The sequence below is a fragment of the Streptomyces sp. V3I7 genome, from assembly GCF_030817495.1.
Classification (GTDB): domain Bacteria; phylum Actinomycetota; class Actinomycetes; order Streptomycetales; family Streptomycetaceae; genus Streptomyces.
Map to the genome: position 1 here is coordinate 786,882 of NZ_JAUSZK010000001.1, position 55,206 is coordinate 842,087.

The 55,206-nt window shown below is 72.1% G+C and carries 56 protein-coding genes, 1 pseudogene and 1 riboswitch (2 of these 58 running past the window's edge); of the genes and pseudogenes, 33 read left to right on the forward strand and 24 right to left on the reverse strand.

What is annotated here, in order from left to right; translation table 11 throughout:
- Both QFZ74_RS03775 and QFZ74_RS03780 read right to left on the reverse strand, forming a co-directional pair.
- A protein-coding gene (locus tag QFZ74_RS03775) for an acyl-CoA dehydrogenase family protein (RefSeq protein ID WP_307619344.1) crosses the window boundary here: on the reverse strand, positions 1-831 show its 5' portion. 354 nt of this gene lie to the left of the window's left edge; only the first 831 of its 1,185 coding nucleotides appear in the window; it begins with the start codon at positions 829-831; its stop codon lies off the left edge, out of view.
- Positions 828-1,814, reverse strand: coding sequence for an NADPH:quinone oxidoreductase family protein (locus tag QFZ74_RS03780; RefSeq protein ID WP_307619345.1), 987 nt, complete (start codon positions 1,812-1,814; stop codon positions 828-830). The genes QFZ74_RS03775 and QFZ74_RS03780 overlap by 4 nt, the downstream gene beginning before the upstream one ends.
- A 174-nt stretch (positions 1,815-1,988) precedes the next feature.
- Here QFZ74_RS03780 and QFZ74_RS03785 point away from each other — a divergent pair, with 174 nt between their 5' ends.
- The 7 genes from QFZ74_RS03785 to QFZ74_RS03815 all read left to right on the forward strand — a co-directional run bounded on the left by QFZ74_RS03785 (position 1,989) and on the right by QFZ74_RS03815 (position 8,755).
- On the forward strand, positions 1,989-3,530 hold the full coding sequence (locus tag QFZ74_RS03785) for an ATP-dependent DNA ligase (protein ID WP_307619346.1): 1,542 nt from the start codon (positions 1,989-1,991) through the stop codon (positions 3,528-3,530).
- Positions 3,527-3,991 carry an NUDIX domain-containing protein gene (locus QFZ74_RS03790; protein WP_307619347.1) on the forward strand — a complete coding sequence of 155 codons (465 nt, stop codon included), beginning with the start codon at positions 3,527-3,529 and terminating at the stop codon, positions 3,989-3,991. The genes QFZ74_RS03785 and QFZ74_RS03790 overlap by 4 nt, the downstream gene beginning before the upstream one ends.
- A 76-nt stretch (positions 3,992-4,067) precedes the next feature.
- Positions 4,068-5,453, forward strand: a complete 1,386-nt coding sequence (locus tag QFZ74_RS03795; protein WP_307619348.1) for an NADP-dependent succinic semialdehyde dehydrogenase — start codon at positions 4,068-4,070, stop codon at positions 5,451-5,453.
- 25 nt (positions 5,454-5,478) lie between these two features.
- The gene (locus QFZ74_RS03800) at positions 5,479-5,712 is read left to right on the forward strand and encodes a DUF6213 family protein (RefSeq protein ID WP_307619349.1); all 234 of its coding nucleotides are present in this window, start codon (positions 5,479-5,481) and stop codon (positions 5,710-5,712) included.
- Between the two features lie 199 nt (positions 5,713-5,911).
- Entirely contained in the window at positions 5,912-6,976 is a 1,065-nt protein-coding gene (locus tag QFZ74_RS03805) for a type III polyketide synthase (protein ID WP_307619350.1), read from the forward strand.
- Entirely contained in the window at positions 6,973-8,217 is a 1,245-nt protein-coding gene (locus tag QFZ74_RS03810) for a cytochrome P450 (protein WP_307619351.1), read from the forward strand. The genes QFZ74_RS03805 and QFZ74_RS03810 overlap by 4 nt, the downstream gene beginning before the upstream one ends.
- Positions 8,218-8,233: 16 nt before the next feature.
- Positions 8,234-8,755, forward strand: coding sequence for a cupin domain-containing protein (locus tag QFZ74_RS03815; RefSeq protein ID WP_307619352.1), 522 nt, complete (start codon positions 8,234-8,236; stop codon positions 8,753-8,755).
- 4 nt (positions 8,756-8,759) lie between these two features.
- Here QFZ74_RS03815 and QFZ74_RS03820 read toward each other — a convergent pair whose 3' ends face one another.
- Positions 8,760-9,989, reverse strand: coding sequence for an acyl-CoA dehydrogenase family protein (locus QFZ74_RS03820; protein WP_307619353.1), 1,230 nt, complete (start codon positions 9,987-9,989; stop codon positions 8,760-8,762).
- A gap of 168 nt (positions 9,990-10,157) precedes the next feature.
- On the opposite strand from QFZ74_RS03820, the gene QFZ74_RS03825 reads away from it, so the two are divergent.
- Positions 10,158-10,799, forward strand: a complete 642-nt coding sequence (locus QFZ74_RS03825) for a TetR family transcriptional regulator (protein WP_307619354.1) — start codon at positions 10,158-10,160, stop codon at positions 10,797-10,799.
- Positions 10,800-11,675: 876 nt separating this feature from the next.
- Here the strand turns inward: QFZ74_RS03825 and def are convergent.
- Entirely contained in the window at positions 11,676-12,215 is a 540-nt protein-coding gene (gene def, locus QFZ74_RS03830; protein ID WP_307619355.1) for a peptide deformylase, read from the reverse strand.
- Positions 12,216-12,385: 170 nt separating this feature from the next.
- Here def and QFZ74_RS03835 point away from each other — a divergent pair, with 170 nt between their 5' ends.
- From QFZ74_RS03835 to QFZ74_RS03855, 5 genes are all read left to right on the forward strand, one after another.
- Entirely contained in the window at positions 12,386-13,624 is a 1,239-nt protein-coding gene (locus QFZ74_RS03835) for a MurT ligase domain-containing protein (RefSeq protein WP_307619356.1), read from the forward strand.
- Between the two features lie 31 nt (positions 13,625-13,655).
- On the forward strand, positions 13,656-14,384 hold the full coding sequence (locus QFZ74_RS03840; RefSeq protein WP_307619357.1) for a type 1 glutamine amidotransferase: 729 nt from the start codon (positions 13,656-13,658) through the stop codon (positions 14,382-14,384).
- 180 nt (positions 14,385-14,564) lie between these two features.
- Positions 14,565-15,590: a 6-phosphofructokinase gene (locus tag QFZ74_RS03845; protein WP_307619358.1), complete on the forward strand. Its 1,026-nt coding sequence runs from the start codon at positions 14,565-14,567 to the stop codon at positions 15,588-15,590.
- Between the two features lie 132 nt (positions 15,591-15,722).
- Positions 15,723-16,673 carry a cytochrome c oxidase assembly protein gene (locus tag QFZ74_RS03850; RefSeq protein ID WP_307619359.1) on the forward strand — a complete coding sequence of 317 codons (951 nt, stop codon included), beginning with the start codon at positions 15,723-15,725 and terminating at the stop codon, positions 16,671-16,673.
- Between the two features lie 73 nt (positions 16,674-16,746).
- The gene (locus tag QFZ74_RS03855) at positions 16,747-16,929 is read left to right on the forward strand and encodes a hypothetical protein (RefSeq protein WP_307619360.1); all 183 of its coding nucleotides are present in this window, start codon (positions 16,747-16,749) and stop codon (positions 16,927-16,929) included.
- Positions 16,930-16,933: 4 nt separating this feature from the next.
- Here the strand turns inward: QFZ74_RS03855 and QFZ74_RS03860 are convergent, their stop codons facing one another.
- From QFZ74_RS03860 to QFZ74_RS03875, 4 genes are read right to left on the reverse strand one after another with little or no spacing between them, the layout of a single operon-like run.
- Complete coding sequence (locus QFZ74_RS03860) at positions 16,934-18,142, reverse strand: sensor histidine kinase (protein WP_307619361.1); 1,209 nt, start codon at positions 18,140-18,142, stop codon at positions 16,934-16,936.
- A complete protein-coding gene (locus QFZ74_RS03865) occupies positions 18,139-19,863 on the reverse strand; it encodes a cation acetate symporter (RefSeq protein WP_307619362.1) in 1,725 nt (574 codons plus the stop codon). Before QFZ74_RS03865 ends, QFZ74_RS03860 begins: the two co-directional genes overlap by 4 nt.
- Positions 19,860-20,213 carry a hypothetical protein gene (locus QFZ74_RS03870; protein ID WP_307619363.1) on the reverse strand — a complete coding sequence of 118 codons (354 nt, stop codon included), beginning with the start codon at positions 20,211-20,213 and terminating at the stop codon, positions 19,860-19,862. The genes QFZ74_RS03865 and QFZ74_RS03870 overlap by 4 nt, the downstream gene beginning before the upstream one ends.
- A 6-nt stretch (positions 20,214-20,219) precedes the next feature.
- Positions 20,220-20,981, reverse strand: a complete 762-nt coding sequence (locus QFZ74_RS03875; RefSeq protein WP_307619364.1) for a LytTR family DNA-binding domain-containing protein — start codon at positions 20,979-20,981, stop codon at positions 20,220-20,222.
- Positions 20,982-21,068: 87 nt separating this feature from the next.
- Here QFZ74_RS03875 and QFZ74_RS03880 point away from each other — a divergent pair, with 87 nt between their 5' ends.
- From QFZ74_RS03880 to QFZ74_RS03905, 6 genes are all read left to right on the forward strand, one after another.
- On the forward strand, positions 21,069-21,554 hold the full coding sequence (locus QFZ74_RS03880; protein ID WP_307619365.1) for an Lrp/AsnC family transcriptional regulator: 486 nt from the start codon (positions 21,069-21,071) through the stop codon (positions 21,552-21,554).
- Positions 21,555-21,708: 154 nt separating this feature from the next.
- Positions 21,709-22,536, forward strand: coding sequence for a dimethylargininase (ddaH, locus tag QFZ74_RS03885; RefSeq protein WP_307619366.1), 828 nt, complete (start codon positions 21,709-21,711; stop codon positions 22,534-22,536).
- Positions 22,533-23,759, forward strand: a complete 1,227-nt coding sequence (rocD, locus tag QFZ74_RS03890; RefSeq protein WP_307619367.1) for an ornithine--oxo-acid transaminase — start codon at positions 22,533-22,535, stop codon at positions 23,757-23,759. The genes ddaH and rocD overlap by 4 nt, the downstream gene beginning before the upstream one ends.
- A 130-nt stretch (positions 23,760-23,889) precedes the next feature.
- A complete protein-coding gene (locus tag QFZ74_RS03895) occupies positions 23,890-24,471 on the forward strand; it encodes a GNAT family N-acetyltransferase (protein ID WP_307619368.1) in 582 nt (193 codons plus the stop codon).
- A gap of 173 nt (positions 24,472-24,644) precedes the next feature.
- Entirely contained in the window at positions 24,645-25,370 is a 726-nt protein-coding gene (locus QFZ74_RS03900) for a 1-acyl-sn-glycerol-3-phosphate acyltransferase (RefSeq protein ID WP_307619369.1), read from the forward strand.
- Positions 25,371-25,439: 69 nt separating this feature from the next.
- The gene (locus QFZ74_RS03905) at positions 25,440-26,456 is read left to right on the forward strand and encodes an NAD(P)-dependent oxidoreductase (RefSeq protein WP_307624036.1); all 1,017 of its coding nucleotides are present in this window, start codon (positions 25,440-25,442) and stop codon (positions 26,454-26,456) included.
- 63 nt (positions 26,457-26,519) lie between these two features.
- Here QFZ74_RS03905 and QFZ74_RS03910 read toward each other — a convergent pair whose 3' ends face one another.
- The 8 genes from QFZ74_RS03910 to QFZ74_RS03945 form a co-directional block, all read right to left on the reverse strand.
- Positions 26,520-28,136 (reverse strand): alpha/beta hydrolase, encoded by a 1,617-nt coding sequence (locus tag QFZ74_RS03910; protein ID WP_307619370.1) that lies wholly within the window; start codon positions 28,134-28,136, stop codon positions 26,520-26,522.
- Positions 28,137-28,261: 125 nt separating this feature from the next.
- Positions 28,262-29,029, reverse strand: coding sequence for an urease accessory protein UreD (locus QFZ74_RS03915; protein ID WP_307619371.1), 768 nt, complete (start codon positions 29,027-29,029; stop codon positions 28,262-28,264).
- Positions 29,026-29,703, reverse strand: coding sequence for an urease accessory protein UreG (gene ureG / locus QFZ74_RS03920; protein ID WP_307619372.1), 678 nt, complete (start codon positions 29,701-29,703; stop codon positions 29,026-29,028). The genes QFZ74_RS03915 and ureG overlap by 4 nt, the downstream gene beginning before the upstream one ends.
- Before the next feature lie 62 nt (positions 29,704-29,765).
- Positions 29,766-30,440, reverse strand: coding sequence for an urease accessory protein UreF (locus QFZ74_RS03925; protein ID WP_307619373.1), 675 nt, complete (start codon positions 30,438-30,440; stop codon positions 29,766-29,768).
- A gap of 12 nt (positions 30,441-30,452) precedes the next feature.
- Positions 30,453-32,174: an urease subunit alpha gene (locus tag QFZ74_RS03930; protein ID WP_307619374.1), complete on the reverse strand. Its 1,722-nt coding sequence runs from the start codon at positions 32,172-32,174 to the stop codon at positions 30,453-30,455.
- Positions 32,167-32,478, reverse strand: a complete 312-nt coding sequence (locus QFZ74_RS03935; RefSeq protein ID WP_307619375.1) for an urease subunit beta — start codon at positions 32,476-32,478, stop codon at positions 32,167-32,169. The genes QFZ74_RS03930 and QFZ74_RS03935 overlap by 8 nt, the downstream gene beginning before the upstream one ends.
- Before the next feature lie 10 nt (positions 32,479-32,488).
- Entirely contained in the window at positions 32,489-32,791 is a 303-nt protein-coding gene (locus tag QFZ74_RS03940; protein ID WP_307619376.1) for an urease subunit gamma, read from the reverse strand.
- Positions 32,792-32,936: 145 nt separating this feature from the next.
- The gene (locus QFZ74_RS03945; RefSeq protein ID WP_307619377.1) at positions 32,937-33,215 is read right to left on the reverse strand and encodes a type II toxin-antitoxin system Phd/YefM family antitoxin; all 279 of its coding nucleotides are present in this window, start codon (positions 33,213-33,215) and stop codon (positions 32,937-32,939) included.
- A 158-nt stretch (positions 33,216-33,373) separates the two neighbouring features.
- Here QFZ74_RS03945 and QFZ74_RS03950 point away from each other — a divergent pair, with 158 nt between their 5' ends.
- The 3 genes from QFZ74_RS03950 (at position 33,374) to QFZ74_RS03960 (ending at position 35,347) form a co-directional block, all read left to right on the forward strand.
- A complete protein-coding gene (locus QFZ74_RS03950; protein WP_307619378.1) occupies positions 33,374-34,009 on the forward strand; it encodes an ATP-dependent Clp protease proteolytic subunit in 636 nt (211 codons plus the stop codon).
- Between the two features lie 7 nt (positions 34,010-34,016).
- Positions 34,017-34,331 carry a hypothetical protein gene (locus QFZ74_RS03955; protein WP_307619379.1) on the forward strand — a complete coding sequence of 105 codons (315 nt, stop codon included), beginning with the start codon at positions 34,017-34,019 and terminating at the stop codon, positions 34,329-34,331.
- Positions 34,332-34,659: 328 nt separating this feature from the next.
- Positions 34,660-34,870, forward strand: a riboswitch (cyclic di-AMP (ydaO/yuaA leader).
- 3 nt (positions 34,871-34,873) lie between these two features.
- Positions 34,874-35,347 carry a C40 family peptidase gene (locus QFZ74_RS03960; protein ID WP_307619380.1) on the forward strand — a complete coding sequence of 158 codons (474 nt, stop codon included), beginning with the start codon at positions 34,874-34,876 and terminating at the stop codon, positions 35,345-35,347.
- Here QFZ74_RS03960 and QFZ74_RS03965 read toward each other — a convergent pair.
- Entirely contained in the window at positions 35,340-35,807 is a 468-nt protein-coding gene (locus QFZ74_RS03965; protein WP_307619381.1) for an ATP-binding protein, read from the reverse strand. The two genes, QFZ74_RS03960 and QFZ74_RS03965, sit on opposite strands and share 8 nt — an antisense overlap.
- 211 nt (positions 35,808-36,018) lie before the next feature.
- Between QFZ74_RS03965 and QFZ74_RS03970 the strand changes: the two genes are divergently transcribed.
- Both QFZ74_RS03970 and QFZ74_RS03975 read left to right on the forward strand, forming a co-directional pair.
- A complete protein-coding gene (locus QFZ74_RS03970) occupies positions 36,019-36,882 on the forward strand; it encodes a helix-turn-helix transcriptional regulator (protein ID WP_307619382.1) in 864 nt (287 codons plus the stop codon).
- A 19-nt stretch (positions 36,883-36,901) separates the two neighbouring features.
- The gene (locus QFZ74_RS03975) at positions 36,902-37,126 is read left to right on the forward strand and encodes a DUF397 domain-containing protein (protein WP_307619383.1); all 225 of its coding nucleotides are present in this window, start codon (positions 36,902-36,904) and stop codon (positions 37,124-37,126) included.
- A gap of 90 nt (positions 37,127-37,216) precedes the next feature.
- Here the strand turns inward: QFZ74_RS03975 and QFZ74_RS03980 are convergent, their stop codons facing one another.
- Complete coding sequence (locus tag QFZ74_RS03980; protein ID WP_307619384.1) at positions 37,217-38,344, reverse strand: 8-amino-7-oxononanoate synthase; 1,128 nt, start codon at positions 38,342-38,344, stop codon at positions 37,217-37,219.
- A 150-nt stretch (positions 38,345-38,494) separates the two neighbouring features.
- Between QFZ74_RS03980 and bioB the strand changes: the two genes are divergently transcribed.
- The 6 genes and pseudogenes from bioB to QFZ74_RS04010 all read left to right on the forward strand — a co-directional run bounded on the left by bioB (position 38,495) and on the right by QFZ74_RS04010 (position 44,994).
- On the forward strand, positions 38,495-39,700 hold the full coding sequence (gene bioB, locus QFZ74_RS03985; protein WP_307619385.1) for a biotin synthase BioB: 1,206 nt from the start codon (positions 38,495-38,497) through the stop codon (positions 39,698-39,700).
- Positions 39,693-41,009 (forward strand): adenosylmethionine--8-amino-7-oxononanoate transaminase, encoded by a 1,317-nt coding sequence (locus tag QFZ74_RS03990; protein ID WP_307619386.1) that lies wholly within the window; start codon positions 39,693-39,695, stop codon positions 41,007-41,009. Before bioB ends, QFZ74_RS03990 begins: the two co-directional genes overlap by 8 nt.
- A 1-nt stretch (position 41,010) precedes the next feature.
- Positions 41,011-41,727, forward strand: coding sequence for a dethiobiotin synthase (bioD, locus tag QFZ74_RS03995; RefSeq protein ID WP_307619387.1), 717 nt, complete (start codon positions 41,011-41,013; stop codon positions 41,725-41,727).
- A 613-nt stretch (positions 41,728-42,340) separates the two neighbouring features.
- Positions 42,341-43,534: pseudogene (locus QFZ74_RS04000) on the forward strand (FtsX-like permease family protein); the annotation flags it as partial.
- Between the two features lie 45 nt (positions 43,535-43,579).
- A complete protein-coding gene (locus QFZ74_RS04005; protein WP_307619388.1) occupies positions 43,580-44,467 on the forward strand; it encodes an LLM class F420-dependent oxidoreductase in 888 nt (295 codons plus the stop codon).
- 107 nt (positions 44,468-44,574) lie between these two features.
- Positions 44,575-44,994, forward strand: coding sequence for a GNAT family N-acetyltransferase (locus QFZ74_RS04010; protein ID WP_307619389.1), 420 nt, complete (start codon positions 44,575-44,577; stop codon positions 44,992-44,994).
- Here the strand turns inward: QFZ74_RS04010 and QFZ74_RS04015 are convergent.
- Both QFZ74_RS04015 and QFZ74_RS04020 read right to left on the reverse strand, forming a co-directional pair.
- A complete protein-coding gene (locus QFZ74_RS04015) occupies positions 44,949-46,235 on the reverse strand; it encodes an MFS transporter (RefSeq protein WP_307619390.1) in 1,287 nt (428 codons plus the stop codon). The genes QFZ74_RS04010 and QFZ74_RS04015 overlap by 46 nt on opposite strands.
- 4 nt (positions 46,236-46,239) lie before the next feature.
- A complete protein-coding gene (locus QFZ74_RS04020) occupies positions 46,240-47,517 on the reverse strand; it encodes a DUF5825 family protein (RefSeq protein ID WP_307619391.1) in 1,278 nt (425 codons plus the stop codon).
- Positions 47,518-47,873: 356 nt separating this feature from the next.
- Here QFZ74_RS04020 and QFZ74_RS04025 point away from each other — a divergent pair, with 356 nt between their 5' ends.
- The 3 genes from QFZ74_RS04025 to QFZ74_RS04035 all read left to right on the forward strand — a co-directional run bounded on the left by QFZ74_RS04025 (position 47,874) and on the right by QFZ74_RS04035 (position 51,183).
- Positions 47,874-49,229, forward strand: a complete 1,356-nt coding sequence (locus QFZ74_RS04025; RefSeq protein ID WP_307619392.1) for a hemolysin family protein — start codon at positions 47,874-47,876, stop codon at positions 49,227-49,229.
- Positions 49,226-50,239, forward strand: coding sequence for a hemolysin family protein (locus QFZ74_RS04030; protein WP_307619393.1), 1,014 nt, complete (start codon positions 49,226-49,228; stop codon positions 50,237-50,239). The genes QFZ74_RS04025 and QFZ74_RS04030 overlap by 4 nt, the downstream gene beginning before the upstream one ends.
- 95 nt (positions 50,240-50,334) lie before the next feature.
- Positions 50,335-51,183, forward strand: coding sequence for an SGNH/GDSL hydrolase family protein (locus QFZ74_RS04035; RefSeq protein WP_307619394.1), 849 nt, complete (start codon positions 50,335-50,337; stop codon positions 51,181-51,183).
- Between the two features lie 395 nt (positions 51,184-51,578).
- Here QFZ74_RS04035 and QFZ74_RS04040 read toward each other — a convergent pair whose 3' ends face one another.
- From QFZ74_RS04040 to QFZ74_RS04055, 4 genes are all read right to left on the reverse strand, one after another.
- The gene (locus tag QFZ74_RS04040; RefSeq protein ID WP_307619395.1) at positions 51,579-52,235 is read right to left on the reverse strand and encodes a maleylpyruvate isomerase N-terminal domain-containing protein; all 657 of its coding nucleotides are present in this window, start codon (positions 52,233-52,235) and stop codon (positions 51,579-51,581) included.
- Positions 52,236-52,399: 164 nt separating this feature from the next.
- On the reverse strand, positions 52,400-53,359 hold the full coding sequence (locus tag QFZ74_RS04045; protein WP_307619396.1) for a carbohydrate ABC transporter permease: 960 nt from the start codon (positions 53,357-53,359) through the stop codon (positions 52,400-52,402).
- Positions 53,356-54,357, reverse strand: a complete 1,002-nt coding sequence (locus QFZ74_RS04050; protein WP_307619397.1) for a carbohydrate ABC transporter permease — start codon at positions 54,355-54,357, stop codon at positions 53,356-53,358. The genes QFZ74_RS04045 and QFZ74_RS04050 overlap by 4 nt, the downstream gene beginning before the upstream one ends.
- A gap of 4 nt (positions 54,358-54,361) precedes the next feature.
- Positions 54,362-55,206, reverse strand: partial view of an ABC transporter substrate-binding protein gene (locus QFZ74_RS04055; RefSeq protein ID WP_307619398.1) — the 3' portion only. It continues 508 nt past the right edge of the window; only the last 845 of its 1,353 coding nucleotides appear in the window; the start codon falls outside the window, past its right edge; it ends in the stop codon at positions 54,362-54,364.

A 55,206-nucleotide genomic window follows, 5' to 3' on the forward strand; every position in this document is an offset into this window, starting at 1 on the left:
CTCGGCCTCCACCCACAGCTTGAGCAGCCGCTGGTGCAGGTCGTGGGTGCGCAAGCCGGGGCGCTCGCGCCAGGTCCGGGAGACGGGGCCGATCATGCCGCCCTCGCGGGGCAGCCGCATGCCGCCGATGGAGACGCGCTCGTTCATCAGCGTCGTCTGGGCGACCCGCCAGCCGTCGCCGACCTCACCGAGGCGGCGCGAGTCGGGGATGCGGACGTCCGTGAGGAAGACCTCGTTGAACTCGGCCTCGCCGGTGATCTGGCGCAGCGGCCGGACCTCGACGCCGGGGTCGGTCATGTCGCAGATGAAGTAGGTGATTCCGGCGTGCTTGGGCGCGTCCGGGTCGGTGCGGGCGATGAGGATGGCCCAGCGGGCGACGTGGGCGCTGGAGGTCCACACCTTCTGCCCGTTGACGACCCAGTCCTCACCCTCCTTGACCGCCCGGGTGCCGAGCGCCGCGAGGTCGGAGCCGGCGCCCGGCTCGCTGAAGAGCTGGCACCAGACCTCCTCCCCCGTCCACAGCGGGCGCAGGAAGCGCCGCTTCTGCTCCTCGGTGCCGTAGTGCAGGATCGTCGGCGCCGCCATGCCGAGGCCGATGCCGATGCGCCGGGGGTCGTTGTCGGGGGCGCCCGCGGCGGCCAGCTCGGCGTCCACGACGGCCTGGAGGGAGCGCGGGACGCCGAGCCCGCCGAGGCCCTCGGGGAAGTGCACCCAGGCGAGCCCGGCGTCGAAGCGGGCCTTCAGGAAGTCGAGCCGGTCGGTGTCGGCCGGCGGGTGAGCGGCCAGCAACTCGGTGGTACAGCGCCTGAGTTCGGCGGCGTCGATGGTCATGCGGCGGCTCCGTTCTCCAGAGACTCCAGCGACGGTACGACGGCGATCCGGCCGGTGGAGGCGCCGTCGGCGACCCGCTGCACCGCGGCCGCGGCTCCGGCGAGCGGCACGCGCTCGCTGATCAGCGGCTTGACGGCGCCCCGGGCGGCGAGCTCGGTGAGCTGCTCGTGGCAGTGCTGGATCAGCTCCGGGTTCTTGGTGCCGTACAGACCCCAGTGCAGGCCGAGGATCGAGTAGTTCTTGACCAGGGCGTGGTTGAGCGCGGGGCTGGGGACGGTCCCGCTCGCGAAGCCCACGACGACGATCCGGCCCTCGAAGGCGACGGTCTTGGCGGACTGCGTGTAGGCGTCGCCGCCGACCGGGTCGTAGATCACGTCGGCGCCCCGGCCGCCGGTGGCCTCCTTGACCGCGGCGATGACGTCCTCGTCGCGCCGGTCGATCACCACGTCGCAGCCCAGCTCCCGGGCGACGGCGGCCTTGTCGGGGCCGCCCACGACGCCGATGACCCGGGCGCCGGCCGCCTTGCCGAGCTGCACGGCCGCGCTGCCGACGCCGCCGGCCGCCGCGTGCACGAGCAGGGTCTCGCCGGCCTCCAGCCGGGCCCGGCGGTGCAGGCCGAACCAGCCGGTCTGGTAGCCGATGTGCAGCGCGGCGGCCTCGGCGTCGTCCAGGGCCTCGGGCGCGGGCAGCAGGGCCGCGGCGTCGGCGACGGCGTACTCGGCGAAACCGCCGTACGGCAGCACCGGGTTGGCGATCACCCGGCGGCCGTCCTCGGTCTCGCCGCAGATCTCGACGCCCGGGGTGAAGGGCAGCGGCGGCCGCACCTGGTACTGGCCGCGGCACATCAGCGCGTCCGGGAAGTTGACGTTGGCGGCGCGTACCCGCAGCAGGACCTGGCCCTCGCCGGGCGTGGGCTGCGCTGTCTCCGCCGGCCGCATCACCTCGATCGGTTCGCCGTTCTCGTGCACTTGCCATGCCTGCATGGGGGCCTCCACGGGACTGCGTTCGTCTGGCTCGTCCGGCTCGCCTGACCGGGGTCGATCGCATACTAAGCGGTCGCTTGTCATCAGGGAACAGCTCTCCACCGGAGAACGACAGACCCGCGCACGACCGCCCGACCACTCGCCGTCGGCGGGCCCCCGTTGCACCATGGCTGCATGCTGCTGGCCCGGCTCGCGCAGGTCTCCCGGGAGGTCGCCGACACGTCGGCCCGCTCCCGCAAGACCGCTCTGCTCGCCGATCTGTTCCGCGAGACGGAGCCGGACGACGTGCCGGTCGTCATCCCGTATCTCGCGGGCCGACTGCCCCAGGGGCGGCTCGGCGTCGGCTGGAAGGTGCTCGGCAATCGCGTGCCCCCGGCCGCCGGGCCCACGCTCACCGTCCGCGAGGTGGACGTCCTGCTGACCGGCCTCGGCAAGGTGTCCGGGCCGGGCTCGCAGGCGGAACGGGCCCGGATCGTCGGTGAGTTGATGGGCGCGGCGACCGAGGAGGAGCAGCGCTTCCTGCTCGGGCTGATCACCGGCGAGGTGCGCCAGGGCGCCCTGGACGCGGTCGCCGTGGAGGGGCTCGCGCAGGCCACCGGCGCGGTCGCGGCGGACGTACGGCGGGCCGTGATGCTCGCCGGTTCGCTCCAGACGGTCGCCGAGGCGCTGCTCGCGGACGGCCCCGGGGCGCTGGAGCGCTTCCGGCTGACCGTCGGCCGTCCGGTCCAGCCGATGCTGGCGCAGTCCGCCGTCTCCGTCGCCGAGGCGGTCGGCAGGCTGGGCGGCTGCGCGGTCGAGGAGAAGCTGGACGGCATCCGCGTCCAGGTCCACCGCGACGGCGACACGGTACGGATCCACACCCGCACCCTCGACGACATCACCGACCGGCTGCCCGAAGTGGTCGCGGCAGCGCGGGAGTTGCCCGAGGAACGGTTCATCCTGGACGGCGAGGTGATCTCCCTCGACGCGGACGGGCGGCCCCGCTCCTTCCAGGAGACGGCGGGACGTGTCGGCTCGCGCACGGACGTGGCGAAGGCCGCCCGGGAGGTCCCGGTCTCCCCCGTCTTCTTCGACGTCCTCTCCGTGGGCGGCCGTGACCTGCTCGACCTGCCGCTGACCGAGCGGCACGCGGAGCTGGCCCGGCTGGTGCCCGAGCCGATGCGGGTGCGCCGGACGGTGGTGGAGCCGGGCCCCGAGGGCGTCACCGAGGCGGAGGACTTCCTCGCCGACACCCTGGCGCGCGGGCACGAGGGCGTGATGGTCAAGGGCCTGGACGCCGCCTACAGCGCGGGCCGGCGCGGGGCGTCCTGGCTGAAGGTCAAGCCCGTCCACACCCTGGACCTGGTGATCCTGGCCGCCGAGTGGGGCCACGGCCGGCGCACCGGCAAGCTCTCCAACCTCCACCTCGGCGCCCGCGGCCCGGACGGCGGCTTCGTCATGCTCGGCAAGACCTTCAAGGGGATGACCGACACGATGCTCGCCTGGCAGACCGAGCGGCTGCGCGAGCTGGCCGTCTCCGAGGACGGCCACGTGGTGACCGTACGCCCCGAACTCGTCGTGGAGATCGCCTACGACGGCCTCCAGCGCTCCACCCGCTACCCGGCCGGCGTCACCCTCCGCTTCGCCCGGGTCCTGCGCTACCGCGAGGACAAGCGGCCGGAGGAGGCGGACACCGTGGAGACCCTGCTCGCCGCCCATCCGGAGGTGGGGCCGTGACGGCAGCCCACAGCGCCGGACTCCTGCTGTTCCGGCACACCGCCAACGGCCTGGAGGTGCTGCTCGGGCACATGGGCGGGCCCTACTTCGCCAAGAAGGACGCGGGGGCCTGGACCGTCCCCAAGGGCGAGTACGACCCCGGCGAGCCCGCCTGGGACGCCGCCCGGCGCGAGTTCCAGGAGGAGCTCGGTCTGCCGCCGCCCGACGGGGCGGCCGTACCACTGGGCGAGGTGCGGCAGACCGGTGGCAAGGTCGTCACCGCGTGGGCGATCGAGGCGGATCTCGACCCGGCGGCCGTCGTCCCCGGCACGTTCTCGATGGAGTGGCCGCCGAGGTCGGGGAAGCTCCAGGAGTTCCCCGAGGTGGACCGGGTGGAGTGGCTCGGCCTCGACCGCGCGCGGGACGTGATCGTCACGGCGCAGTCCGCGTTTCTCGACCGGCTGGCGGAGCACTCGGGCTGAACAGGCGCACACGCGTTGCGGAGCCCACCCGCGCGCGGCAAGGTCGTTTCACAGCCCGCCCACAGGGAGGTCAGCCATGCCCATCGCCACGGTGAACCCGGCCACCGGCGAGACGGTCGAGACGTTCGAGGCCATGGACGACGACGAGATCGAGCGCCGGCTCGAACTCGCCGAGGCCACGTTCCGCACGTACCGCACGACGCCGATCGCCGAGCGCGCCCGTCTGATGAACCGGGCCGCCGACCTCCTGGACGCCGAGCGCGAGGACGTCGCGCGGGTCATGACCACCGAGATGGGCAAGCCGCTGAAGCAGGCCCGCGCGGAGGCCGCAAAGTGCGCCAAGGCGATGCGCTGGTACGCCGAGCACGCCGAGGAGCTGCTCGCCGACGAGGTGCCGGCCGCGTCCGACGTGAAGGACTCCGGGGCCTCGCGGGTCCGGGTGCGCTACCGGCCGCTCGGGCCCGTGCTCGCCGTGATGCCGTGGAACTTCCCGCTGTGGCAGGTGATCCGCTTTGCCGCCCCGGCCCTGCTGGCGGGCAACGTCGGTCTGCTCAAGCACGCCTCGAACGTCCCGCAGACGGCCCTGTACCTGGAGGACCTGTTCCACCGGGCCGGCTTCCCCGAGGGCTGCTTCCAGACGCTGCTGATCGGCTCCGGCGCGGTCGACGAGATCCTGCGCGACGAGCGGATCAAGGCGGCCACCCTGACCGGCAGCGAGCCCGCCGGACGGGCGGTCGCGGCCACCTCCGGGGAGATGGTGAAGAAGACGGTCCTGGAGCTGGGCGGCAGCGATCCGTTCATCGTGATGCCGTCCGCCGACCTCGACCGGGCCGCGGAGGTCGCGGTGACCGCGCGGGTGCAGAACAACGGGCAGTCGTGCATCGCCGCCAAGCGGTTCATCGTGCACACGGACGTGTACGACACCTTCGTCGAGAAGTTCGTCGCGGGCATGAAGGCCCTCACGATGGGCGACCCCATGGACGAGGAGACGGACGTCGGCCCGCTCGCCAGCCAGAGCGGACGGACCGACGTGGAGGAGCTCGTCGACGACGCGAAACGCAGCGGCGCCACGGTGCTGGCCGGCGGCGAGCGCCCGGAGGGGCCCGGCTGGTACTACCCGCCGACCGTCCTCGCCGACGTCGACCGGGACATGCGCATCCACCGCGAGGAGGCCTTCGGCCCGGTGGCCACGCTCTACCGCGCGGCGGATTTGGACGAGGCCGTGCTGATCGCCAACGACACCCCGTTCGGGCTGAGTTCGAACGTGTGGACGCGCGACGAGGCCGAGACCGACCGGTTCGTACGGGATCTGGAAGCCGGCGGCGTCTACTTCAACGGCATGACCGCGTCCCACCCGGCGTTCCCGTTCGGCGGGGTCAAGCGCTCCGGGTACGGGCGCGAGCTGGCCGGCCAGGGGATGCACGAGTTCTGCAACATCACCACCGTGTGGCACGGTGCGTGAGGTCTGCGCCGATACGATCCGCGTTGTGAACCGCGAAGTGACCCTGCCTCTGATCGTCGACGACCGCGGTACCTTGCAGGTCGCCGCGGCCGATGTGAGCAAACTGCTCCGCACGGTGGGCGGTCGGTGGCTGCACCTCGTCGAGACGGGCGAGGGACGCCTCGACGAGGACACGGTGGCCGCGCTCACCATCGAGCTCGCGAAGCTGGCCGACCGCATCGACGTGGCGTGCATCGCGCACAGCAGCGGGACCCCCTGATCCATCCGGTAGGGCCTGAGCCCGTACAACCCGTACGGCCCAAGGGATTCCGCCCTTCAGGGCCCGCTTGGCGCCTCGGCGGCCGTCCCCGGTTCGGAGTAATCCGGCGCGAGATCGTCGCCCCGTCGGGTGAACCTGGGTGGACCACCCAACGAACGGCGGGCGCGAGCCTGCCGGACGGCGAGAGCAGGGACGGCTGATGGCTACTTTGTGCAGACCCTCGGTGTCCGTACCGGAGCACGTGATCACGATGGAGGAGACGCTCGAACTCGCGCGTGCCCACCACGCGGACCACCCACAGCTGGCGCTGGCTCTGCGGCTGATCGAGAACACGGGCGTCCGCACCCGGCACATCGTGCAGCCCATCGAGGAGACCCTGAAGCACCCCGGCTTCGAGGACCGCAACAAGATGTACGAGGCCGAGGCCAAGGCCCGCGTCCCCGCGGTGATCCAGCGGGCCCTCGACGACGCCGAGCTCATGACCTCCGACATCGATGTCATCATCTACGTCTCGTGCACGGGCTTCATGATGCCGTCGCTGACGGCGTGGCTGATCAACGAGATGGACTTCCCGAGCAACACCCGCCAACTCCCCATAGCCCAGCTGGGCTGTGCGGCCGGCGGCGCGGCCATCAACCGGGCCCACGACTTCTGCACGGCCTACCCGGAGGCCAACGCGCTCATCGTCGCCTGCGAGTTCTGCTCGCTGTGCTACCAGCCCACCGACCTCGGCGTCGGATCGCTGCTCTCCAACGGTCTGTTCGGGGACGGCATCGCCGCGGCCGTGGTGCGCGGCGAGGGCGGCACCGGCGTACGCCTGGAGCGCAACGGGTCGTACCTGATCCCCAAGACCGAGGACTGGATCGCATACGACGTCCGGGCCACCGGTTTCCACTTCCTGCTGGACAAGCGGGTACCCACCACCATGGAGCCGCTCGCCCCGGCGCTCCAGGACCTCGCCGGCATGCACGGCTGGGACGCGACCGACCTGGACTTCTACATCATCCACGCCGGTGGTCCCCGAATACTCGACGACCTCAGCAAGTTCCTGAAGGTCGAGCCGCACGCGTTCCGGTTCAGCCGGGCCACGCTCACCGAGTACGGCAACATCGCCAGCGCCGTCGTCCTGGACGCACTGCGCCGGCTGTTCGACGAGGGCGGGGCCGACGCCGAGGCGCGCGGTCTGCTCGCCGGGTTCGGCCCCGGCATCACCGCCGAGATGACCGTGGGCCGTTGGCAGCGGTCGGACCAGGGGATCTCATGATCGACGAGACACTCCCCGAGCCACTGGCCGGCGCCGACACGGAGGCCGGGACCCTGCCGCCCGTGCGGCAGTGGCCGGCGGCGGATCTGACCGGCACCGACTTCGACCCGGTGCTGACCGAGCTGATGCGCGAGGGCCCGGTCACCCGCATCCAACTGCCCAACGGCGAGGGCTGGGCCTGGCTGGTCACCCGGTACGACGATGTCCGGGCGGTGGCCAACGACCCGCGGTTCAGCCGGGAGGCGGTCATGGAGCAGCCGGTCACCCGGCTCGCCCCGCACTTCATCCCGGCCAAGGGCGCGGTCGGTTTCCTCGACCCGCCCGACCACACCCGGCTGCGCCGCTCGGTCGCCCCGGCGTTCACCGCGAAGGGCGTGGAGCGCGTCCGCGACAAGGCGCGCGGCATGCTCGACGCCCTGGTGGACGACCTGCTGCGGGCCGGCCCGCCGGCCGATCTGACCGCGGCCGTCCTCAGCCCGTTCCCGATCGCGGTGATCTGCGAGCTGATGGGCGTCCCGGCCGCCGACCGGCACAGCATGCACAACTGGACGCAGCTCATCCTGTCCTCCGCGCACGGCAGGGAGACCAGCGAGAAGGCCAAGGACGAGATGGGCGCCTACTTCACCGAGCTCATCGGGGCGCGGGAGGGCAGCGAGGCCGAGGACGTCACCTCGCTGCTCGGCGCCGCCGTGGGCCGCCGCGAGGTGACGCTCCAGGAGGCGGTGGGGCTGGCCGTCCTCCTCCAGATCGGCGGTGAGGCGGTCACCAACAACAGCGGGCAGATGATCCATGTGCTGCTGACCCGGCCCGATCTCGTCCAACGGCTGCGCGCCGAGCCGGAGATCAGGCCGAGGGCCATCGACGAGCTGCTGCGCTGGATCCCGCACCGCAACGCGGTCGGCCTGTCCCGGATCGCCCTGGAGGACGTGGAGATCCGGGGCGTACGGATCCGGGCGGGCGACCCGGTCTATGTGTCCTACCTGTCGGCCAACCGCGACCCGGAGGTCTTCCCCGACCCGGAGACGATCGACCTCGACCGCAGCCCCAACGCGCACGTGGCGTTCGGGTTCGGCCCGCACTACTGCCCCGGCGGCATGCTGGCCAGGCTTGAGTCGGAGCTCCTGGTGGAAGCCCTGCTGGACCGGGTGCCGGGCCTGCGACTGGCGGTGCCGGCCAACGAAGTCCCCTTCAGAAAGGGCGCGTTGATCCGTGGGCCCGAGGCCCTGCCCGTGACGTGGTGAGGAGCGGTGAGCGACGATGACGACGACCGAGGGGCTGCTCGTACCGCCCGGCCACGGCCGGGTGGTGCAGACGCCCGCCCAGCGTGTGACGTTCAAGGTGACGGGCACGCACTCACGGACGGCATCCACCTTCGAGGTGGAGGTCCCGCCCGGCTTCGACGTCGGCGCCCATGTGCACACGCGCAGCGAGGAGTTGTTCTACGTGCTCGAAGGCGAGCTGGACGTGCTCGCCTTCGAGCCCCGGATCCGTACCCCCGACAACTGGCAGCGGTGGGAGTCGAGTTCGGGGTCGCGCGTGGTGCGCGCGACCCCGGGCACGGTCATCGTCGTACCCCCCGGCTGCCCGCACGCCTTCGCCAACCCGACGGACGAGGCGGCCAGGATGTTCTTCCAGGCCTCTCCCCCGCCCGACCACGAGCGCTACTTCGAGGAACTCCTGGAGATCCTGGGCAACGGGGGCCCGCCGGACCACGAGGCGATCGAGGCGCTGCGCAAGCGGTACGACATCGAGCAGTTGACGCCGCTGCGGCACCGGTGAGTGCCTAGCGGATCGGCATGCCCGCCAGCGTACGGGCGATGACCAGCCGCTGGATCTCGCTCGTGCCCTCGAAGATGGTGTAGATCGCGCTGTCGCGATGCATCCGCTCCACGGGGTACTCGCGCGTGTAGCCGTTCCCGCCCAGGATCTGGATCGCCTGGGCGGTCACCTTCTTCGCGGTCTCGCTGGCGAAGAGCTTGGACATCGAGCCCTCGGCCGCGGTGAACGGCTTGCCGTTGACGGCCATCCACGAGGCGCGCCACACCAGCAGTCGGGCCGCGTCGATGGAGGTGCGCATGTCGGCGAGCTGGAAGGCGACGCCCTGGTTGTCGATGATCGGGCGGCCGAACTGCTCGCGGCCCCTGGCGTAGTCGAGGGCGACCTCGTAGGCGGCGCGGGCGGTGCCGACGGCCATGGCGCCCACGGCCGGCCGCGAGGCCTCGAACGTGGCCATCGCCGCGTTCTTCACTCGCTCACCGCCGCCCGCCTTCGCCCGCTCCCGGGCCCGGGCGAGGCGCTCGTCGAGCTTCTCCTTGCCGCCGAGCAGGCAGGAGCCGGGCACGCGCACGTCGTCGAGGACGACCTCGGCGGTGTGCGAGGCGCGGATGCCGTGCTTCTTGAACTTCTGGCCCTGGCTGAGGCCCGGGGTGTTCGGCGGGACGATGAAGGAGGCGTGGCCCTTGGAGCCCAGCTCCGGGTCGACCGCGGCGACGACGACATGGACGCCCGCGATACCGCCGTTGGTCGCCCAGGTCTTGGTGCCGTTGAGCACCCACTCGTCCTTGGCCTCGTCGTACACGGCCCGGGTGCGCATGGAGGCCACGTCGGAGCCGGCGTCGGGCTCGGAGGAGCAGAACGCGGCGACCTTGACGTCGGTGGCGTCGCCGTACATCTGCGGGATCCAGGTGCCGATCTGCTCCTCGGTGCCGTTGGCGAGGACGCCCACGGCGGCGAGGCCGGTGCCGACGATGGACAGGGCGATGCCCGCGTCACCCCAGAACAGTTCCTCCATGGCCATCGGTATGCCGAGGCCGGTGGGGTCGAAGTACTGCTGGGCGTAGAAGTCGAGGGAGTAGATGCCGACCTTGGCGGCCTCCTGGATGACCGGCCAGGGAGTCTCCTCGCGCTCGTCCCATTCGGCGGCCGCGGGGCGGATGACGTCGGCGGCGAAGCCGTGCAGCCAGTCCCGGACCTCCTTCTGCTCGTCGTTGAGCTCCATGGTGAACTCGGCCATGTCCCCTCCAGCGTGACGCATGCATGTTACTAGCGGTAACGAGAGTCTGTTACTCGCCAGTAGGAAAAGTCAATTCCCGATTCCCGTCGGCATCCCGTTCGATGTCACGGCCCCACTCAGTGTTAGTTTGCGCAGGCGTCACCGAAACAGCACGGGTGGGGAGAACTCATGGACACCACGCAGCGGACCGATCAGCAGCGGTCCGCCGACCGCCGCCGCCGCGAGCTGCTGGAGGCCGCCGACCGGGTCGTGCTGCGCGACGGCCCCCAGGCGTCGATGAACGCCATCGCCGCGGAGGCGGGCATCACCAAGCCGATCCTCTACCGCCACTTCGGCGACAAGGGCGGCCTGTACGCGGCCCTGGCCAAGCGGCACACCGACGCCCTGCTCGACTCGCTGCGCGCGGCGCTGGACGCCCCGGCGGACCGCCGCGAGCGCGTCGAGTCGACCCTGGACACCTACCTCGCGGCGATAGAGGCACGGCCGCAGGTGTACCGGTTCCTGATGCATCCGGCGGAGGGCTCCCCGGGCGACCAGGGCTTCGACGTCGGGCGGCACAGCGCACCGCTGCTGCGCAGAATGGGCGAGGAGCTGGCCCAGGTCATCGAGGAGCGCGTGGACCTCGGCCCGGGCAGCCAGCAACTGGCCCGGGTGTGGGGCCACGGCATCGTCGGCATGATGCACGCGGCCGGCGACTGGTGGCTGGGCGAACGCCCCTGCAGCCGCGCGGAGTTGGTACGCGGCCTGGCCGACCTCCTGTGGGGCCGCCTCGCGGCCGCCGGCGACAGAATGGGCGGCCCGGCCTTCTGACCCACCGGGCACCCCCAAACCAGCCGAACCCCGCCGTCGCACCGACGGCGGACAGCGGCGGCAGCCCGGACGAGGCCGCAGGCGCCGCGCGCCCGACCGCACGCAGCCACAGGTCCGACGCCACCGCGTCCGGCCGGACAGGAACAAGCAACACCCGGGGCCAGGCCGCACAGGCTCACGCGGCGGACCCGCCCGCGCGGGGACCCGAGCCGGGCGAACCCGGCCGTCCTTCGGCGGCAGTCGCGGCGGCACGGGCCACGCCGCACAAGCGGCACCCGCCCGACAGCACGCACCCGCGGCTCCGGCACCACCGCGCGCGGCCCGGCCGGGAACGAGCACGCACCCCTGGCCGATCCACTGGGCGGCGGACCCGAGCCAGGCGAACCCGGGCGTCGTACCGGCGGCGGGCAGTAGCGGCGGCCCGGGCCAGGCCGCACAGGCTCACGCGGCGGACCCGCCCGCGCGGGGACCCGAGCCGGGCGAACCCGGCCGTCCTGCGGTGGCAGTGGCGGCAGCGTGCCACGCCGCACAAGCGGCACCCGCCCGATAGCACGCACCCGTAGGCCCGACACCGCCACATGCGGCCCGCACAGGAACGAGCACACACCCCGGGCCAATCCGCCGGGCGACGGGCCCGAGCCGGCGCGCCCCGCCGTCGTACCGGCGGCCGGCCGTGGCGACGCGACCCCGGGCGAGGCCGCTCAACCCGCACCCGCCCGAACCGCACGCACCCGTAGGCCCGACACCGCCGCATGCGGCCCGCACAGGAACGAGCACACACCGCGGGCCGATCCACCGGGGGCGGCAGACCCGTGACATCGCCCCCGACCGCAGTCGGGCGTCCCGGGCGGCGCGAATCTGTTGCCGGCGCGCTGCTCAGCGTCCCCAGGGTGCCCGTGTGGCCTGCCGCAGTAGTCGGCGGCGGCGCCATCCCGTGAGGCGGTCCGGGTAGACCTGGCCCGACAGGTGGTCGCACTCGTGCTGGAGGCAGCGGGCGAAGAACCCGGTGCCGTGCACGGTCACCGGCTCGCCGGTCATCGTGACGCCCTCGACGACCGCGTGGTCGTAACGCTCCGTGCCCGCCTCCAGGCCAGGCAGGGAGAGGCAGCCCTCGGGGCCGCGGAGTACGACGCCGTCGGTCTCCACCAGCCGCGGGTTCACCACATGGCCGAGGTGGCGGACGTCCTCGTCGTCCGGGCAGTCGTAAACGAACACCCGCAGGGGCACGCCGATCTGGTTCGCGGCCAGGCCGACCCCTTGTGCGGCGTACATCGTCGCGTACAAGTCCTCCACGAGTTCCGCCAGTTGCGGGCCGAACTCGGTGACCTCGGCGCAGGGTGCGTGCAGCACCGGGTCGCCGAGCAGGGTAAGGGGCCGGACGCGCCCGCGGGCGCCCGGGATCGAGCCTTGTCGCATGGCGGCAAGGGTACGGTCCTTGCACCCGCGCGAAGTGCGCGCGGGTACCGGGAAGGTGCCGGGAAGGTGCCGCGGATTCGGGCACGTGAGTGGATCTCGATAGGCTGAGGCCCACGCCACGTTGCCGGGCGGCTCAGGCGCGGCGCGTACGCAAGGAGGATCGAGGACTGATGGCAGGCAACTCGGACCCGCTCTCGCCGCGGGCCAAGCTGGCCGTGACGGCGGGCAAAGCGGTCGCGGCGGCATCACGCGCCGCGGGACGCGGCAGCGGATCGGTGATCGGTGGCCGGGTCGCGCTGAAACTCGACCCCGACCTGCTCGCACGACTGGCGACGCACCTGGACGTGATCCTGGTCTCGGCCACCAACGGCAAGACCACGACCACGCGGCTCATCGCCGAGGCGCTGCGCGCCGCCGGCCCCGTCGTGTCGAACGCGCTCGGTGCCAACATGCCGGCCGGCATCACCTCCGCGCTCGCGGGCGGCTCGGATGCCCGGTACGCCGTGATCGAGGTCGACGAGAAGTACCTCGCGGGCGTGGCCAGGGACACCGACCCGAAGTGCATCGCGCTGCTCAACCTCTCCCGGGACCAGCTCGATCGCGCCGCCGAGACCCGGATGCTCGCCGAGAACTGGCGCGAGGGCCTGTCCGGCTCCAAGTCCGTGATCATCGCCAACTGCGACGACCCGCTGGTGGTCTGGGCCGCGTCCTCCTCCCCCAACGTGATCTGGGTCGCAGCCGGCCAGATGTGGAAGGAAGACGCCTGGTCCTGCCCGTCCTGCGGCGGTGTGATGCAGCGCCCCGGTGACGACTGGTTCTGCGCCGAGTGCGGCTTCCGCCGTCCGACCCCGACCTGGGCCCTGTCCGGGGACCACGTCATCGACCCGCACGGCTCCGCGTGGCCGATCCAGCTCCAGCTGCCGGGCCGCGCCAACAAGGCCAACGCCGCCAGCTCCGCCGCGGTCGCCGCCGTCTTCGGCGTGCCCCCGCAGGTCGCCCTGGAGCGCATGTACCAGGTGCAGGCCGTCGCCGGACGCTACGACGTCGTCCAGTTCCAGGGCCGCGACCTCAGGCTGCTGCTGGCGAAGAACCCGGCCGGCTGGCTCGAGACGTTCTCCCTGATCGACCCGCCGCCGACCCCGGTGGTCCTGTCCGTGAACGCGCGCGGCGCCGACGGCACCGACACCTCCTGGCTGTGGGACGTCGACTACACGCGCCTGACCGGCCACCCGATCTTCGTCATCGGCGACCGGAAGCTGGACCTCGCCGTGCGTCTGGAGGTCGCGAACCAGCACTTCCAGGTCTGCGACACCCTCGACCAGGCCGTACAGCAGGCCCCGCCCGGACGCATCGAGGTCATCGCGAACTACACCGCGTTCCAGGACCTGCGCCGCCGCGTCGGCAACTGACCGCATCTGACAACGGAGCGACGATCCCTTCATGAGCGACAACCAACTGCGGCTGGTGTGGATCTACCCGGACCTGCTGAGCACCTACGGCGACCAGGGCAACGCCCTCGTCGTCGAGCGCCGGGCCCGGCAGCGCGGCCTGGACGTGGCGCGTCTTGACGTGCGCAGCGACCAGCCGATCCCGACGTCCGGTGACATCTACCTGATCGGCGGCGGCGAGGACCGGCCGCAGCGGCTCGCGGCCGAGCGGCTGCGCCGCGACAGCGGTCTGTACAAGGCCGTGGAGAACGGCGCGATCGTCTTCTCGGTGTGCGCCGGCTACCAGATCCTCGGCCACGAGTTCATCAACGACCTCGGCCAGCGCGAGCCGGGCCTCGGCCTGCTCGACGTGGTCTCGGTGCGCAACGAGGGCGCGCGCTGCGTCGGCGACGTCCTCGGGGACATCAACCCGCAGCTGGGCCTGCCCCCGCTGACCGGCTTCGAGAACCACCAGGGCATCACTCAGGTCGGCCCGGGCGCCAAGCCCTTCGCCCAGGTCCGCATGGGCCGCGGCAACGGCACCGGGGACGGCACGGAGGGCGCGTACAACGAGACCGTCTTCGGTACGTACATGCACGGCCCGGTGCTCGCGCGGAACCCGCAGATCGCCGACCTGCTGCTGAAGCTGGCGCTCGACGTGAACGCGCTGCCGCCGACCGACGACCGCTGGTACGAGGCGCTGCGCGCCGAGCGCATCGCGGCCGCCGAGCAGCCCGCCTGACCGGACGGCACCCTCCCTTACGGCAGGTCCGCCTGACGGACTGCCCGCTCACCTGTGCGGGCGCGTCCAGCAGGCGGACGCCTGCTGCTGGGGCACCCCCGGTCGCCGGTAGGGTGGGGCGGGATCGAGCCGGACAGCGCGGTCCGGTCCCCGGCCCACGTCGAGAAGGTAATTCGGGCTATGCGCATTGGTGTCCTCACGTCCGGCGGTGACTGCCCCGGCCTGAACGCCGTCATCCGGTCCGTCGTCCACCGTGCCGTCGCGGACCACGGCGACGAGGTCATCGGGTTCCGGGACGGCTGGAAGGGCCTCCTGGAGGGTGACCACCTCAAGCTCGACCTCGACGCGGTGGGCGGCATCCTCGCCCGCGGCGGCACCATCCTCGGCTCCTCCCGGGTCCGCCCGGAACATCTGCGGGACGGCGTGGAGCGGGCGCGGGGCCATCTCCAGGACCTCGGCCTGGACGCGGTCATCCCGATCGGCGGCGAGGGCACGCTGAAGGCGGCCCGGCTGCTGTCGGACAACGGACTTCCCATCGTGGGCGTGCCGAAGACCATCGACAACGACATCGCCGTCACGGACGTGACGTTCGGCTTCGACACGGCGGTGGGTGTCGCCACCGAGGCGCTGGACCGGCTGAAGACCACCGCCGAGTCCCACCAGCGCGTGCTGATCGTGGAGGTCATGGGCCGCCACACCGGCTGGATCGCGCTGCACTCCGGCATGGCGGCCGGCGCCCACGCCGTCGTCGTACCGGAACGCCCCTTCGACATCGAGGAGTTGACCCGCAAGGTCGGCCAGCGCTTCGAGGCGGGCAAGCGGTTCGCGATCGTCGTGGCCGCCGAGGGGGCCAAGCCGCGCCCCGGGTCCATGGACTTCGACGAGGGCGGCACGGACGTCTACGGCCACGAGCGCTTCGCCGGGATCGCCCGGCAGCTGTCCGTGGAGCTGGAGCGGCGCCTGGGCAAGGAGGCCCGACCGGTCATCCTCGGGCACGTGCAGCGCGGCGGGACGCCGACGGCGTACGACAGGGTGCTGGCGACGCGGTTCGGCTGGCACGCGGTGGAGGCCGTGCACCGCGGGGAGTTCGGCAGCATGACCGCGCTGCGCGGCACCGACATCGTGATGGTGTCGCTGGCCGAGGCGGTCGAGACGCTGAAGACGGTTCCCCTGGAGCGCTACGACGAGGCGGAGTGCGTGCTGTAGGGCGCCTCGGCGCGCTGCATCGGGCAAGTCCGCCCCCGGTCACGGTCGTGACCGGGGGCGGTTCTACTCTGGTGCGGACACAAGCGCACATTCCCACAGACGCGCATACCCCCACGAATCAGGAGCCGGCGGATGGATCACAGCGGGCACGGCATGACGATGGATCTGCCGCCGTTCACGCTGGGCCGCGGTCTCGAGTGGTCGGCGGACCCGTTCTTCCTCGTCGCCTGCCTGGCCGGGCTCGGACTGTACGCCTGGGGGGTCGTCCGGCTTCGGCGGCGCGGTGACGCGTGGCCGGTCTCGCGGACGGTGTCGTACGTCCTCGGTGTGCTGACCATCGGCCTGATGATGTGCAGCAGGCTGAACGACTACGGCATGGTCATGTTCAGCGTGCACATGGTGCAGCACATGGTGATCAGCATGCTGTCGCCGATCCTGATCCTGCTCGGCGCCCCGGTCACCCTGGCGCTGCGCGCCCTGCCGGTGGCGGGCCGTGGCCGCAAGGGCCCCCGCGAGCTGCTGCTGGCCCTGCTGCACAGCCGCTACATGCGGGTCATCACCCACCCGGTGTTCACGATCCCGCTGTTCATCGCGAGTCTGTACGTGCTCTACTTCTCCCCGATCTTCGACTTCCTCATGGGGTCGAAGGTCGGGCACGTCGCGATGATGGTGCACTTCCTGGCCGTGGGTGTGGTGTTCTTCTGGCCGATCATCGGCGTCGACCCCGGTCCGCGCCGGCCGGGCCATCTGATGCGGATGCTGGAGCTGTTCGCGGGCATGCCGTTCCACGCGTTCTTCGGCATCGCGCTGATGATGGCCTCGACCCCGCTGGTCGAGACGTTCCGCAACCCGCCCGCCTCGCTCGGCATCGACGCGCTCACCGACCAGAACGCGGCGGGTGGCATCGCCTGGGCGTTCAGCGAGATCCCGTCCGTGCTGGTGCTGGTCGCCCTGCTGTTCCAGTGGTACGGCTCCGAGCAGCGGCAGGCCCGGCGCCAGGACCGCGCGGCCGACCGGGACGGCGACAAGGAGCTCGAGGCCTACAACGCCTACCTGGCGTCGCTGAACGCACGCCGGAGCTGAGGACGGTTTTCCGTCCTCCGGCGGCGGAACCGGGGCACCATGGAAGGGGTCGAGCCCTGAGGAGGGTGCCGCGATGCCCGGTTCCACGAACGGTTCGATGAACGGTTCCACGAAGGCGATGGGGGCGCTCACAGTCGGCGCGCTCGTCGTGGTGACGGCCTACACGGTGGCGCTCGGCGGCAACGGCTGGCTGTGGTTCGGCTGGGTCGTCCTGGGGCTGATCACGCTCACCATGGTCGTCACGCGCGACACCTGAGCGCTCACCCGGGCGGTGCGAGACGGCCCGCCGAGTGCACTCCCGGCTGGTACTTCGGCAGCCGGGCGGTGATCTTCATGCCCGCGCCCACCGCGGTCTCGATGACGAGGCCGTGGTCGTCGCCGTACACCTGGCGGAGCCGGTCGTCGACGTTGGACAGGCCGATGCCGCCCGAGGGGCTGATCTCGCCGGCGAGGATGCGGCGCAGCTCCTCGGGGTCCATCCCGGCGCCGTCGTCCTCGATGACGACCAGGGCCTCGGCGCCGGCGTCCCGCGCGGTGATCTGGATGTGGCAGGTGCCGGCCTTGCCCTCCAGGCCGTGCTTGACGGCGTTCTCGACGAGGGGCTGCAGGCACAGGAACGGCAGCGCGACGGGCAGCACCTCGGGGGCGATCTGGAGGGTGACGGCGAGCCGGTCGCCGAAGCGGGCGCGGACGAGGGCCAGGTAGTGGTCGATGGCGTGGAGTTCGTCGGCGAGGGTGGTGAAGTCGCCGTGGCGGCGGAACGAGTAGCGGGTGAAGTCGGCGAACTCCAGCAGCAGTTCGCGGGCGCGCTCGGGGTCGGTGCGCACGAACGAGGCGATGACCGCGAGCGAGTTGAAGATGAAGTGCGGGGATATCTGGGCGCGCAGGGCCTTGATCTCGGCCTCGATGAGCCGGGTGCGGGACTGGTCGAAGTCGGCGAGTTCGAGCTGGACGCTGACCCAGCGGGCCACCTCCCCGGCGGCGCGGGCGAGGACGGCGGACTCACGGGGAGCGCAGGCGACGAGCGCGCCGTGCACCCGGTCGTCGACGGTGAGCGGGGCGACGACGGCCCAGCGGACGGGGCAGTCGGGACTCTCGCAGCTCAGCTTGAACGCCTCTCCGCGGCCCGTCTCCAGCGGTCCGGTCAGCCGCCGCATGATCTCGGTGCGGTGGTGGCCGCCGACGCCGTCCCAGACGAGCACCCGCTGATGGTCGGCGAGGCAGAGCGCGTCGGTGCCGAGCAGTGTGCGCAGTCTGCGGGCCGACTTGCGCGCGGTCTCCTCGGTGAGGCCCGCGCGCAGCGGGGGTGTGGCGAGGGAGGCGGTGTGCAGGGTCTGGAAGGTGGCGTGCTCGACCGGCGTGCCGAGTCCGCCGAGGCTCTCCGGGCGTGCCGTGCGCCGCCCGAGCCAGAACCCGGCGGCGAGCAGCGGGAGCATGCCGACGCAGAGCCCCGCGAGGAACCCGCTCACGCCTTCGCCTCCGCCCGCAGCTCCTCGGGGAGGTGGAAACGGGCCAGGATCGCGGCCGTCCCGGGCGGCACCCGGTTCGCGGTGGCCAGGGAGACCAGCACCATCGTGAGGAAGCCCAGGGGCACCGACCACAGCGCGGGCCAGGCGAGCAGGGCGTGCAGCGGGCCGGTGCCGGGGAAGTCCGCCATGGTCGCGGAGACGGCGGCGAACGCGGAGCCGCCGCCGGCCAGCATGCCGGCGGCCGCGCCGGGCGGGGTCAGCCGCCGCCACCAGATGCCGAGGACGAGCAGCGGGCAGAACGAGGACGCCGAGACGGCGAAGGCGAGCCCCACCGCGTCGGCGACCGGCAGGCCGCCGACGAGCACGCTCGCCGCCAGCGGTACGGCCATGGCGAGCACGGTCCCGAGTCTGAAGTGCCGTACGCCGCGCGCCGGGAGGACGTCCTGGGTGAGGACGCCCGCCACGGCCATGGTGAGTCCCGAGGCCGTGGAGAGGAACGCGGCGAAGGCCCCGCCCGCGATGAGCGCGCCGAGCAGGTCGCCGCCGAGGCCGCCGATCATGCGGCCGGGCAGCAGCAGGACGGCGGCGTCGGTGCCGCCGGTGAGGGCGAGTTCGGGGGCGTAGAGGCGGCCGAGGGCGCCGTACACGGGTGGCAGCAGGTAGAAGGCGCCGATCAGGGCGAGGACGGCGACGGTGGTGCGGCGGGCGGCGACGCCGTGCGGGCTGGTGTAGAAGCGGACGACGACGTGCGGCAGGCCCATGGTGCCGAGGAAGGTGGCGAGGATCAGGCCGTACGTGGCGTACAGCGGGCGTTCCTCGCGGCCCGCGGCGAGCGAGGTGGACATGCCGTCGGTGACGGCCCGGTCGGCGGTGGGGACGGGGGTGCCGGGAGCGAAGGTGAGCCGGGTGCCGTGCTCGATGTGGTGGGGTCCTGCGGGCAGGGTGACGCGGTCGGCGTGGTGGGTGCGGCCGTCGACCGTGCCGGTCACGGTGACGGTCAGCGGCCTCTCGAGCCTCAGGTCGAGGGTGTCCTCGACGCGGATGCTGGGGTGAGAGCGGAAGGCGGCCGGTTCCTCGAAGGCGTGGCGGGGGGCGCCGTCGCCCTGCCAGGCGAGGGTGAGGAAGAGGGCGGGGACGAGGAGGGCGGTGAGCTTGAGCCAGTACTGGAACGCCTGGACGAAGGTGATGCTGCGCATGCCGCCCGCGGCGACGGTGGCGACCACCACGGCGGCGACGATGACCCCGCCGAGCGGCTCGGGCGCTCCGGTGAGCACGGTCAAGGTGAGCCCGGCGCCTTGGAGTTGGGGCAGCAGGTAGAGCCAGCCGATGCCGACGACGAAGGCCCCGGCGAGCCGTCGCACCGGCTGGGAGGCGAGCCGGGCCTCGGCGAAGTCGGGGAGGGTGTAGGCGCCGGAGCGGCGCAGCGGGGCGGCGACGAACAGGAGCAGGACCAGGTATCCGGCGGTGTAGCCGACCGGGTACCAGAGCATGTCGGGGCCCTGGACGAGGACGAGTCCCGCGATGCCGAGGAAGGAGGCGGCGGAGAGGTACTCGCCGCTGATGGCGGCCGCGTTCAGGCGGGGGCCGACGGTGCGGGAGGCGACGTAGAAGTCGGAGGTGGTGCGGGACACGCGCAGGCCGAAGGCGCCTACGAGGACGGTGGCGACGACGACGAGGGCGACGGCGGGCACCGAATAGCTCACTGCGTAACCGGAGTTCATCGGTCCTCGACGAGGTGGACGAAGTCGCGTTCGTTGCGCTCGGCGCGGCGCACGTACCAGCGGGCGAGCAGGGTGAGCGGGGCGTACAGGCAGAAGCCGAGCACGAGCCATTCGAGGCGGCGGGCGGCGGGCGCGGAGGCGAAGACCAGCGGGAGGGGGCCCACGAGGAGGACGAGGACTGCGAACCCGCCGAGGGCAGAGCGCAGTTGGCTGCGCATGAGGGAGCGGACGTAGGTGTGGCCGAGGGTGGTCTGTTCGTCGATCTCGGTGCGCGGCCGGTAGTAGCCGGAGGTCCTGCGCGTGCGGCGGGGCGGGCCGGTGACGACGACCCGGCGCTCTGTGGGCTCCACCTGGGGCTACCCCTGTCCCGCGGTGCGGCGCATCAGCAGGTCCCGCAGCTCGCGGGTGTGGCGCCGGCTGACCTGGAGTTCCTCGGCTCCGACCAGGACGCTCACGGTGCCCGCGTCCAGGCGGAGTTCGCCGACGTGGCGCAGGGCGACGAGGTGGCGGCGGTGGATGCGGACGAAGCCGCGGCCGCGCCAGCGGTCCTCCAGGGTGGACAGCGGGATGCGCACGAGGTGGCTGCCGCGGTCGGTGTGCAGCCGGGCGTAGTCGCCGTGCGCCTCGACGTGGGTGATGTCGTCGACGGCCACGAACCGTGTCACGCCGCCGAGTTCGACGGGTATGTGGTCGGGGTCAGGTTCGTGCACAGGTATCCGCGGGGCGGCGCCGCCCAGTTCGGTGACGCGGCGCACGGCCTCGGCGAGGCGTTCCTTGCGGACGGGCTTGAGGACGTAGTCGACGGCGTCGAGGTCGAAGGCGCGGACGGCGAAGTCCTCGTGGGCGGTGACGAACACGACGCGCGGCGGCCGGGCGAACCCCCCGAGCAGCCGGGCCAGTTCGAGGCCGTCGAGGCCGGGCATCTGGACGTCGAGGAAGACGACGTCGATGGCGTCGGGGCCGTCGGGCCCGGACTCCAGCGCGCGGGTGATACGGCGCAGCGCCTCGGTGGCGTCACCGGCGCCCTCGACGCTGCTCACACGGGGGTCGGCGCTCAGCAGGTACAGGAGCTCCTCCAGCGAGGGTCGTTCGTCGTCGACGGCGAGGGCGCGCAGCATGAAGGTGGAGTGTAGGAGGAATCCGTACGGCTGGACATGTGCCGGGCGTGGACGTCCGCGCTGGATACGGTGCCCTACAGTGCCCGCATGAACAGCAGGGCGGCCCAGTTCGACGAGCTCGACCGGAAGATCATCACGGCGTTGATGGCGAACGCCAGGACCAGCTTCGCCGAGATCGGCGCGGCGATCGGTCTGTCGGCCACGGCGGTGAAGCGGCGCGCCGACCGGTTGCGGGAGACGGGTGTGATCACCGGGTTCACGGCCACGGTGCGGCCGTCGGCGCTGGGCTGGCGCACCGAGGCGTACGTCGAGGTGTACTGCGACGGCGCGGCACCGCCCCGGCGGCTGGCGGAGGTGGTGAGCAACCATCCGGAGATCGCGGCGGCGATGACGGTGACGGGCGGCGCGGACGCACTGCTGCACGTGCGGGCGCGGGACGTCGAGCACTTCGAGGAGGTGCTGGAGCGGATCCGTGCGGTGCCGTTCATCCGGAAGACGATCAGTGTGATGGTGCTGTCCCATCTGCTGCCGGAGAGTCCGGAGGCGGGCGCCACCCAGCCGGCGCCGGAGTGACGGCGATTATGCGCAGCGCCATTGCGTTCTGTCCGATGTGAACGCAGCGATGCTGCGCCGACACGCAGCTTTTGTTTCTTGTCGCGCGTCTCGGTCAGTTCCTACCTTGGTGTCAACCCTGAGCCACATCGCAGGAAAGCGGAGGAAAACCTCTGTGCCTGACAGCCCTGTGCCGCGCCTTCGGCGCTACCTCGTCTGCGAACCCAGACACTTCGCCGTGCAGTACGCGATCAATCCCTGGATGCATCCCGACACCCGCGTGGACGTGGATCTGGCCCAGGAGCAGTGGCGGTCTCTGATCGACGCCTACCGCTCCCACGGCCACGCGGTCGACGCCGTAGAGCCGGTCCCCGGTCTCCCGGACATGGTCTTCGCCGCGAACTCGGCGGTGGTCGTCGAGGGCCGGGTGTTCGGCTCCCTCTTCCACGCGCCCGAGCGCCGGCCCGAGTCGACCCACTACGACCTGTGGTTCAAGAAGGCGGGCTACGAGGTCCACCATCCCCGGTCGATCTCGGAGGGCGAGGGCGACTTCGTCCCCGTCGGCCGGCACGTCCTGGCGGGCACCGGGTTCCGCACGACCCGCGAGGCGCATCGCGAGGCACAGGAGTTCTTCGGTGTGCCGGTGATCAGCCTGACGCTGGTGGACCCGTACTTCTACCACCTCGACACGGCGCTGTTCGTCCTGGAGGAGGACGGCGAGGGCGGCGGCAACGTCTGCTACTACCCGGAGGCGTTCTCGCCGGGCAGCCGCGCCGTGCTCGAACGGCTGTACCCGGACGCGGTGCTCGCCACCCGTCAGGACGCGATGTCCTGGGGCCTGAACTCCGTGTCCGACGGACGCCACGTCTTCATCGCCCCGCAGGCCGAGGCCCTCGCCGCGCGCTTCGACGCTCACGGTTATGTCCCCGTCCCCGTCGACCTGTCCGAGTTCCACAAGGCCGGCGGCGGCATCAAGTGCTGCACCCAGGAGATCCGTTCATGACCGCACCCGCCCGTACCCGTACGTCGGCCGAGCTGATCCGCGCGGAGGAACCCGTCCTCGCGCACAACTACCACCCGCTGCCGGTTGTCGTCGCCCGCGCCGAGGGCGCCTGGGTGGAGGACGTCGAGGGCCGCCGGTACGTCGACATGCTGGCCGGCTACTCGGCCCTCAACTTCGGCCACCGCCACCCCGCGCTGATCGAGGCGGCCCACCGCCAGCTCGACCAGCTGACGCTCACCTCCCGCGCCTTCCACAACGACCGGCTCGCCGAGTTCGCCGAGCGGCTGGCCGCGTTGACGGGCATGGACATGGTGCTGCCGATGAACACCGGCGCGGAGGCGGTGGAGAGCGGCATCAAGGTGGCCCGCAAGTGGGCGTACGACGTGAAGGGCGTCCCCGACGGCCAGGCCACGATCGTGGTCGCGGCGGACAACTTCCACGGCCGTACGACGACCATCGTCAGCTTCTCCACGGACGAGACGGCCCGCGCGGGCTTCGGCCCCTTCACCCCCGGCTTCAGGATCGTGCCGTACAACGACCTGGCCGCGCTGGAGGAGGCCGTCGACGAGACGACCGCGGCGGTGCTGATCGAGCCCATCCAGGGCGAGGCGGGCGTGCTCATCCCGGACGACGGCTATCTGGCCGGGGTGCGTGAGCTGACCCGGCGCAAGGGCTGTCTGTTCATGGCGGACGAGATTCAGTCGGGCCTCGGCCGCACCGGCCACACGCTCGCCGTCGAGCACGAGTCCGTCGTCCCGGACGTGCTGCTCCTCGGCAAGGCGCTCGGCGGCGGCATCGTGCCGGTGTCGGCGGTGGCGGCCCGGCGGGAGGTGCTGAGCGTGCTGCACCCGGGCGAGCACGGCTCGACGTTCGGCGGCAACCCGCTGGCCGCGGCGGTCGGTACGGCGGTGGTCGGGCTCCTGGAGACGGGCGAGTTCCAGCGCCGGGCGGCCGAGCTGGGCGTGGTCCTGCGTGACGAGCTGTCGGCGCTGGTCGGCAAGGGCGTCCTCGGCTTCCGCTCGCGCGGTCTGTGGGCCGGCGTCGACGTGGACCCGGCCATCGGCACCGGCCGCGAGATCAGCGAGCGCCTGATGCGCGAGGGCATCCTGGTCAAGGACACCCACGGCTCCACGATCCGCATCGCCCCGCCACTGACGATCACGGCCGAGGAACTCACGTCCGCGGTCGGGACGTTGGAGAAGGTGTTGGCTCAGGGCAGCTGAAGCGGAGGACAGGAAGCGCAGGACAGGTCGTGGACGGCGGCACGCGGCACTCGATCGGGGAAGAGGCCCGGCGCATCTCCCCCGGCGGGGATACCGTGCCGCCGTACGGCCACGCCTTCGCGGCGGCGCTGTGACCGGGCGGACCGATCAGGCGCCGCTCGTTCGACTGACGGTTCCTGCCACCGCCTCCGCTCCGGCGCTGATCCTGCGCCCCTGGCGTCCGGCCGACGCGGCCGCGCTGCCCGAGGTGTACCGGGACGAGACGCTGCGCCGCTGGACGAGCGGCATCGTGACCGACGAAGCGAGTGCGGTGCGCTGGGTGCGGGACCAGCGGCGCGGGTGGGAGACCGGCGACCGCTATACCTTCGCGGTGCTGGAGTCCGGGGAGAGGGGCGACCGGCTCGCGGGCCACGTGGTCCTCAAGCGCGCCGGCGCCGACCCGGCCGTCCGGGAGGTGGGGTACTGGACCGCGGGTCACGCGCGCGGGCGGGGCGTGGCATCCCGGGCGCTGGGGGCGCTGACCGAGTGGGCCTTCACCGGCTTCGCCGACATCGGCGGGCACCGCCCGACCCGGCTCCGGCTGCTGCACCAGCTCGGCAACACGGCGTCCTGCCGTGTCGCGCACAAGTGCGCCTACGAGCTGACCGGGACGCTGCCCCCGGCACCCCCGCACCACCCCGAGGCAGGCCACGTCCACGAACGCGTGCACTGAGGATCGCGGGCGAGCGCGCTGAGGATCGCGGGCGAAGGCGGACCGTCGGGCGAACCGCTCCCGGCAGCTTCCGGGGCGGCGCGCCCGCGCATACACTGTCCCCTTCATCACATGCCGGTTGACCTGCTAGAACGCGGTGCCCGGGCGATCCGACAAGGTGAGGAGCGACCCTCTTGTTCTACTACGTGCTCAAATATGCGTTCTTCGGGCCAATCCTCAAAACGCTCTTCCGGCCCCGGATCGAGGGTCTGGAGAACGTGCCCGACTCCGGCGCCGCCATCATCGCCGGCAACCACCTGTCCTTCTCGGACCACTTCCTGATGCCCGTCATGCTCAAGCGGCGCATCACGTTCCTCGCCAAGGCCGAGTACTTCACGGGCCCGGGCCTCAAGGGCCGGCTGACCGCGTTCTTCTTCCACAGCGTGGGCCAGATCCCGGTCGACCGCTCCGGCAAGGAGGCGGGCCAGGCCGCCATCCGCGAGGGCGTCGGGGTGCTGAGCAAGGGCGAGCTGCTCGGCATCTACCCGGAGGGCACGCGCTCGCACGACGGCCGCCTGTACAAGGGCAAGGTCGGTGTCGCCGTCATGGCGCTCAAGGCGGGCGTCCCGGTCGTCCCGTGCGCGATGATCGGCACCTTCGAGGCGCAGCCCCCGGGCAAGGTCGTCCCCACCCTGCACCCCGTCACCATCCGCTTCGGCAAGCCTCTCGACTTCTCCCGCTACGCCGGCATGGAGAACGAGAAGGCCATCATCCGTGCCGTCACCGACGAGATCATGTACGCGATCCTGTCGCTGTCCGAGCAGGAGTACATCGACCGGTACGCCGCCGACGTCAAGGCGGAGGAAGCGGCGGCGAAGGGCGTCAAGGAGCGCAAGTTCCCCCGTGCTCCGCTGAGTTGATCTCCGCTCTCGGCGGAACCGCTGGGCCGGGCGCCCACGGACTCGTACGGTCGCCGTATGAGACGTGCTGTGGTGATCGGAGCGACGGGCCAGATCGGCCGGCCGACGGTGAACGCGCTGGTGCGCGACGGATGGGAGGTCACCGCCGCCTCGCGCGGCGGCGGCCGGGACGATGACTGGGCGGAGGGCGTGCGCACGGCGCGGCTGGACCGCGCGGACGACGCGGCGCTGGCCGAGGTGGTGGGCGACGGCTGTGACCTCGTGGTCGACATGGTCGCCTACGGGGCCGAGCACGCACGGCAGTTGACCGCCCTCGCCGACCGGATCGGCTCCGCCGTGGTGATCTCCAGCCTCGCGGTGTACGAGGACGCGAAGGGCCGGGGCTTCGACACCCTGGACGAACCGGACGGCTTCCCCGCGTACCCGGTGCCGATCCCGGAGACCCAGCCGACGGTGGCCCCCGGCGAGACGTCGTACAGCAGCCGCAAGGCGGCCCTTGAGCACGAACTCCTCGGGGTCGGCGACCGGTTGCCGACGACACTCCTGCGCGCGGGCGCCATCCACGGCCCGCTCAGCCCGCTGCCCCGCGAGCTGTACTTCGTCAAGCGCAACCTCGACGGGCGTGGGACGCGGGTGCTCGCACATCGCGGGGAGAGCCGGTTCCACCCGGTGAGCGCCCGCAACATCGCGGAGCTGATCCGGCTGGCGGCGGCCAGGCCCGCGTCCCGGGTGCTCAACGCCGGTGACCCGCAAGCGCCGACGGTACGGGAGATCGGTGCGGCGGTCGACGCGGTGATGGGTACGACGACGGAGACGGTCCTGGTGGACGGCCCGCCTCCGGCCCCCTCCGTGGGTGGTACCCCCTGGTCGGTCGAGCTGCCGCTGGTCTGCGACATGACCGCCGCCGAACGGGAGTTGGGCTACCGCCCGGTGGTGTCGTACGCCGAGAGCCTGCCGGAGACCGTGGAATGGCTGTGCGCCGAACTGGCCGGGCGAGACTGGGAGTCGGCCTTCCCGCTGCTCGCGCGGGCGTACCCCGACCTGTTCGACTACGCGGCGGAGGACGCCTGGCTCCGTACGCGCTGAACGCGGACGGGGGCGGCCGGGCCCGAGAAGCCCGACCGCCCCCCATTTACTTACCGGTTGCCGTTACGGCTTGGGCGTCGCGTGCGGCGCGCAGGTCACGTCCTCGGCGTCCAGCTTGCCGGTGAGCAGGTAGGTGTCGACCCGGTCGTTGATGCACGGGTTGACGAGACCGGTCACACCGTGGGAGCCCGCGTCCTTCTCGGTGATCAGACGGGAGCCCTTGAAGCGGCGGTGCAGTTCGACGGCGCCGTCGTACGGGGTGGCGGCGTCATGGGTGGACTGCACGATCATGACCGGCGGCAGACCGTTGCCGGTGCGGACCTCGATGGGGGTCTGCTGCTTGGCGGACCAGGTGGCGCACGGCAGGTTCATCCATGCGTTGGCCCAGGTCATGAACGGGTAGTCCTTGTTCAGCCGGGTGTTGTCGCGGTCCCACCTGTCCCAGCTGGTGGGCCACTTGGCGTCCGCGCACTCGACCGCGGTGTACACGGCGTTGCTGTTCTCCGAGGCCGCGTTGCCCGCCGTGTCGGACATGTCCGGGGAGGCGGCGTCGACCAGCGCCTGCGTGTCGCCGGCGACGTACTTGCTGAACACCGAGGCGACCGGCACCCACGACGAGTCGTAGTACGGGGCGCTCTGGAAGAAGGAGATCAGCTCGGCCGGGCCGACGACCCCGCCGATCGGACTCTTCTTCGCGGTGGCGCGCAGCTCGACCCACTTCGCCTGGACGGCGTCACGGGTGGTGCCGAGGTGGAAGGCCGCGTCGTTCTTGGCGACCCAGTCCTCCCAGTCCTTCCAGCGGCCCTCGAAGGCGACGTCCTGGTCGAGGTTGGCCTCGTACCAGATCTTCTCCCGCGAGGGATTGACGACGCTGTCGACGATCATCCGGCGGATGTGGCCCGGGAACAGCGTGCCGTAGACGGCGCCGAGGTAGGTGCCGTAGGAGACGCCGAGGTAGTTGATCTTCTTCTCGCCGAGCGCGGCCCGCATGACGTCCAGGTCGCGCGCGGTGTTCGGCGTGGTCATGTGCGGCAGCATCGCGCCGCTGCGCTCGGCGCAGCCGTCGGCGTACTCGCCGGCCAGCTTGCGCTGGGCCAGCTTGTCGGCCTCGGTGTCCGGCACCGGATCGGCCTTGGGCGCCTTGACGAACTCCTGCGGGTCGATGCAGGAGATCGGCGCGGAGTGGCCGACGCCGCGCGGGTCGAAGCCCACGAAGTCGTACGCCTTGGACGTGTTCGCCCAGATCGGGTTCTTGGTGGTGACCCGGCGCGGGAAGCGCAGGCCGGAGCCGCCCGGCCCGCCGGGGTTGTAGACGAGCGCGCCCTGGCGCTCGCTCTTGGTCCCGGTGTTGCCGATGCGGTCGACGGCGAGCTTGATCTGCTTGCCGTTCGGCCGGGCGTAGTCGACCGGCACGGTGACCCAGCCGCACTGGATCGGCTTCTCGAGCCCCCAGTCCGCCGGGCAGTCCTTCCAGTCGATCCCGGCCGCGGCGGCCCGGGCCGCCGCGATCGCGGCGCCGTGCGCCTCGCTGTCCCGGCCGAGACGGCTGTCCGCCCCGGCGGCCGGTGCCGCCAGGGCGCCGGTTATCAGGGTCGCCGTGACGAGCGCGCCCGCCGACCCGAGCGCCAGGGCGCGGTTCTTCGGTCTCAAGTCCCTCAAGTGGGGCCCCTCCCCGTACATCGATGCGAATGGTCCAGGGGATCCTCGCGTCTCGAACAGGCCTAGGAACAGGGGCTGTTGACCTTTGTTGCCAATCCGATAAACGGAGCGGGACGTCCTGCTGAACGGATGCCGTCCGAGCGCGCTCAGCCCTGTTCCAGCACCGCCGCCGCCTCATCGAGCACCCGGCGCAGCCGCAACGCGTCGGACGCGACCGCGCTGACCAGCACGGCGGGCCCGGCGAGCGGGGCAAGCACGGCGGAATCCCCCAGCATGCGTGCCGTAGGCGGCTCCGCCCGGAACTCGGGTCGTACGACGACCAGTTGCCCCACAGTGCGATGTCCCGCGAGGACGGCGGGCCCGTCCCAGCCGCCCGGCGCGCCCAGCCCGCAGGACAGTTCCTGGTCGAGGAGGGTCCGCCCGGCGATCCGCACCGTGAGCCGGCTGCCGAGCCTGCCGGGTTCCTCGCCGGCCCTCCCCAGCACCTGCTCCTCGCGCAGCACGAGCCGCGCACCAGCGCCGAGTTCGGCGACGGTGGTGACGCGCAGGTCGCTCCCGGCGGCCGAGATCAACTGCTCGGGCAGCCAGCGCAGTTCACCCCCGTCGGCCACGTCCAGCCGGACGTCGTACCGCGCCTCCCCTTTGAGCTGGCCCGGCAGCGCGAGGGTCGCGGCGGCCGAGCGTACGTCCAGCCGCGCGCCCTCCCCCACCCGTGCCTCCACGGTGAAGCGGTCACCGCCGAGCGGTCCGCTCATCGCCCCGACGAGCGTCACCCGCGCTCCGGCCGGATCGTCGGCGCGGGTGCGCCGGACCGCGAGCGGGCCCTCGCCCTCCAGCACGGGCAGCGCGGTGCCGCCGCGTCCGTCGGCGCGCGCGGCGATCCGCGCGGTGGCCCGCACCTCGCTCACGCTCACGCCCGCCACTCGGCGACGCGCCCCCGCACCCACGCGGCCACGTCCGCCACACCGGCCTCGCCGCGCAAAGACTGGAAGACGACCGGGAGTTCGCCCCGCTGGGCCTTGGCGTCGGCCGCCATGCGCCCCAGGTCGGAGCCGACGTACGGGGCGAGGTCGGTCTTGTTCACCACGAGCAGGTCGGCCGTCGTCACCCCGGGGCCGCCCTTGCGCGGAATGTCGTCCCCTCCGGCCACGTCGATCACGAAGATCTGCGCGTCCACGAGCCCGCGGGAGAAGGTGGCGGTGAGGTTGTCCCCGCCCGACTCGACGAGGACGAGGTCGAGCGGCCCGACCTCGTCCTCCAGGTCCTCGACCGCTTCGAGGTTGGCGGAGATGTCGTCCCGGATGGCGGTGTGCGGGCAGGCTCCGGTCTCCACGGCGGTGATCCGCTCGGGCGGCAACACCGCCTCGCGCAGGAGGAATTCGGCGTCCTCGCGGGTATAGATGTCATTGGTGACCACGGCGAGGGACCACTCGTCCCGCAGCGCCCGGCACAACGCGGCGACGGTCGCGGTCTTCCCGGACCCCACGGGCCCGCCGAGCCCGATCCGCAGCGCCCGCCGCGTCCCGTCGGCCCGGTGGGCATCCGCGCTGAGTGCGGCGGAACCGTGGTGGGTGTGGTCGAGGTGCATGTGCGGCTCCTTCGTCGCCGGCCTTTTCGGCCGGGCGTGTTCGTGTGGGGCTTCGGGTTCGGTCAGGACGCGAACAGCCGTACGGGCCAGGCTGCGTGCGCCTCCGCGCCGATCTCCAGCAGCGGTGCCGAGGCGGCGGGCAGGGCATCCACCCCGTCCTCGACGGCGCGCCGGGCCACCTCCGCCGCCCGGTCCACGACCCGGTCCAGCTCGGGCGCGAGCCGGGCCAGCGCCCCGCTCGCCTCGAACGGGTCCAGGCTCAGCAACCGCACCGTCGCCGTCGCCGGCCCGCTCACACTCTCGTACGCCGCGCAGTACGCCGCCTCGTCGGCGCCCAGGCCGGCCGCGCGCGCCACCAGCCCCTGTACCACCGGCTGATGGGCCCCCTTGGGGAACTCACGTGCCACCGCGTCGAGTTCGGCCGAGGGCCAGGTCGCCCGGCCGGCCCGCAGCAGCTGCCGCCCCAGTCGCCGGGCGGCGGCGCGCAGGGCGGGTGACGGCGTCCGCGCGTCCGCCGCCGCGTCCAACTCCCGTGCCTCCACACCGAGTACGGCCGCCGCGGCGAGCGCTGCGGCCACCAGTCCCGCCGTGTGCAGCCGGCCGCGGCAGAACTCCTCCAGGCTCGCGGACCCGGTGATCCGCCCGGCCTTGACGGCCGCCTCCGCGCCGCCGGAGTGCGCGTGACCTCCGGCCGGGAAGCGGCCGTCGGCCAGGACGAGCAGTGCCGCCCGTGTCATCGCCGCCCCCGCTCAGAAGAGGAAGTAGCGCTGGGCCATGGGCAGTTCGGCGGCCGGTACCGCCTCCACCAGCTCGCCGTCGATGTGCACGGCGAAGCTGTCGGGGTCCACCTCGACCCGCGGGCGCGCGTCGTTCTCGCGCATGTCCGCCTTGGTCACCTGACGCGTGGAGTCGATCGCGACGAAGCGCTTGCCGAGCCCCAGCCGCTCCGGCAGCCCGTCCTCAAGAGCGAGCGGGGCGACGAAGTTGACCGAGTTCGCGGCGGGCGCGCGGCCCATGGCGCCGTACATCGGCCGGGGCAGGATCGGCTGCGGCGTCGGGATCGAGGCGTTGGCGTCGCCCATCTGCGCGTACGCGATCTGCCCGCCCTTGATGACGAGTTGCGGCTTGACCCCGAAGAACGCGGGGTCCCACAGCACCAGGTCGGCGAGCTTGCCGCTCTCCACCGAGCCGACCTCGCGCGCCAGCCCCTGGGCCAGCGCCGGGTTGATCGTGTACTTGGCGACGTAGCGCCGTACGCGCCGGTTGTCCGCGCGTCCGTCGCCCGGCAGGGCGCCGCGCCGCCGCTTCATGACGTGCGCCGTCTGCCAGGTCCGCAGGATCACCTCGCCGACGCGGCCCATGGCCTGGGAGTCGGACGAGATGATCGAGATGGCGCCCAGATCGTGCAGGATGTCCTCGGCCCCGATGGTCGAGGGCCGGATCCGCGACTCGGCGAAGGCCAGGTCCTCAGGGACGGCCGGGTTCAGATGGTGGCAGACCATCAGCATGTCGAGGTGTTCCTCGGCGGTGTTCACGGTGAACGGCCGCGTCGGGTTGGTCGAGCTGGGCAGTACGTGCGGCTCGGACACCACGGTCATGATGTCCGGCGCGTGCCCGCCGCCCGCGCCCTCCGTGTGGTACGCGTGGATGACCCGCCCGCCGATCGCGGCGAGCGTGTCGCCCACGAAACCGGCCTCGTTGAGGGTGTCCGTGTGGATGGCGACCTGGATGCCGGTCCGGTCGGCGACGGTCAGCGCGGCGTCGATGACGGCGGGGGTGGAGCCCCAGTCCTCGTGCAGCTTCAGGCCGAGCGCGCCGCCGCGGATCTGCGACAGCATCGCCTCGTGCGAGACGGTGTTGCCCTTGCCGAGGAGGCCGATGTTGAGCGGGTAGCGCTCCATCGCCTCCAGCATCCGGGCCAGATGCCACGGTCCGGGCGTCACGGTGGTGGCCTTGGAGCCCTCGGCGGGCCCGGTGCCGCCGCCGACCAGGGTGGTGACGCCCGAGGCGAGCGCCTCGTCGGCGATCTGCGGGCAGATGAAGTGGACGTGCGCGTCGATCGCGCCCGCCGTCAGGATCCGCCCGTTGCCCGCGATGACCTCCGTCTCGGGCCCGATGACCAGCTCCGGGTGCACTCCGTCCATCGTGTCGGGGTTGCCCGCCTTGCCGATCCCGGTGATCCGCCCGTCGCGGATGCCGATGTCGGCCTTGACGACGCCCCAGTGGTCGACGATCACCGCTCCGGTGATGACGGTGTCGGGTGTGCCGTCCGCGCGCGTGGCACGGGACTGGCCCATGGACTCGCGGATGACCTTGCCGCCGCCGAAGACCGCCTCGTCGCCGGCGCGGCCGGGCCCGCCGCTGCGGTCCTCCTCGATCTCGATCAGCAGGTCGGTGTCGGCGAGCCGGATCCGGTCGCCGGTGGTGGGGCCGAACAGGTCGGCGTACGCGGCGCGGGAGATCTCAGGCATCGAGGGCACCTCCGGTCTCCCCGCGCAGTCCGGGCACGATCCGGGCACCGGCGAGCGGGACGAGTTCGACGTCGACGGGGATGCCGGGTTCGAAGCGCACGGCGGTGCCGGCGGCGACGTTCAGCCGCTTGCCGCGCGCGGCGGCGCGGTCGAACTCCAGGCCGGGGTTGGCCTCGGCGAAGTGGTAGTGCGAGCCGACCTGGACGGGCCGGTCGGCGGCGTTGAGCACGGTGAGCCGGGTGACCTCGCGGCCCGCGTTGCAGGCGATCGGGTCCTCGGCGAAGAGGATCTCTCCGGGGATCATGGGCGGCCCGTCAGACGATCGGCTCGTGGACGGTGACGAGCTTGGTGCCGTCGGGGAAGGTCGCCTCCACCTGCACGTCGTGGATCATCTCGGGGACGCCGTCCATGACGTCGTCCCGGGTGAGCACCTTGCATCCGGAGGACATGAGTTCGGCGACCGTGCGGCCGTCCCGGGCGCCTTCGAGGAGGTGCGAGGTGATGAGCGCGACGGCCTCGGGGTGGTTCAGCCGCAGCCCGCGGGCCCGGCGCCTCTCGGCCACGTCGGCCGCCACGTGGATCAGCAGCCGCTCTTGCTCGTGCGGGGTCAGTTGCACGTCCCTACCTCACCGTCCTCGCCCGGACCGTGCGGGTCCGGTTGCCGGCGTCACCGGGCACCGTCCCAGGTGGCGTGGGTAGGCAGGCTAGTGCGAACGCGTTTCGGGCACGTTAAGCCCCGCTGTGAGACCGGCCGGCCGCACCCTACGCGCCGCCGGTACCGCGGTGCTCCGCGGCGATGCCGAAGCGGCGGTGGTCGCGGGGCGTGGTGGAGACGTCGTGGACGCCGGAGACCGAGCTGATCACCTGGTCCTCGGTGGACTCCTGGAGCTGTTCGAGCCGCTCGAGGTCGGCGGCGGAGACGAGGGCGACGAGGGGCTTGCCGTGCCGCGTCACGACGACCCGCTCGCCGCCGTACACCACCTTGTTGATCAGGTCGGCGAGCTCAGCCCTGGCTTGCGTCACCGGAATCTCGTAGGCCATGCCCCCAGCTTACGGGGCCCGCCCGGACCCCTCCCCTGCTCGGCCGCGACCGCCGGACGCAGGCGCCTCCCTTTCCCCACGCCTGTACGTCCTGTACGTTTTTTACAGGAGCGCAGAGAACTCTGCCGGAGGCGGCGCCCGCCGCCAGGAGGTATGCCGTGATCCGATCGTCCGCCCGATATGTCCTGCCCGAGTTCACCGAGCGCACGAGCGCCGGCCAACGCACGCTCGATCCGTACGCCAAGCTGCTGGAGGAGCGGATCGTCTTCCTCGGCACGCCGGTCGACGACACCTCGGCGAACGACGTGACAGCGCAGTTCATGCACCTGGAGCACCGGTCGCCGGACCAGGACATCTCGCTGTACATCAACTCCCCCGGCGGCTCGTTCAGCGCGATGACGGCGATCTACGACACGCTGCGGTACGTCACCTGCGACGTGGAGACCATCTGCCTGGGGCAGGCCGGCGCGTCCGCGGCGGTGCTGCTCGCGGCCGGCACCCCGGGCAAACGGTACGTCCTGCCGGGCGCGCGGATCGTGATCGAGCAGCCGTCGCTGCCGGATCCGGTGCACGGCCAGCCGAGCGATCTCGCCATCCAGGCCGCGGAGTTGACCCGGATCCGCGCCCTGCTGGAGGAGCTGCTCGTACGCCATACGGGGCGGTCCCCGGATCAGGTCAGCCATGACCTGGAGCGGGACCTCATCCTCGACGCCCGGGGCGCGCTGGAGTACGGGCTGGTGGACGGCGTCGTCCCCAGCCGCAAGGCGTCGCGCACGGCGCCGGACGCGGAGTGAGGGGCCGATGCTGCCGCCGGAACTGCCGCCCCTGCCCGCGCTGACCCGCGCCGAGGGCGAGTTGATCGACCGTTACCTGGAGGCGGTCGATCTGCTGGGCCGGATCAACCCGGCCGGCAACACGGGGACGTACGGCGGACTGCGGGCCGCGCAGGCCCTGGTCCGCACGGCCGTCGCGCTGCGGGACGCGCTCGCGCTGATGCACCGTCGCGGCGAGACCGAGCTGCACAACGCCACCTTGGCGCGGGCGCTGCGCGTCCTGGACGGCGAGCGCCGAACGGCCCGGGTGAGCGTGCCGCCGCCGCCCGACCGCACGCACTGACACCGCCCCGCTCGGCACGGCCGGAATCGACGCGACACGACTATGACGAAACGGACCAAATGACGTACCCCTGTTCGGAGTAGACGACCATCCTTTTTTGGCACCGTGCGGGTTGCACGGCGTGCGCGCGCGAAGGGGGCGCCGAAGTGCTTCCGCGCTGGTCCGGGGGTGCGTCACCCCCGGACCCGGAGACCCGTACGGGGCAGTGTCCACCCGAACGGGCGCCCAGTGAGCAACTCCACAAATGCCCGGTTCCACTCGGATTTTCGGACTTCCGTGAGTGAAGATCCGTGTCTGACGACAAGCCCCCGCCACCGCGGCGGGGCGGTCCGGGCGGACGCCGAGTCCTGCCGCCGCCCGGACGACCGGTCGACGGAAGTGGATCGGCAGGAGTGGAGGACCCAGGCAAGACGGGTCGCCGCAGCGGACGTCCGTCCGCGGTGAGCGGTCCTTGGGGTGAAGTCGCGGGAACGCGACCGGGCAACTTCGCCAGCCCGAATCCGACAGGTCATCCTTCACAGGCGGCTGACGAAGGGTTGCGTATGACCGCGCTCAATCGTGTCCCGTCGCTTGTGTTCCGGGCGGGTACCGCCTCGGCGCTCACCATCGCCGCGGTGAGCGGCTCCATCGTCGTGCCGGGCCTCACCGCCGAAGCCGCTGCCGCCACGACGGCACACAAGGCACTCCAGATCGCCGCGTCCAAGAGGGGTGCCCCGTACTTGTGGGGTGCCACCGGACCTCGCCGCTTCGACTGCTCCGGGCTGACGCTGTACTCGTTCAAGAAGGCGGGCAAGCGCCTGCCGCGTACGGCCGCCCAGCAGTACAACCGCACACGCCACGTCTCGGCCGGCCACCGCAAGGCCGGGGACCTGGTCTTCTTCCATTCCGGGTCCAGCGTCTACCACGTCGGCATCTACGCCGGTAAGGGCCGGATCTGGCACGCTCCGAAGACCGGGGACGTGGTCAGACTCCAGAAGATCTGGACGAGGAACGTCTGGTACGGCCGGGTCAGCTGACCCGGCCTTTTCTGTCGGCGGCGGCGCCTTCCCGGGGCGCCGTCACCACCCACGGCAGCTCGATGGAGACGGTCTTGCCGCCCTCGCGGGTGGGCCGGATGCGCATCCTGCCGCCGCACTCGGCGGTAAGGCAGCGGATGATGACCATCCCGCGCCCGTTGTCCTGCTGGACGGCGGCGGGAAGTCTCTTCGGCAGGCGCGGGTGGCTGTCCGTCACACCGATGCGCAGCCGTTCGTCACGATCGAGGGCGACGTCCACCGTGAAGGTGGGTGACTGCCCGAGGGTGTGCTGTACGGCGTTGGTGGCCAGTTCGGAGACGATCAGCCGGACGGTGTCGACGACGTCCGTGTCCGACGCCAGCCCCCACTCCGCGAGCGTGCCCACGACATAGGTGCGGGCGGCGGAGACCGAGGCGGGATCGCTCGGCAGCGTGAGGGATGCTTCCAGATGGTCTGCCATGGCGACGCCGTCCCTTTCCCACGGAACCGCGGCCCGCCAAGGAGCGGATGGTTCGAGTACGGTCCCGGACTGGTGCTCGTCGCCAGACTGCCACTGCCACGTCGGTCAGAGGGGCGATCCACCAAGATATGCATATATCTGTCGCCCAATGCGGTGAACTCTGCGACGGCGGAGCGTATTCGGGCGCCTCGGAAGAGGTAGGGAGGAGCCCATGCAGCACGGTCCCGCGGTGCGCCGGCGGAAACTGGGTGCCGAATTGCGTGCCCTGCGTGCCGGCGCCTGTCTCACGAGCGGCGAGGCGGCCCGGCTGGTGGGCTGGCACCAGTCGAAGGTGAGCCGTATCGAGACGGGCGCGAGCGGCGTGAAACCGGCGGACGTGCGGTCACTCCTGGACATCTACGGAGTGACCGACGGCCAACTGCGCGAGTTCTTACTCGCGTTGGCGTATTCCGAGAGCGGCGGCGGCCGCGACCACTGGTGGCACGCGTACCGGGGCGTCCTGCCGCCCGCCTACCGGGACTTCATCAGCCTGGAGTCGCAGGCGAGCGGGATGCGCACACTGGAGACCTCGGTGATCCCCGGGCTGCTCCAGACGTCCGAGTACGCCCGTGCGGTGACCAGGGCCGCAGTGGGCCGGACGGACGACGAACCCGACGACGAGCGGCTGGACGCCCTGGTGGAGGTGCGCCTCGCCCGGCAGGACGTCCTGCGCTCACCGCGGCCCCTTCAGCTGACCGCCGTCCTGGACGAGGCGGTGCTGCGGCGGGAGGTCGGCGGGCCGGAGGTGATGGCGCGGCAGCGGCGGCGGCTGGTCGAGGCGGCCCGGTTGCCCCAAGTCACGCTCCAGGTACTGCCGTTCGCTGCGGGAGCACATATCGGCATCACCGGTCCTTTCGTTATCTTCTCATTTCCGAGCACTTCTGATCTGGATGTGGTCGTTCTCGACCACTTGACGAGTAGCCTCCATCTCGAACGGAAAGAAGACCTCCAGGCCTACTCGGAGGCCTTCGACTCCCTTCGGATACACGCGCTTTCACCCGAGGACTCGTTGGATTACCTCGCCGGGACAGGGTGACCGCGCATAAGGAGGCACCATGTCAGCACTGCCTCGGATCGTCCCCTCCAGTACCGATCTGTACGGCGTGCGATGGCTGCGCAGCAGCTACAGCACGGGAGCCAACAACTGCGTGGAGACGGCCCGGCCGCGCTCCGGTCCCCCGGCCGGACTGCTCGCCGTACGCGACTCCAAGGACCCGGCCGGGCCGGCGCTGCTCTTCTCCCCCGGGAGCTGGGCGGCCTTCCTCGCCGGGCTGCGCTGAGCCTCGTACGCCCCGATCCCGTCCGCCCCCGCCGATCAGCTCCCGCCGATCAGCTCCCCGGACCGCGACGCACGGTCGTGTCACGCCGACTCATGACCGCGCCTCGACGATCAGCCGCACCGCGCGCTCGATCTCGGCCCGGGACAGGTCCGCACGGGCGGTCAGCCTCAGCCGTGAGATGCCGTCGGGCACGGAAGGAGGACGGAAACAGCCCACGGCCAGACCCGCCGTACGGCAGTCCGCGGCCCAGCGGACGGCCCCCTCGGGGGACGGCGCGCGCACCGAGACCACCGCGGCGTCCGGACGTACCGCTTCCAGACCCGCGGCGGTCAGGCGCGCGTGCAGCTCGGCGGCGACCTCGCGCGCGCGTGCCGCCCGCTCGGGCTCGCGACGCAGCAGTCTGACGGCCGCCAGGGCCGCGCCCGCCGCGGCCGGGGCGAGCCCCGTGTCGAAGATGAACGTCCGGGCGGCGTTGACCAGATGGCCGATCACCCGGGCCGGGCCGAGCACCACGCCGCCCTGGCTGCCCAGCGACTTGGACAGCGTGGCCGTGACGACGACGTCGTCGGCGCCCGCGAGAGCGGCGGCCCGTGCGGCTCCGCGGCCGCCGTCGCCCAGCACCCCGAGCCCGTGCGCGTCGTCGACGAGCAGTCCCGCGCCGTGCTCCCGGCAGGCGGCGACGAGAGCGGCGAGCGGCGCGGCGTCGCCGTCGACGGAGAACACCGTGTCGGAGACGACGACCGCGGGCCCGTCGTGCGTGTCCAGCGCCTTGCGTACGGCGTCCGGGTCGGCGTGCGCCACGACCTGGGTGGCGCCCCGGGCCAGCCGGCAGCCGTCGATCAGGGAGGCGTGGTTGCCCGCGTCGGAGACCAGGAGGGAGCCGTGCGGGCCCAGCGCGGTGACCGCGGCGAGGTTGGCGGCATAGCCGGAGGAGAAGACCAGGGCGGCCTCGAAGCCGCAGAAGTCGGCGAGTTCACGCTCGAGTTCGGTGTGCAGCTCGGTGGTGCCGGTGACCAGCCGGGAGCCGGTGGAGCCGCCGCCCCACGTGCGTGCGGCCGCCGTGGCGCCCTCGATGACCTCGGGATGGCGGGCCAGGCCCAGGTAGTCGTTGCTCGCCAGGTCGAGCAGCGGCGAGTCGGCGGGGCGGGGCCGCAGGGTCCGTACGAGACCGGCCCTCCGGCGCGCCTCCGCCTGGCCGTCGATCCAGCCGAACGCCATGGCTCCTCCGGGGGAGTACGAGGTCAGTGAACCGACACTAGCCGGACGACCGGGTGTCCGTGATGTGGCAATACCCACACACTCCGAACGGGCTTCGTTGTGCGAACGATCCTTGGCCGGGGCAGGTTCCTTAGGACAGGATCGGGCCTCATGGACCTCCTGAACACGCTGCTGGACAAGGGGCTTCGGCGCGAGCTGCCGACCCGTGACGAGGCACTCGCCGTGCTGGCCACCTCCGACGACGACCTGCTCGATGTGGTGGCCGCGGCCGGCAAGGTGCGCCGGTACTGGTTCGGCCGGCGCGTGAAACTGAACTACCTGGTCAACCTGAAGTCCGGCCTGTGCCCGGAGGACTGCTCCTACTGCTCGCAGCGCCTCGGCTCGAAGGCCGGGATCCTCAAGTACACCTGGCTCAAGCCGGACGAGGCCTCCCAGGCCGCGGCGGCGGGCCTGGCCGGGGGCGCCAAGCGGGTCTGCCTGGTGGCCAGCGGGCGCGGTCCGACGGACCGGGACGTGGACCGGGTGTCGGACACCATCAAGGCGATCAAGGAGCAGAACGAGGACGTCGAGGTGTGCGCCTGCCTCGGCCTGCTCTCGGACGGCCAGGCCGACCGGCTGCGGGCGGCGGGCGCGGACGCGTACAACCACAACCTCAACACGTCCGAGGGAACGTACGCCGACATCACGACCACGCACACGTACGCCGACCGGGTGGACACGGTGCGGAAGGCGCACGCGGCCGGACTGTCCGCGTGTTCGGGTCTGATCGCGGGCATGGGCGAGAGCGACGAGGACCTGGTCGACGTCGTCTTCTCGCTGCGCGAGCTCGACCCCGACTCGGTGCCGGTCAACTTCCTGATCCCGTTCGAGGGCACGCCGCTCGCCAAGGAGTGGAACCTCACCCCGCAGCGCTGTCTGCGCATCCTCGCGATGGTGCGGTTCGTCTGCCCGGACGTCGAGGTGCGGATCGCCGGCGGCCGCGAGGTGCACCTGCGCGGCATGCAGCCCCTCGCGCTGCACCTGGCCAACTCGATCTTCCTGGGCGACTACCTGACCAGCGAGGGCCAGGCGGGCAGGGCCGACCTGGAGATGATCGCCGACGCCGGTTTCGAGGTGGAGGGCGCCGGGGAGGTGACGCTGCCGGAGCACCGGGCGGCGGCCGGAGGCGGCTGCGGATCGCATGCCGCGGCGGGCTGCGGGTCGGAGGCCGGTGCGGGCTGCGGGTCGCACGAGGGGGGCGCCGGGGCCGGGGTCTGCGGTCCGGTCGCCGACACGGCGGCGGTGAACGAGCCGCGTACCGACCTGGTGGCCGTACGCCGCCGGGGTGCGGGCACGGACCTCGCGCCCAATGCCTGACCGCTCGGAGCTGTCCCAGCTGTCGGATCTGTCGGAGCTCTCTGTGCCGGAGCTGCTGGAGCTCGACCGGCGGCACGTGTGGCATCCGTACGGCCCGATGCCCGGACGCGTGGAACCGCTCGTCGTGGAGTCGGCGAGCGGGGTCCGGCTGCGGCTCGCGGACGACTCGGGCGAGCTCGTCGACGGCATGTCGTCGTGGTGGTCGGCCGTGCACGGCTACAACCACCCGGTCCTCAACGAGGCCGCGCGCGAGCAGCTGGGCCGGATGAGCCACGTGATGTTCGGCGGCCTCACGCACGAGCCGGCGGTACGCCTGTCGAAGCTCCTTGTCGACATGTCGCCCGAGGGGCTTGAGCACGTGTTCCTCGCCGACTCCGGGTCGGTGTCGGTCGAGGTCGCGGTCAAGATGTGCCTGCAGTACTGGCGTTCGCTCGGCCGGCCCGAGAAGCGCCGGCTGATGACCTGGCGCGGCGGCTACCACGGCGACACCTGGCACCCGATGTCCGTGTGCGATCCCGAGGGCGGGATGCACGACCTGTGGACCGGCGTGCTGCCGAGCCAGGTGTTCGCCAAGGCGCCGCCCGCGGAGTACGAGGAGTCGTACGCCGAGCATCTGCGCGCGGTGATCGAGCGGCACGCGGGCGAGCTGGCCGCGGTGATAGTGGAGCCGGTGGTGCAGGGCGCGGGCGGGATGCGCTTCCACTCCCCCGCCTACCTGCGCGTGCTGCGCGAGGCGTGCGACGCGCACGACGTACTGCTGGTGTTCGACGAGATCGCGACCGGCTTCGGGCGTACGGGCGCGCTGTTCGCGGCGGAGCACGCGGCGGTGACGCCGGACGTGATGTGCGTGGGCAAGGCGCTGACCGGCGGCTACCTGACGCTGGCGGCGACGCTGTGCACGGCGCGGGTCGCCGACGGCATCTCGCGGGGTGACGTACCGGTGCTGGCCCACGGCCCGACGTTCATGGGCAACCCGCTGGCGGCCGCCGTGGCCTGCGCGTCGATCGAGCTGCTGCTCGGGCAGGACTGGCGGGCGGAGGTGCGGCGGATCGAGGCGGGCCTGCAGGGCGGCCTCGCCCCGGCCGCCGAGCTGCCCGCGGTGACGGATGTACGGGTCCTGGGCGCCATCGGCGTCGTCCAGCTGGACCACGAGGTGGACATGGCGGCGGCCACCCGGGCGGCCGTGCGCGAGGGCGTGTGGCTGCGCCCGTTCCGCGACCTCGTCTACACGATGCCGCCGTACGTCACCGGGGACGCGGACGTGGCACGGATCGCGCGCGCGGTGTGCGCGGCGGCGCGGGAGGGATGAGATGCCGGTACTGGTGATCACGGGCACGGGCACGGAGGTCGGCAAGACGGTCACGACGGCGGCCGTGGCCGCCGCCGCGCTCGCGGCCGGCCGTTCCGTGGCCGTCCTGAAGGCCGCACAGACGGGCGTCGGCCCGTCCGAGCGCGGCGACGCGGACGAGGTCGTACGTCTGGCGGGCGACGTGACCGCCGCCGAACTCGCCCGTTTCCCCGAGCCGTTGGCCCCCGGAACGGCCGCCCGCCGCGCCGGGCTGCCCCCGGTCCACCCGCACGACGTGGCCGACGCCGCCGCCAAACTGGCCGCCGAGCACGACCTGGTGCTGGTCGAGGGCGCGGGCGGCCTGCTCGTCCGGTTCGACGCGTCGGGCGGCACCGTCGCCGACGCGGCCGCCCTCCTGAACGCCCCGGTCCTCCTGGTCGCCTCGGCGGGCCTCGGCACCCTCAACTCCACGGAACTCTCAGCCCGCGAGCTGGACTACCGAGGCATCGAACTGGCCGGCGTAGTGATCGGCAGCTGGCCCACCACCCCCGACCTGGCCTCCCGCTGCAACGTCACGGACCTGTCAGAAGTCGCAGCCGCCCCACTCCTGGGCGCCCTCCCGGAGGGCGCCGCCACCCTCCCCCCCACCGACTTCCGCTCGACAGCCCCGAGTTGGCTGGCACCGAGGCTGGACGGCACGTGGGATGCGGAGGTGTTCCGGGTACGGGAGGCGCCGTGAGCGCTGTGCGGGCGGTGACGGTGTACGGGAGGCGCCGTGAGCGCCGTGTGGGAGGGGCGCGTTGCGGGTGGCGACGGTGGTAGGGGACGTACCACCGCACCGAGCTGACTCGCACCAGTGACCGAGGCCCCGCCTCCCATGCTGCTCCAGCGCCCCCTGCCCCGCGGGGCCGACGGCGACCGCTGAGCCTGACGGGGTGCAGGGTGGAGTCCCGGCTGGGGGGTACAGGGGCGGGGCCCCCGACGGGGTGCAATCCCCTGAACCCGACGAGTGCAGGGGCGCAGCCCCGGCGGGGTACGGGGGCGGAGCCCCGGCCGGGGAGTGCAGGGGCGCAGCCCCGGCGGGGTACGGGGGCGGAGCCCCGGCCGGGGAGTGCAGGGGCGGAGCCCGGCGGTCCCCGCGGCCCGACCGTGATGCAACCCCTTAGCCCGACGGGCCAGGGCGGAAGCCCCGAAGGGAGCAACACGGGGTGCAACCCCTGAGCCCAGCGGGGTCCAGGGGCGCAGCCCCGGCGGGGTCGAAGGGGCGCAGCCCCAGCGGGGTCCAGGGGCGCAGCCCCTGGAGGGGTCGAAGGGGCGGAGCCCCTTGGGGATGGGTCGGGTAGGGGCGGAGGGTCCGGCCGGTGATCCGGGTGCTGGGCGCCGCCTTCCCGGCGCTGTTCGGCTCCATCGGCCGGATGAGCCAGCGCAACGCCCTGCGCAACCCGCGCCGCACGGGCGCCACGGCGGCGGCGCTGATGGTCGGCCTGGCCCTGGTCGGCGGCATGTCGGTGGCGAGCGCCTCGATGACCAAGTCGTTCGACCGGCAGATCGACAAGACGCTCGGCGCCGACTTCGTCGTCCAGAACACCAACTTCCAGCCGTTCACCGCCGAGATCACCGACAAGGTGCGCCGGACGGAGGGCGTCGGGCTGGTGGTACGCCAGCGGTTCGCGCCCCTGGCCGTGCGCCTGCCCGACGGCAAGCGGGTCCGCACGACCGCCGCCGGATACGACCCGCAGGTCGACGACGTCGCCCATGTCGCCTACAAGCGCGGGAACACCGTGGCGGCCCTGGCGCCGGGGCACCTCGGCATGGACGCGCGTTTCGCCGCGGACCACGGCGTACGGCTGGGCAGCACGCTCCCGGTCGAGTTCCCGGGCGGCAGAACCGCGCGGATGACGGTGGGCGCCCTCACCGACCAGGGCGGCGGCGACGGATTCGGCATGCAGGGCGGGCTGTTCGTCGGCATCGCCACGGTCGAGCAGTACGTTCCCGGCGGCCAGGACTCCAGCCTGTACGTCAACCGGGCCGCCGGCACCGACGCCGACCAGCTGCGCGCGCACCTGGAGCGGACCCTCGACGCGTATCCGCAGGTGCAGGTGCGCGACCAGGCCGACTACAAGAAGCTGGTACACGACCAGATCGCGGTGCTGCTCTACCTCGTGTACGCGCTGCTCGGACTGGCGATCGTGATCGCGGTGCTCGGCGTGGTCAACACCCTCGCGCTGTCGGTCGTGGAGCGCACCCGCGAGATCGGGCTGCTGTGCGCGATCGGGCTCGCCCGGCGGCAGTTGCGCCGGATGATCCGGCTGGAGTCGGTGGTGATCGCGGTGTTCGGCGCGGTCCTCGGCCTGGCGCTCGGCCTGGTGTGGGGCGTGTGCACCCAGCAGGTGCTGGCCCTCCAGGGCATGCCGGAGCTGGCGATCCCGTGGGGCACGATCGTCGCGGTGGTGATCGGCTCGGCGGTCGTGGGGGTGGTGGCGGCGCTGCTGCCGGCGTTGCGTGCCTCGCGTATGAATGTGCTGGCGGCCATCGCGCACGAGTGATGGAATCGCGGCGAGACTCAAGTCATCCGCTGTCGAGGAGAGTTCATGCCGCGCCCGTTCCGCTTCGGGGTCAACCTGCTCGCTCCCGCGCCCGCCGCGGAGTGGCGCGCCAAGTGCCGGCGCGCCGAGGAGCTCGGGTACGACGTGATCCTGGTCCCCGACCACCTCGGCATGCCGGCGCCGTTCCCGGCCCTGGTCGCGGCCGCCGAGGCGACGGAGCGGCCGCGGCTGGGCACGTTCGTGCTCAACGCGGGCTTCTGGAACCCGGCACTGCTGGCCCGCGAGGTGGCCACCACGGACGCGCTGACCGGCGGCCGCCTCGAACTCGGCCTCGGTACGGGCTACGTACAGGCGGAGCATGAGGCGGCCGGGCTGCCCTACGGTTCGCCGCGCGAGCGGGTGGACCATCTCCGGGGTACCGTCGAGGCGTTGGAGAAGCTGCTCGGCTCAGAGGAGCACCAGCCGCGGCCCGCCCGGTCCGGGGTGCCGCTCCTGATCGGCGCCAACGGCGACCGGATGCTGCGCCTGGCGGCCGAGCACGCCGACATCGCCGCCTTCACTGGCGCCCGCTCGGTCCCCGGCGACGCGGCGGGCCGGCTGGTCCCGCTGACGGCGGAGGAACTGGACGAACGCGTCGCCCGTTACGAGGACTTGGCGGCCGCCCGCGCCCACCCCGCCGAACGCAACCTCCTGGTCCAGCTCGTGTCCGTCACGGACGACCCCGAGGCCGCCCTCAAGCCGCTCCTCGACCGCCTGCCGGAGCTCACCCTGGACGACGCCCTGGCCCTGCCGATCGTGCTGGTCGGCACCCTGCGCGAGATCGTCGAGCGGGTGCGGGCGCAGCGCGAGCGGTACGGGTTCTCGTATCTGACGGTGCTGGAGTCGTCGATGGAGGAATTCGCCCCCGTGCTCGCGGAGTTGCGAGGCGAATAGTGCCGGGGCGAGCAGTTCACGGGCGAGGCGTTCCGGGGCGGCGTGGCGGCCGTCCGCATCGCGAAAACGGTTCGCGGGACGGGCGAGGGCTCTGTTTGGCTCGCCCCATGAGCGATCTTCACATCCGCCAAGCCACCCTGTCCGACGTCGACGCCGTGCTGGAGTTCTGGCGCACCGCCGCCGAGGGGACCAGTATCAGTGACGACCACGACGGGGTGGCCCGGCTCATCACGACCGACCCGCGGGCGCTGCTCCTCGCGGAGCGCGACGGGCTGCTCGCGGGCACCGTCATCGCGGGCTTCGACGGGTGGCGGTGCTGCGCCTACCGGCTCGCCGTGCACCCGGAGCTGCGCCGCCAGGGCATCGCCACCGCCCTGATGGAGGCCGCCGAAGAGCGGTTCGCCGCGCTCGGCGGCCGGCGTGTGGACGCCATGGTGCTGGAGGCCAACGAACGGGCCCAGCACGCCTGGTCGGCGGCGGGCTACCGGCGCGAGAACCACTGGCGGCGCTGGGTCAAGCCGCTCTGAACAGGGGGCGGGGAGCCGGACGCCCAGAGGGTCGCCGCGGCGAGGAGGGCGACGACCGCCGATCCGGTAAGTACGGGCACGGTGCCGAACCACGCGGCCAGCGCCCCGCCCGCCAGCGCCCCCACCGGAACCGTCGCGAGCAGGACCGCCTGGACGAGACCGGCGACGCGTCCCCGCATGCCCTCCGGAGTGACCAGTTGCTGTGCGGTGGTCATCGAGATCATCCACACGGTGCCGGTGATCCCGTAGCAGACCTGGTACGCGAGCAGCACGGGAAAGGCGAGGCCCAGTGAGGCGGCCGGGATCAGGAAGACGGCCGCGCCCGCCCCGACCCCGAAGAGCTGCGTGGCCCGCCACAGCCCGGCGGCCTTGCCGAACCGCCCGGCGACCATCGCGCCCACGAGCGTGGCCGCGCTGTAGGCGGCGTAGGTCGCTCCCAACTGCCAGGCGGGCAGGGCGAGATCACGGCTCGCGTAGAGGACGTACAGCGCCGCCGCCGCGCCGCTGCCGAGGTTGAGTCCGGCGCCCGCCAGGACCATGCGGCGCAGCCGGTGCTCGGCGCGCACCACCTCAAGTCCCTTGCCCAGCTCAGCAGTCAGGGACTTCACGCCTGCGGACTTCCCAGCGCCCACCGGGTGGTTCAGTGCGGCGGGCAGGGCGAGCAGGAACAGGGCCTCGACCGCGTAGGCCGCGCTGCCCGCGACGAGCGCGGTGTCGGCTCCGAGGAGACCGACCAGGACGCCACCGGGTGCCGGGCCGCCGATCTGCCCGCTCGTACGGGCCGCTGTCAGGGCGGAGTTGGCGCCCAGCAGCCGCTCCGAGGCGACGACACGGGGCAGGGCCGCCTGGAGGGCGATCGAGAGCGTGAAGGTCAGGGTGCCGGAGACGACGGCCACCGCGTACAGGTGCGGCAGGGTGATGTGTCCGACAGCGCCGGCGAGCGGGACCGAGGCGACGATCAGGGTCTGGAGGGCGGTGACCGTCACGAGCAGGCGGCGCAGCCGGACCCGGTCGACGAGCGCCCCGGCCAGTGGGCTCAGGACGGCGCCAGGCAGATAGGTCAGCGCCAGCAGCGTGGCCGCCCCGAACGGGCCGGTGCCGAGGCCGGTCACGGCGAGCAGCGTCAGCGCGAGCGCCGTGATCTGCCGCCCGACGGAGCTGGCGACCTGCTCGGCGCACAGCAGCACGAACGGGCGGTGCCGGTGCAGGAGGACGCGCGTCTCGGTCGTCGTCGTGCCCACCCGGTCAGATCCCCGTGCAGGGCACGGGCCAGCGGCGCAGCCGCGTCGGCAACGCCACCACCCACCCGTCGGCGACCAGCGCCAGCCGCTCGGCGGCGAGCAGATCGACGGCTTCCCGCTGCACGGCGTCCAGTTCGCTCATCGCCGTCACGTCCTGCACTCGGCCGAAGGTGGCGACCAGGTCCGGGTCGTCGAGCGTGAGCCGCGCCGAGGTGGGCCGTTCCCTGCGGTCCATGACCGTGACGAAGTCCGGCCCGCGGCGGTGGTGGAGCATGCCGGTCGGGAAGGCGGCGTACGCGCTGCGCCACTCGGCCAACCCGCCCTGCTCGCCCGGTCGTTCAGCGGGCGGCGGAAGGTGGTGCAGCATCCGCGTGTCACATGTGTCTCCGTACGCCGCCTCCCAGCGCGTACGGAACCCGTGGCTCTGGCACTCCCGCAGGAAGGTGCAGTGGTGCTTCTCGCCCCACCAGCAGCCGCGCGCGCCCTCGACGACCAGCTTCGGGTAGACGTGGGCGAGGACCGGGGAGGCCTCCAGGGCGGCCTGCCACTGGTCGTAGTCGGGTGCGGGGATGTCGGCGGGCGCGACGGTGCGCCGGGACTCGGTGTTCGCCCGCGAGGCCGTTCCGTCCCACCAGCACAGTCCGGGGACGTCGGCGGGCGGCGTACCGGCGTCCAGGTGGCGCAGGAGTGCCGGGAAGGCGTACTCGCCCTCGCCGCGTACGACGTGGTCGACGAAGGGGTGGTTGTGGTGCAGGGCGTGGCCCATCGGGCCGTCGCAGTTGCTGCCGCCGAAGACGATCGTGAGGCCGGGGCGGCGGCGCTTGAGCTCCTGGGCGAGCGCGAGCGAGGGGACGTTCTGCATGAACGTGGTGGTGAACCCGACGACGTCGGGCTCCTGGGCGAGCACTTCGGTCGCGCACGCGAGGATGAAGTCGGCCGCATGGGCCCGCATGGCGGAGGCGGTGTCGATGCACAGGTCCCGTGCGGCGGCGTACTCCTTCAGGCGGGCGACGCCCCAGTCCGCGTCGTCGTACAGGGCTCCCGAGAAGACCCAGTCGCCGAGGCCGTCGAAGATCGAGTCGCTGCCGATCGCCTCGTAGTCGGCGGGGCGCAGCCGCCCGGCGGAGTGTTCGAGCAGGAACTCCGCCCAGCGCAGCGAGCCGTGGAACTCCCGTACCTCGTCGTCCGGGCGGACCTGTCGCAGCAGCCGGTGCAGCAGGCCCACCTGGAGCGACGGCAGATCGATCGGGTGCCAGGGCATGGTCACCAGCTGAACGCGCATACCGTTCTCCCCGTCCCCGTGATCGTCCGCCGCGCTCCTGCCCTTCCTCCTCCTGGCGGGTCAGCGGCTCGGCGGCCGCTTCTCCATCACGGCGGGGCGGCGGTTGGTGCGCTCTTCCTCGCGGATCACTACCTTTTTGATCTCCACGGACCCTCCCTTGCCGGACCGGCTCGCCGGACTGTCTCGAACGTGCGCATCGCAAGAGGTAGTTCACCCTAGGGATCTGTCATGCACCTCACAAGAGGGCGCCGTCCACCGCCGGACACCCACCGACCACTTTGCCCCCTCTTTACTATTCGGGTGCGGTGCCGCGCGATCCCGCCTACGCTGTCCGATCATGAGACGGAGGTGACCCGATGACCGATGTGCTCCTCCTGCTCGTGGCGATCCTGCTGTCGCTCGCCTGCGGCACGTTCGTCGCCGCCGAGTTCTCGCTGACCACGGTCGAGCGCGGCGAACTGGAGCGGGCCGCCGCGCGCGGCGAGCGCGGTGCCGCGGGCGCCCTCAAGGCCGCACGGAACCTGACCTTCCAGCTCTCCGGTGCGCAGCTCGGCATCACGGTCACCAATCTGGTGGTCGGCATGCTCGCCGAGGGGTCGATCGCCAAGCTGCTCGCGGGCCCGCTCAAGTCGGTCGGGATCTCCTCGTCGACGGCGCACTCCGTCGCCCTGGTCCTGGGCACGGCCCTGTCCACGGTGTTCCTGATGGTCGTCGGCGAGCTGGTGCCCAAGAACTGGGCGATCTCCTCGCCGCTGACCATGGCCAAGCGGGTCGGCAACATCCAGCGCTGGTTCAGTGCGGCCTTCCGGCCGTTCATCACCCACCTCAACAACACGGCCAACCGTGTGGTGCGCCGCCTGGGTGTGGAGCCCGCCGAGGAGCTGGCGTCCGCGCGCGGGCCGCAGGAGCTGGCGGCGCTGGCCCGGCACTCCGCCCGGGAGGGCGCGCTGGAGGCCGACACCGCCGAGATGTTCGTCCGGACGCTGAACCTCGCCGACCTCACCGCGGAGAACGTGATGACCCCGCGCGTGCAGGTCGTCGCCCTGGACGTCCAGGCGACCTGCCAGGACGTGGCCAACGCGACCCGGGCGACCGGCCTGTCCCGGTTCCCCGTCTACAGCGGCGGCCTCGACACGGTCGTCGGGGTCGCCCACGTCAAGGACGTGCTGGCGGTGCCCGCCGCGCAGCGGACCCGATACTCCGTCGCCCAGGTGATGCGCGAGCCACTGCTGGTTCCCGAGTCCCTGACCGTCGACCGGCTCCTGGACCGCCTCTCCGGCCGGCGCACCATGGCCGTCGTCATCGACGAGTACGGCGGCACGGCGGGCGTCGCGACGCTGGAGGACATCGTCGAGGAGGTCGTCGGCGAGGTGCGCGACGAACACGACCCGCACGAGACGCCCGACATCGCTTCCGCCGGGACGGACGCGGACGGCCGGACGATGTACTCGGCGGACGGCGCGGCCCGCATGGACGAGCTCGCGCGCGTGGGCCTGCGGGCGCCCGAGGGGCCATACGAGACCCTGGCCGGCTTGGTCGCGACCGAACTCGGCCGCATACCCGAGGTCGGGGACCGGATGGACGTCGCCGGATGGCGGCTCGACGTGGTGGACGCGTCGGGGCACCGGGCGGCCCGTGTGCTGCTGCACGCGCCGCTCGACGGCCCGGGCGCCGGGCACGACACGGTGCGTGAGGGAGGAAGTGGCCGGTGACCGCCGTCCAACTGCTGATCGGTCTGGCGACACTGTTCGCCAACGCGTTCTTCGTCGGCGGCGAGTTCGCCATGATCTCCGTGCGCCGCAGCCAGATCGAGTCGCTCGCGGAGGAGGGCGACCGACGCGCGACCAGCGTGCTGTGGGGCCTGCGGCACGTGTCCGCGCTGCTGGCGGCCGCCCAGCTCGGCATCACGCTGTGCACGCTGGTCCTGGGCATCGTCGCGGAACCGGCGATCGCGCACCTGCTGGAACCGGCGTTCGACGCGGTGGGCGTGCCCCTGAGCGTGGGCCATGTCGTGTCCTTCGTGATCGCGCTGACCCTGGCGACGTATCTGCACATGCTCTTCGGCGAGATGGTGCCGAAGAACCTCGTGCTCGCCGATCCCGCGCGCAGCGCGCTGATGCTCGGCCCGTCCCTGGTCGCGCTGTCCAAGGCGCTGCGTCCGGTGATCTTCACGATCAACGAGTTCGCGAGCGGCGTGCTCAAGCTGCTGCGGGTGGAACCGAAGAACGAGGTCACGGCGACGTTCTCGGACGCCGAACTGGCGCAGATCGTGCGCGACGCGGGCGACGCCGGCCTGATCGACGACCGCGCGCGGGAGCGCCTGCACGACGCCCTGGAGCTGGGCCGCCGCCCGGTGCGGGACGTGGTGGTACCGCTGAACCGCGTGGTCTACGCCCGCGAGGGCATCACCCCCGAGCAGCTGGAGCGGCTCGCCGCGGAGTCGGGCTTCTCCCGCTTCCCCGTGGTCGACGAGGGCCGGCACATCGTCGGCTACCTGCACATCAAGGACGCGCTGGACGCCTCCCCCCGCAACGTCCCCTTCCGACGCGACGACATCCGCCCCATCCCGCGCGTACGGGAGACCACCCCCCTCGACGACGTCCTCACCGCGATGCGCGGCAACCGTACCCACCTCGCGGCGGTCCTGGGCGCCGACGGCAGACTGGCGGGCCTGGTGACCATGGAGGACGTACTGCGGGAGCTGTTCGGGCAGCATGCGTGAGCGCTGCGCGTGCACAAGCGGGCACACCTGGACGCCGGTGACGCCGACCGACCGGTCCGCAGCAGATAGGAGCCTCGGGATACCATCGCACCGCCATGCATACGAACCCCACACCTCCCGCACACACCAGCCTCGTCGCGATCGGCGACTCGTTCACCGAGGGGATGTCGGACCTGCTGCCGGACGGCTCCTACCGGGGCTGGGCCGATCTCCTCGCCACGCGGATGGCCGCCCGCACGCCCGGGTTCCGGTACGCCAACCTCGCGGTGCGCGGCAAGCTGATCGCGCAGATCGTCGACGAGCAGGTCGAGGCGGCCGCGGCGATGAACGCCGACGTGATCACACTGGTCGGCGGGCTGAACGACACGCTGCGGCCCAAGTGCGACATGGGACGGGTGCGGGGTCTGCTGACGGAGGCGGTGGAGCGGCTCGCCCCGTCCTGCAAGCAGCTGGTGCTGATGCGCAGCCCGGGCCGTCAGGGCCCGGTGCTGGAGCGGTTCCGGCCGCGCATGGAGGAGCTGTTCGCCTGTGTCGACGAGCTCGCCAAGCGGCACGACGCGCTGGTGGTCGACCTGTACGGCGCGCCCTCGCTGGGCGACCCGCGACTGTGGGACGTGGACCGGCTGCACCTGACGCACGAGGGACACCGCCGGGTCGCCGAGGCGGTCTGGCAGTCGCTCGACTACGAGCCCGAGGACACACAGTGGCGTACGCCGATGCCGGCCACCCTGCCCCCGGGCTGGCTGACACGCCGGTCCGCGGACGCGCGGTTCGCCAAGGAGTACCTGCTCCCGTGGATAGGCCGCCGCCTGACCGGCCGCTCCTCCGGCGACGGCCGGACAGGCGCCCAATTCAGCGCCGAGCTGGGCAAAGCCTTCTGGGTCACTCCTGCGGACCACACGAACCCCGGTCCTGTGACGGACTGGCGACGGGTGGGGCTCTAGGTGTATTGATCACAAGCGCTGTTGACACGAACTTCGGCGGCCGGCCGCCGCGCGATCCATGCTCGAAGCCTGTTGCGGAGCCGGTCCGCAGGCACCGGAATCGTGGCCTTGATCCCGCGTCTGCGCAGGTCCTCGTCCCGGCCGGGGGCCCCCTCGACGAGGCCCGAGAAACTGCCGACCCGATCCGGCTGATGCGACGGTTCCGGATCACCTCGCACACCGCGATCCACTACGTCCGCACGGCCTACCCCGAGCGCTTCACCATCGATCCCACCCAGGCCTGGTGCCGTGACCGCATAGGTTCGCCGGGTTGCCGGTTTGGACGGGGCCCGCTGCGCTCTCGCCGCGGTAAGGGCACGATCATCAGCCTGGCCGCGGCTGAAGCCGATCGGCTCCTATGACCGCGGTGTGCTGTCCCAGCGCCACGTGGTGAGACGAGGGTGCCCCGGTAGTTCGGCGCGACCGGTGGCCCACAACAGGGTGAGCCAGGGATCCGCGCCCTGCGGGGCTTCCGGGAACAGCCGGGCGAGCACCCGCGAGCAGAGATCGGAGGGCGGGGTCCAGGCGAGCCCGAGCCCCTCCGCCAGATCGTGCGTGTGCACCAGGGTCTCTACGACCCCCATCGCCGCGAAGCCCTCGGGGTCCGAGACGCCGGAGGCGTGGTAGGCGCGGACGCGCTGCGGCGTCGTTCGCACCATGGCGACCAGAAGGGCACCGCTCGCCTCCAGCACCTGCAGCAGGCCGGCCGGACCCGCGTCGTGTTCCGCGAAAATGAAGTTCGGAGGTCCCTCCGGCCGCTTCTGGCGCAGGGCGAAGGGGACATGGGTGTCCAGCGGCGGGCTCTGCGGCCCCAGCTGGACGGCGTAGAACAAGAAGTCGCCGGCGAGGTGCTCGACGGTCTCCCAGCAGTCCCACTCCAGCGAACCGGCCTTACCGCCCCACCCCGCAGGGGGTGCGTCCCGAAGGATGCCCACGGCAAGCCGCACGGCAAGGTCGACGTCGTCCGCGGTGACGGGAGACAGGACTGATCCGGTTTCGACTGATCGAGACATGACAGCACGGTATCCCGTTAGCTGACGGTCAGGTGCGCAGGTCGAAGCTCTCCGAGGTGCGACGCTTCAGGACCGTCAGCGTCCGATCATCCCGGCGCGGATTCTCCTCGGCTGCCGCGGACTGCGGCAGTTTCCGCGCGAGTTCCGCACTGTCCAGAGCCAGCTCAGCCCTTCAGACCCGCGCGGGACACCCCCTCGATCACCCAGCGCTGCGCCACGGCGTAGAGCAGCAGTACGGGGACGCCGGCGATGACCGCTCCGGCCATCAGCAGGTCGTAGCGCGTGTTGTTGGCGCTCTGGAAGTTGGCCAGGCCCGCGGGGAGCGTGAGGGAGTCCGGGCTGAGCAGGACGTACAGGGGCCAGAGGAAGTCGTTCCAGTTCGACAGGAAGGCCAGCAATCCAAGCGTGGCCAGGGCCGGGCGGGAGAGCGGCAGTACGACGCGGACGAAGATCTGCCACCGGTTGCAGCCGTCGATCTCCGCCGCCTCCTCCAGCTCCCGGGGCAACGTGAGGAAGAACTGCCGCAGGAAGAAGACGCCGAAGGCGCTCGCCGCCGCCGGGACGATGACCGCGGGCAGACTGTCCACCCACGCGAGCTCGTTGACGATCAGGAAGTTGGGAATCAGCAGCGTCATGGGCGGGACGAAGAGCGTGGCCACGATGCACGTGAACACGGCGCTACGGCCGCGGAACTCCATCCGGGCCAGCGCGTACGCCGCCGGAGTGGCCGTCGCCAGCACCAGCGCGGTGTGGGCGCTTGCGGCCAGCACGCTGTTGAACAGCCACCTCATCACCGGACTGTCGGTGTTGCCGAGCACCGTCCGGTACGCCTCGAACGTGGCAGGGCTCGGGATCCACGCCGGATCGGTCGACCCGGCAGCCTCCCGGGTCTTGAACGACGTCACCACCATGTACAGCAATGGGCTCAGATAGAACGCCGCGACGACGGCGAGGATCAGATGCAACAGGGACCGGCGCAGCCGCCGCTTCGCCACGGGCGCGGACACAGGCGTCCAGGCGTGCACCGGCATACGTGGTGTGCCGCGGCGAGTCCCTCGCTCCGGCACCGTGTTCATGGCCGCGCCCCCGCCCGCGTCCGCGTCGGCGGTCCTGCGCGCGTTCATCGGTCCTCCTGCCGCTCGCGGAAGACCCGGAAGACGACCGTGCTCGCGGCCATCAGCGCCAGGGCGAGCACGAAGCTCATCGCCGACGCCGACCCCATCTCGAAGCGCCCCAGGCCGGTTTCGGCGATGAGGTAGATGGCACTCTTCGTCTCGTCCGCCGGTGCCCCGCCCGTGATCAGGTACGACTGGCCGAACATGTTGGCCGAGGCCAGCAGCGTGGCGTTGACGACGAACAGGGCCACGGGCCGCAGACCGGGGAGCGTCACGTGGGCGAAGCGGTGCCAGGCGTTCGCGCCGTCGACCCTGGCGGACTCGTACAGCTCGGCCGGGATGTCCTGGAGGCCGGCGAGGTAGACGACGGCGTTGAAGCCGAGGGTCCACCACAGTGTGACGAGGACGAGGGCCCACCAGGCCGCCGGGGTGTCCGTGGTCCACTGGATGTCGTCGGGCAGTCCGAGCACGCCGAGGTAGTGGTTGACCAGCCCGATGTTGCCGTCCAGCAGGAACCGCCACACCACCCCGATCACGGCGACGCCGAGGACGTACGGGGCGAAGTAGACCGCCCGGTAGAGCCCGCGGCCACGGAACCTGCCGTTCATCAGCAGGGCGACCAGGAGCGGCACGATCAGCAGGAAGGGCAGCGACAGTGCCGTGAAGACGCCGGTGGCCCGCATCGCCTCCCAGAAGCGGGGGCCGTCGACGCTTCCCGGGTCGAACAGTTCCGCGTAGTTGCCGAGCCCCACGAAGGGCTTGGCCGCGACGTTGATGTCCCAGTCGTGCAGGCTGATCCACACGCCGTAGCCGATGGGCACCAGGACGAAGGTGAGGAACAGCGCCAGATACGGACCCAGGAACGCGTACGGCGTCCACCACCGGAAGGACCGGGAGGAACCGGAGGACCGGAGGAGCCGGGAAGACCGGCTCGACCGGGAGATCCGGATCCGGGCGGACCGGGCGGACGGGGAGGCGGTGCGGGCGAGCCGCTGTGGCACGGTCATGGCCTCACTTCGCGTACTTCTTCTTGTTCTCGGCCAGCAGTTGGTTGGCCGTCCGCACGCCCTCGGCCAGGGCCTTCGCGGGCGATTGCTGTTTGAGCACCGCCTTCTGGACGGCGAGTTCGAGGGCCTTGGACTGGACGTCGCCGATACCCGGCACAGGCGGCGGGAAGTGGAAGACGCTGACGTCCTTGGCGAGCGCGGTCTGCGGCAGCTTGGCGACGGCCGGTTCCTTGCGCACGGAGTTACGGGCCGGGATCATGCCGGCCTTGGCCCACTCGGTGGACTGCCTGCTCATGTAGTCGATGAAGAACCGGGCCGCCTGGACCTTGTTCCTGTCCCGTGTCGCCTGGGACGTCATGACGAAGTTGTGCGAGGAGCTCCACACCGCGGGGGTGTCCCCGATCACGGGCACCGGCGCCATCTGCCAGCTGATGCTGCGGGCGTTGCTCTTCAGGTCGTTGAGCTGCCAGATCCCGTCCCAGGTGACGCTGACCTTGTTGTTCTTGAAGGCGTTGTACTGGGCGTCCAGGGCGACCTGCCGGGGGCTGTGGCCGTCGTCGATCTGGCCGACCATCCAGCGCATCGCCTCCACCCCGGCGTCCGAGCCCCACAGGGCGGCGGTCCCCTCCGCGTCGTACAGCTCACCGCCGAACTGCCACAGGAGCGTCATGAACATCAGGTGGGCCGGCCACTCGTTCGGCATCCAGAACGGGTACTTGACGCCGGCGTCCTTCAGCTCGCCGAGGGCTCCCTCGAAGCCCGCCCGGTCGGTCGGGGCCTTGTCCAGCCCGGCCCGGGTCAGATGCCGGGTGTTCCAGTAGGCGGCGAGGCAGTGCACGTCCAGCGGCA

Excerpts from the sequence above, each read along its gene's own strand:
- QFZ74_RS03780 (WP_307619345.1), bottom strand. The coding sequence starts at position 1,814 with ATGCAGGCATGGCAAGTGCACGAGAACGGCGAACCGATCGAGGTGATG.
- QFZ74_RS03785 (WP_307619346.1), top strand. The coding sequence starts at position 1,989 with ATGCTGCTGGCCCGGCTCGCGCAGGTCTCCCGGGAGGTCGCCGACACG.
- QFZ74_RS03795 (WP_307619348.1), top strand. The coding sequence starts at position 4,068 with ATGCCCATCGCCACGGTGAACCCGGCCACCGGCGAGACGGTCGAGACG.
- QFZ74_RS03805 (WP_307619350.1), top strand. The coding sequence starts at position 5,912 with ATGGCTACTTTGTGCAGACCCTCGGTGTCCGTACCGGAGCACGTGATC.
- QFZ74_RS03810 (WP_307619351.1), top strand. The coding sequence starts at position 6,973 with ATGATCGACGAGACACTCCCCGAGCCACTGGCCGGCGCCGACACGGAG.
- QFZ74_RS03815 (WP_307619352.1), top strand. The coding sequence starts at position 8,234 with ATGACGACGACCGAGGGGCTGCTCGTACCGCCCGGCCACGGCCGGGTG.
- QFZ74_RS03820 (WP_307619353.1), bottom strand. The coding sequence starts at position 9,989 with ATGGCCGAGTTCACCATGGAGCTCAACGACGAGCAGAAGGAGGTCCGG.
- QFZ74_RS03825 (WP_307619354.1), top strand. The coding sequence starts at position 10,158 with ATGGACACCACGCAGCGGACCGATCAGCAGCGGTCCGCCGACCGCCGC.
- def (WP_307619355.1), bottom strand. The coding sequence starts at position 12,215 with ATGCGACAAGGCTCGATCCCGGGCGCCCGCGGGCGCGTCCGGCCCCTT.
- QFZ74_RS03835 (WP_307619356.1), top strand. The coding sequence starts at position 12,386 with ATGGCAGGCAACTCGGACCCGCTCTCGCCGCGGGCCAAGCTGGCCGTG.
- QFZ74_RS03840 (WP_307619357.1), top strand. The coding sequence starts at position 13,656 with ATGAGCGACAACCAACTGCGGCTGGTGTGGATCTACCCGGACCTGCTG.
- QFZ74_RS03845 (WP_307619358.1), top strand. The coding sequence starts at position 14,565 with ATGCGCATTGGTGTCCTCACGTCCGGCGGTGACTGCCCCGGCCTGAAC.
- QFZ74_RS03850 (WP_307619359.1), top strand. The coding sequence starts at position 15,723 with ATGGATCACAGCGGGCACGGCATGACGATGGATCTGCCGCCGTTCACG.
- QFZ74_RS03855 (WP_307619360.1), top strand. The coding sequence starts at position 16,747 with ATGCCCGGTTCCACGAACGGTTCGATGAACGGTTCCACGAAGGCGATG.
- QFZ74_RS03865 (WP_307619362.1), bottom strand. The coding sequence starts at position 19,863 with ATGAACTCCGGTTACGCAGTGAGCTATTCGGTGCCCGCCGTCGCCCTC.
- QFZ74_RS03875 (WP_307619364.1), bottom strand. The coding sequence starts at position 20,981 with ATGCTGCGCGCCCTCGCCGTCGACGACGAACGACCCTCGCTGGAGGAG.
- QFZ74_RS03880 (WP_307619365.1), top strand. The coding sequence starts at position 21,069 with ATGAACAGCAGGGCGGCCCAGTTCGACGAGCTCGACCGGAAGATCATC.
- rocD (WP_307619367.1), top strand. The coding sequence starts at position 22,533 with ATGACCGCACCCGCCCGTACCCGTACGTCGGCCGAGCTGATCCGCGCG.
- QFZ74_RS03910 (WP_307619370.1), bottom strand. The coding sequence starts at position 28,136 with ATGTACGGGGAGGGGCCCCACTTGAGGGACTTGAGACCGAAGAACCGC.
- ureG (WP_307619372.1), bottom strand. The coding sequence starts at position 29,703 with ATGCACCTCGACCACACCCACCACGGTTCCGCCGCACTCAGCGCGGAT.
- QFZ74_RS03925 (WP_307619373.1), bottom strand. The coding sequence starts at position 30,440 with ATGACACGGGCGGCACTGCTCGTCCTGGCCGACGGCCGCTTCCCGGCC.
- QFZ74_RS03930 (WP_307619374.1), bottom strand. The coding sequence starts at position 32,174 with ATGCCTGAGATCTCCCGCGCCGCGTACGCCGACCTGTTCGGCCCCACC.
- QFZ74_RS03935 (WP_307619375.1), bottom strand. The coding sequence starts at position 32,478 with ATGATCCCCGGAGAGATCCTCTTCGCCGAGGACCCGATCGCCTGCAAC.
- QFZ74_RS03945 (WP_307619377.1), bottom strand. The coding sequence starts at position 33,215 with ATGGCCTACGAGATTCCGGTGACGCAAGCCAGGGCTGAGCTCGCCGAC.
- QFZ74_RS03955 (WP_307619379.1), top strand. The coding sequence starts at position 34,017 with ATGCTGCCGCCGGAACTGCCGCCCCTGCCCGCGCTGACCCGCGCCGAG.
- QFZ74_RS03960 (WP_307619380.1), top strand. The coding sequence starts at position 34,874 with ATGACCGCGCTCAATCGTGTCCCGTCGCTTGTGTTCCGGGCGGGTACC.
- QFZ74_RS03965 (WP_307619381.1), bottom strand. The coding sequence starts at position 35,807 with ATGGCAGACCATCTGGAAGCATCCCTCACGCTGCCGAGCGATCCCGCC.
- QFZ74_RS03970 (WP_307619382.1), top strand. The coding sequence starts at position 36,019 with ATGCAGCACGGTCCCGCGGTGCGCCGGCGGAAACTGGGTGCCGAATTG.
- QFZ74_RS03975 (WP_307619383.1), top strand. The coding sequence starts at position 36,902 with ATGTCAGCACTGCCTCGGATCGTCCCCTCCAGTACCGATCTGTACGGC.
- QFZ74_RS03980 (WP_307619384.1), bottom strand. The coding sequence starts at position 38,344 with ATGGCGTTCGGCTGGATCGACGGCCAGGCGGAGGCGCGCCGGAGGGCC.
- bioB (WP_307619385.1), top strand. The coding sequence starts at position 38,495 with ATGGACCTCCTGAACACGCTGCTGGACAAGGGGCTTCGGCGCGAGCTG.
- QFZ74_RS03990 (WP_307619386.1), top strand. The coding sequence starts at position 39,693 with ATGCCTGACCGCTCGGAGCTGTCCCAGCTGTCGGATCTGTCGGAGCTC.
- bioD (WP_307619387.1), top strand. The coding sequence starts at position 41,011 with ATGCCGGTACTGGTGATCACGGGCACGGGCACGGAGGTCGGCAAGACG.
- QFZ74_RS04005 (WP_307619388.1), top strand. The coding sequence starts at position 43,580 with ATGCCGCGCCCGTTCCGCTTCGGGGTCAACCTGCTCGCTCCCGCGCCC.
- QFZ74_RS04010 (WP_307619389.1), top strand. The coding sequence starts at position 44,575 with ATGAGCGATCTTCACATCCGCCAAGCCACCCTGTCCGACGTCGACGCC.
- QFZ74_RS04020 (WP_307619391.1), bottom strand. The coding sequence starts at position 47,517 with ATGCGCGTTCAGCTGGTGACCATGCCCTGGCACCCGATCGATCTGCCG.
- QFZ74_RS04025 (WP_307619392.1), top strand. The coding sequence starts at position 47,874 with ATGACCGATGTGCTCCTCCTGCTCGTGGCGATCCTGCTGTCGCTCGCC.
- QFZ74_RS04035 (WP_307619394.1), top strand. The coding sequence starts at position 50,335 with ATGCATACGAACCCCACACCTCCCGCACACACCAGCCTCGTCGCGATC.
- QFZ74_RS04040 (WP_307619395.1), bottom strand. The coding sequence starts at position 52,235 with ATGTCTCGATCAGTCGAAACCGGATCAGTCCTGTCTCCCGTCACCGCG.
- QFZ74_RS04045 (WP_307619396.1), bottom strand. The coding sequence starts at position 53,359 with ATGAACGCGCGCAGGACCGCCGACGCGGACGCGGGCGGGGGCGCGGCC.
- QFZ74_RS04050 (WP_307619397.1), bottom strand. The coding sequence starts at position 54,357 with ATGACCGTGCCACAGCGGCTCGCCCGCACCGCCTCCCCGTCCGCCCGG.